This window comes from Sphingomonas parva (ex Maeng et al. 2020) (genome assembly GCF_004564275.1).
GTDB lineage: Bacteria > Pseudomonadota > Alphaproteobacteria > Sphingomonadales > Sphingomonadaceae > Allosphingosinicella > Allosphingosinicella parva.
This window is the reverse complement of the sequence record NZ_SPDV01000057.1, coordinates 1-42,309: the sequence shown is the minus strand read 5'-3', so window position 1 is coordinate 42,309 and position 42,309 is coordinate 1. Positions and strand designations below refer to the sequence as shown.

Annotated in this window: 37 protein-coding genes and 1 pseudogene; 25 read left to right on the top strand and 13 right to left on the bottom strand. The window is 70.3% G+C overall.

Features of this window, described 5'->3' with window-relative positions; all coding sequences use genetic code 11:
• The 6 genes and pseudogenes from E2493_RS18850 to E2493_RS18825 all read left to right on the top strand — a co-directional run.
• Positions 1 to 1,533: pseudogene (locus tag E2493_RS18850) on the top strand (chromosome segregation protein); the annotation flags it as partial.
• Between the two features lie 131 nt (positions 1,534 to 1,664).
• Entirely contained in the window at positions 1,665 to 3,041 is a 1,377-nt protein-coding gene (locus E2493_RS18845; RefSeq protein WP_135089991.1) for a cytochrome P450, read from the top strand.
• A 224-nt stretch (positions 3,042 to 3,265) separates the two neighbouring features.
• Positions 3,266 to 5,485, top strand: a complete 2,220-nt coding sequence (locus E2493_RS18840) for a TonB-dependent receptor (protein ID WP_167737631.1) — start codon at positions 3,266 to 3,268, stop codon at positions 5,483 to 5,485.
• Between the two features lie 4 nt (positions 5,486 to 5,489).
• Complete coding sequence (locus tag E2493_RS18835; RefSeq protein WP_135089987.1) at positions 5,490 to 6,176, top strand: Fe2+-dependent dioxygenase; 687 nt, start codon at positions 5,490 to 5,492, stop codon at positions 6,174 to 6,176.
• A gap of 41 nt (positions 6,177 to 6,217) precedes the next feature.
• Entirely contained in the window at positions 6,218 to 6,913 is a 696-nt protein-coding gene (locus E2493_RS18830) for a glutamine amidotransferase-related protein (protein WP_135089985.1), read from the top strand.
• A complete protein-coding gene (locus E2493_RS18825; RefSeq protein ID WP_135089983.1) occupies positions 6,910 to 7,425 on the top strand; it encodes an O-acetyl-ADP-ribose deacetylase in 516 nt (171 codons plus the stop codon). Before E2493_RS18830 ends, E2493_RS18825 begins: the two co-directional genes overlap by 4 nt.
• Positions 7,426 to 7,589: 164 nt before the next feature.
• Here E2493_RS18825 and ypfJ read toward each other — a convergent pair whose 3' ends face one another.
• Entirely contained in the window at positions 7,590 to 8,519 is a 930-nt protein-coding gene (ypfJ, locus tag E2493_RS18820) for a KPN_02809 family neutral zinc metallopeptidase (RefSeq protein WP_135089981.1), read from the bottom strand.
• Between the two features lie 108 nt (positions 8,520 to 8,627).
• Here ypfJ and E2493_RS18815 point away from each other — a divergent pair, with 108 nt between their 5' ends.
• The 3 genes from E2493_RS18815 (at position 8,628) to E2493_RS18805 (ending at position 11,475) form a co-directional block, all read left to right on the top strand.
• A complete protein-coding gene (locus tag E2493_RS18815; RefSeq protein WP_135089979.1) occupies positions 8,628 to 9,413 on the top strand; it encodes a 3-hydroxybutyrate dehydrogenase in 786 nt (261 codons plus the stop codon).
• Between the two features lie 101 nt (positions 9,414 to 9,514).
• Positions 9,515 to 10,150, top strand: a complete 636-nt coding sequence (locus E2493_RS18810; RefSeq protein ID WP_135089977.1) for a DUF4893 domain-containing protein — start codon at positions 9,515 to 9,517, stop codon at positions 10,148 to 10,150.
• 5 nt (positions 10,151 to 10,155) lie between these two features.
• Positions 10,156 to 11,475 (top strand): amidohydrolase, encoded by a 1,320-nt coding sequence (locus E2493_RS18805; RefSeq protein ID WP_135089975.1) that lies wholly within the window; start codon positions 10,156 to 10,158, stop codon positions 11,473 to 11,475.
• 17 nt (positions 11,476 to 11,492) lie between these two features.
• Here the strand turns inward: E2493_RS18805 and E2493_RS18800 are convergent, their stop codons facing one another.
• From E2493_RS18800 to E2493_RS18780, 5 genes are all read right to left on the bottom strand, one after another.
• Positions 11,493 to 11,858 (bottom strand): response regulator, encoded by a 366-nt coding sequence (locus E2493_RS18800; RefSeq protein WP_135089973.1) that lies wholly within the window; start codon positions 11,856 to 11,858, stop codon positions 11,493 to 11,495.
• A 210-nt stretch (positions 11,859 to 12,068) separates the two neighbouring features.
• Entirely contained in the window at positions 12,069 to 12,608 is a 540-nt protein-coding gene (locus E2493_RS18795) for a prephenate dehydratase domain-containing protein (RefSeq protein ID WP_167737630.1), read from the bottom strand.
• Positions 12,605 to 14,371: a 3-deoxy-7-phosphoheptulonate synthase gene (locus E2493_RS18790; RefSeq protein WP_135089969.1), complete on the bottom strand. Its 1,767-nt coding sequence runs from the start codon at positions 14,369 to 14,371 to the stop codon at positions 12,605 to 12,607. Before E2493_RS18790 ends, E2493_RS18795 begins: the two co-directional genes overlap by 4 nt.
• Before the next feature lie 380 nt (positions 14,372 to 14,751).
• On the bottom strand, positions 14,752 to 14,937 hold the full coding sequence (locus E2493_RS18785; RefSeq protein WP_135089967.1) for a hypothetical protein: 186 nt from the start codon (positions 14,935 to 14,937) through the stop codon (positions 14,752 to 14,754).
• A gap of 80 nt (positions 14,938 to 15,017) precedes the next feature.
• The gene (locus E2493_RS18780) at positions 15,018 to 15,347 is read right to left on the bottom strand and encodes a hypothetical protein (RefSeq protein WP_135089965.1); all 330 of its coding nucleotides are present in this window, start codon (positions 15,345 to 15,347) and stop codon (positions 15,018 to 15,020) included.
• 306 nt (positions 15,348 to 15,653) lie between these two features.
• On the opposite strand from E2493_RS18780, the gene E2493_RS18775 reads away from it, so the two are divergent.
• The 6 genes from E2493_RS18775 (at position 15,654) to E2493_RS18750 (ending at position 25,160) form a co-directional block, all read left to right on the top strand.
• Complete coding sequence (locus tag E2493_RS18775; protein ID WP_135089997.1) at positions 15,654 to 17,042, top strand: TIGR03013 family XrtA/PEP-CTERM system glycosyltransferase; 1,389 nt, start codon at positions 15,654 to 15,656, stop codon at positions 17,040 to 17,042.
• The gene (gene prsK / locus E2493_RS18770; protein ID WP_135089963.1) at positions 17,042 to 19,126 is read left to right on the top strand and encodes an XrtA/PEP-CTERM system histidine kinase PrsK; all 2,085 of its coding nucleotides are present in this window, start codon (positions 17,042 to 17,044) and stop codon (positions 19,124 to 19,126) included. The genes E2493_RS18775 and prsK overlap by 1 nt, the downstream gene beginning before the upstream one ends.
• Complete coding sequence (prsR, locus tag E2493_RS18765; RefSeq protein WP_135089961.1) at positions 19,123 to 20,487, top strand: PEP-CTERM-box response regulator transcription factor; 1,365 nt, start codon at positions 19,123 to 19,125, stop codon at positions 20,485 to 20,487. The genes prsK and prsR overlap by 4 nt, the downstream gene beginning before the upstream one ends.
• Positions 20,484 to 22,415 carry a tetratricopeptide repeat protein gene (locus E2493_RS18760; protein WP_135089960.1) on the top strand — a complete coding sequence of 644 codons (1,932 nt, stop codon included), beginning with the start codon at positions 20,484 to 20,486 and terminating at the stop codon, positions 22,413 to 22,415. The genes prsR and E2493_RS18760 overlap by 4 nt, the downstream gene beginning before the upstream one ends.
• A 74-nt stretch (positions 22,416 to 22,489) precedes the next feature.
• Positions 22,490 to 24,160: an alkaline phosphatase family protein gene (locus E2493_RS18755; RefSeq protein WP_135089958.1), complete on the top strand. Its 1,671-nt coding sequence runs from the start codon at positions 22,490 to 22,492 to the stop codon at positions 24,158 to 24,160.
• Positions 24,161 to 24,212: 52 nt separating this feature from the next.
• Positions 24,213 to 25,160, top strand: a complete 948-nt coding sequence (locus E2493_RS18750) for a class I SAM-dependent methyltransferase (protein ID WP_135089956.1) — start codon at positions 24,213 to 24,215, stop codon at positions 25,158 to 25,160.
• Here the strand turns inward: E2493_RS18750 and E2493_RS18745 are convergent.
• The 4 genes from E2493_RS18745 to E2493_RS18730 form a co-directional block, all read right to left on the bottom strand.
• Positions 25,081 to 26,049: a glucosamine inositolphosphorylceramide transferase family protein gene (locus tag E2493_RS18745; RefSeq protein ID WP_135089955.1), complete on the bottom strand. Its 969-nt coding sequence runs from the start codon at positions 26,047 to 26,049 to the stop codon at positions 25,081 to 25,083. The two genes, E2493_RS18750 and E2493_RS18745, sit on opposite strands and share 80 nt — an antisense overlap.
• Before the next feature lie 268 nt (positions 26,050 to 26,317).
• On the bottom strand, positions 26,318 to 28,105 hold the full coding sequence (locus tag E2493_RS18740; protein ID WP_135089953.1) for an ABC-F family ATP-binding cassette domain-containing protein: 1,788 nt from the start codon (positions 28,103 to 28,105) through the stop codon (positions 26,318 to 26,320).
• Between the two features lie 64 nt (positions 28,106 to 28,169).
• Positions 28,170 to 29,675, bottom strand: a complete 1,506-nt coding sequence (locus E2493_RS18735; protein ID WP_135089950.1) for a S41 family peptidase — start codon at positions 29,673 to 29,675, stop codon at positions 28,170 to 28,172.
• Between the two features lie 61 nt (positions 29,676 to 29,736).
• Positions 29,737 to 30,474 carry an AraC family transcriptional regulator gene (locus E2493_RS18730; RefSeq protein WP_135089948.1) on the bottom strand — a complete coding sequence of 246 codons (738 nt, stop codon included), beginning with the start codon at positions 30,472 to 30,474 and terminating at the stop codon, positions 29,737 to 29,739.
• Positions 30,475 to 30,599: 125 nt separating this feature from the next.
• Between E2493_RS18730 and nrtS the strand changes: the two genes are divergently transcribed.
• Together nrtS and E2493_RS18720 are read left to right on the top strand one after the other, a co-directional pair.
• On the top strand, positions 30,600 to 30,821 hold the full coding sequence (nrtS, locus tag E2493_RS18725) for a nitrate/nitrite transporter NrtS (RefSeq protein WP_135089995.1): 222 nt from the start codon (positions 30,600 to 30,602) through the stop codon (positions 30,819 to 30,821).
• Positions 30,822 to 30,883: 62 nt separating this feature from the next.
• Positions 30,884 to 31,369: a Cif family virulence factor gene (locus E2493_RS18720; RefSeq protein ID WP_135089946.1), complete on the top strand. Its 486-nt coding sequence runs from the start codon at positions 30,884 to 30,886 to the stop codon at positions 31,367 to 31,369.
• Positions 31,370 to 31,442: 73 nt separating this feature from the next.
• Here the strand turns inward: E2493_RS18720 and E2493_RS18715 are convergent, their stop codons facing one another.
• The 3 genes from E2493_RS18715 to E2493_RS18705 all read right to left on the bottom strand — a co-directional run bounded on the left by E2493_RS18715 (position 31,443) and on the right by E2493_RS18705 (position 34,077).
• Entirely contained in the window at positions 31,443 to 32,105 is a 663-nt protein-coding gene (locus E2493_RS18715; RefSeq protein ID WP_135089944.1) for a glutathione S-transferase family protein, read from the bottom strand.
• A gap of 127 nt (positions 32,106 to 32,232) precedes the next feature.
• Complete coding sequence (locus E2493_RS18710; RefSeq protein ID WP_167737627.1) at positions 32,233 to 33,177, bottom strand: leishmanolysin-related zinc metalloendopeptidase; 945 nt, start codon at positions 33,175 to 33,177, stop codon at positions 32,233 to 32,235.
• A 582-nt stretch (positions 33,178 to 33,759) separates the two neighbouring features.
• A complete protein-coding gene (locus E2493_RS18705) occupies positions 33,760 to 34,077 on the bottom strand; it encodes a DUF6481 family protein (protein ID WP_135089942.1) in 318 nt (105 codons plus the stop codon).
• A 415-nt stretch (positions 34,078 to 34,492) separates the two neighbouring features.
• Here E2493_RS18705 and E2493_RS18700 point away from each other — a divergent pair, with 415 nt between their 5' ends.
• The 8 genes from E2493_RS18700 to E2493_RS18665 all read left to right on the top strand — a co-directional run bounded on the left by E2493_RS18700 (position 34,493) and on the right by E2493_RS18665 (position 41,806).
• Positions 34,493 to 35,518: a hypothetical protein gene (locus E2493_RS18700; RefSeq protein ID WP_167737626.1), complete on the top strand. Its 1,026-nt coding sequence runs from the start codon at positions 34,493 to 34,495 to the stop codon at positions 35,516 to 35,518.
• A 99-nt stretch (positions 35,519 to 35,617) separates the two neighbouring features.
• Entirely contained in the window at positions 35,618 to 36,205 is a 588-nt protein-coding gene (locus E2493_RS18695) for an RNA polymerase sigma factor (protein ID WP_135089938.1), read from the top strand.
• Positions 36,206 to 36,215: 10 nt separating this feature from the next.
• Positions 36,216 to 36,893 (top strand): zf-HC2 domain-containing protein, encoded by a 678-nt coding sequence (locus E2493_RS18690; protein WP_135089936.1) that lies wholly within the window; start codon positions 36,216 to 36,218, stop codon positions 36,891 to 36,893.
• Entirely contained in the window at positions 36,890 to 38,131 is a 1,242-nt protein-coding gene (locus tag E2493_RS18685) for a S8 family peptidase (RefSeq protein WP_135089934.1), read from the top strand. The genes E2493_RS18690 and E2493_RS18685 overlap by 4 nt, the downstream gene beginning before the upstream one ends.
• A gap of 40 nt (positions 38,132 to 38,171) precedes the next feature.
• Positions 38,172 to 38,825 carry a TorF family putative porin gene (locus E2493_RS18680; protein WP_225421590.1) on the top strand — a complete coding sequence of 218 codons (654 nt, stop codon included), beginning with the start codon at positions 38,172 to 38,174 and terminating at the stop codon, positions 38,823 to 38,825.
• A 70-nt stretch (positions 38,826 to 38,895) separates the two neighbouring features.
• A complete protein-coding gene (locus E2493_RS18675; protein WP_167737625.1) occupies positions 38,896 to 39,264 on the top strand; it encodes a c-type cytochrome in 369 nt (122 codons plus the stop codon).
• A gap of 728 nt (positions 39,265 to 39,992) precedes the next feature.
• Positions 39,993 to 40,430: a hypothetical protein gene (locus tag E2493_RS18670; RefSeq protein WP_135089928.1), complete on the top strand. Its 438-nt coding sequence runs from the start codon at positions 39,993 to 39,995 to the stop codon at positions 40,428 to 40,430.
• Positions 40,431 to 41,368: 938 nt separating this feature from the next.
• Positions 41,369 to 41,806 carry a hypothetical protein gene (locus E2493_RS18665; RefSeq protein WP_135089928.1) on the top strand — a complete coding sequence of 146 codons (438 nt, stop codon included), beginning with the start codon at positions 41,369 to 41,371 and terminating at the stop codon, positions 41,804 to 41,806.
• Positions 41,807 to 42,309: the final 503 nt, after the last annotated feature.

Here is a 42,309-nt window from a genome sequence, read left to right as displayed (position 1 = left end):
GCCGCGCTCCCCGCCGCCGCTGCGGCGGTCGACGAGGCGAAGGCGCGGATCGACGCCGCCGCCGCCGCCCTGCAGAAGGCCCGCGAGGGCGCCGACGCCGGCCGCCGCGCCGAGGCGGAGGCCGCCAATGCGATCCGCGCGGCGTCGCGGGCGGAGGACAGCGCGCGGGTCGAGATCGAGCGGCTCGAGATGCGCCGCACCGGCCTTTCCGAGCGGATCGAACAGGCGGCTGCCGACCTTGCCGATGCGCGCAACGCGTTCGACGAGGCCAGCGCGGTGGTCGCCACTCTACCCGACGCCGCGGCGACCGAGACCCGGGTCGCGGCGCTCCGCGCGGCGTCAGAGACGGCGCAGCGGGCGCTGGCGGAGGTTCGCGCCGAGGCCGCGACCCACGCACGCGCGGTCGGCGCCGATCGCCAGCGCGCCGAGGCGGCCCGCAAGGAAGCGGCCGACTGGGCCGTCCGCGCCGCCGAGGCCGCCAAGCGGCACGCCGACATGGCCGGCCGCATCGAGGAGGCCGAGCAGGAGGCGGAGAGTCTGGCCGATGCGCCCGAGACGATCGCCCGGCGGCTGGAGACGATGGAGGCCGAGGCGGTCGAGGCCAACGCGGCGGCGGAGACCGCCGCGGCCGCCGAGCGCCACGGCGAGAATGCCCTGCGCGAGGCCGAGGCGACGCTTGCCGAGGTCGGCGAATTGCTCGCCTCGGCCCGCGAGGCGCGGGCCGGCGCCGTGGCCCGCCACGAGAATCAGGAGATGCGCCGGATCGAGATGGGCCGGATCTCGGGCGAGCGCTTCGAATGCCCGCCGCCGCTGCTGCCGGAGCGCGCCGGCTTCGACGAGGAGACGATCGCGGCTTCGTCCGAGGAATCGAGCCGCCACGAGCGGCTCAGCGCCGAGCGAGAGCGGATCGGTCCGGTCAACCTGGTCGCCGAGCGCGAACTCGCCGAGCTCGAGGAGAGCCGCACCACCAGCCAGGCGGAGCGCGAGGAACTCGGCCTCGCGATCAATCGCCTGCGCGGTTCGATCGGCAGTCTCAACCGCGAGGGCCGGATGCGGCTGCTCGCCGCGTTCGAAACGGTCGATCGGCACTTCCGCAGCCTGTTCACCACCCTTTTCGAAGGCGGCCAGGCGCATCTCGAGCTGGTCGAATCGGACGATCCGCTCGAAGCAGGGCTCGAGATCCTGGCCCAGCCGCCGGGCAAGCGCCTCTCGACCCTCACTCTGCTCTCCGGCGGTGAGCAGGCGTTGACTGCGGCCGCGCTGATCTTCGCGCTCTTCCTCACCAATCCGGCGCCGATCTGCGTCCTCGACGAGGTCGATGCGCCGCTCGACGACGCCAACATCGAGCGCTTCTGCGACCTGCTCGATCGCATGACCAACGAGACCCAGACCCGCTATCTGATCGTCACGCACAATGCCGTGACGATGAGCCGCATGCACCGCCTGTTCGGCGTCACCATGGTCGAGAAGGGCGTCAGCCGCCTGGTCAGCGTCGATCTCGGCGGCGCCGAGCGCCTGCTCGCCGCGGAATAAGCGGGAGGGCGACCCACTCCGCCTGCTCCCTCCCCCAAGAGGGCCTTCCGAGTCTGGCTTCGCACCCGGACTTTCCTCCAAGTGGCGTCCGGACCGGAACCGGGTTACTCTCCTCCACCGGAGGTGGGACCATGGCGACGGTCGAGAAGCCCCTTGCAGCGGCACGTTACGTTCCCCCGCATCCGCCGCGCGGGGAAGGGCCGGTGCCGGTCTGGCGCGGCCTGATCGGCGAGCGGGCGCGGACGGCCGTCTACGGCTGGTCCGAGCGGGCGTTCGAGACCTGGCACATGGAGCGCAACGTCCTCGGCATCCGCGTGCACATTCCGCTGCACCCGGATGCGGTCCAGCACGTGCTGCTCGACAATGCCGCCAATTACGTGAAGCCCGACATGGTGAAGAAGATCCTCGCGCCGACCATCGGCCGGGGTCTCTTGAGCTCGGACGGCGCGGATTGGCGCGAGCAGAGGCGGATCGTCGCGGCGCGCTTCGCCCCCGCGGCCGTCGACACCCTGTTTCCCGCCTTCGTCGGTGCCGCACGGGGCACCGCCGCACATTGGGGGCGGGGCGGCACGATCGACATGGCCGAGCAGGCAACCGCGACGACCATGCGGGTGATCTCGGACAGCCTGTTCGCCGGCGATGCGCGGCTGACCAGCAAGGCGGCGATCGATCATATCGCCGCTGCGATCGACGGCGTCGCCGAGGCCCGGGTCCAGGTGCTGCTCGGCCTGCCGCTCTTTCCGATGACCCCGAAAGGGCGCCGCGGGCGGCGCGGGCAGATCTATCTGCGCAAGACGCTCGCCGCCGTCGTCGAGGACCGCAGGCGCGGCGGCTATGACGATTTCCTCAGCCGGATGATCGAGGCGCTCGACGCCCAATTCCCACCCGAGGAAGCCCGCGCCCTCGCCGTCGACAACGCCGCAACCTTCTATCTCGCGGGGCACGAGACCACCGCCAATGCGCTCGCCTGGGCGCTCTTCCTGCTCTCGGAGCAGCCCGATCTGCAGCAGGCGGCTGCCGCCGAGGCCCGCGAGGCGCTGGCAACGGGGGAGGGGGATCCCGGCCTGCCGGGGCGGCTGCCGCTGCTTCGCCGCATCCTCGACGAGACGCTGCGGCTCTACCCGTCGGCGCCGCGCATTGATCGCCAGGCGGTCGCGGCCGATCGCCTCGGCGAGCATGACGTCCGCCCGGGCGATATCGTCTCTCTCTGGCCGTGGCTGATCCACCGCCATCGGCTCCTGTGGGAGGATCCCGACGCCTTCGATGCCGATCGCTGGACCGAGGCCCGCAGCGCTGGCCGCCACCGCTTCCAATATCTGCCGTTCGGCGGCGGCCCCCGGGTCTGCGTGGGCATGCGCATGGCGGTCTCGGAAGCGCTCACCGTCCTTTCCCACTGGCTCACGGCGTGGCGTTTCGCGCCGGTGCCGGGCCGGGAGGTCCGCGCGTCCGGCCTCGTGACGCTCCGGCCCGCCGGCGGCCTCCCGCTACGCGTCACCCCGCGAGACTGAGCGGCCGGCACGCTCGCGAATCGCGGCTGGACGCGGAGCCGAGCTTCCGGTGACGATCGGCTGCACCTCGGGAGGCGTGCAGCTCGCCATCTTATCCAGCGTGTTCAAACGTTTGGACGATACGGACGGACTCCGATCGTTCCGCCGGTCAAATTTTCCTTGCGAGCTTATTGCGAATGATTATCAGGACGCTCCTGAGAATGATTTGCAATAGAAAGTTTCGCATGCGTTTTTCCCCTCCCGCCGGTGTCCGCAGCTACCGCAAGGCCGCTCTCGCGCTCGCCGGAGGATCGTCGTTGATGCTCGCGCCCGCGGCAGTCGCGGCCGACACCAGCGAAGAGCTGACGGGTGACGCGGCGGCCGACCTTGCCGCCGACACGGCCGTCGCGGCGGACGAGGACGCGCAGCCGGACATCACCGTCACCGGCGAGCGGTACCGGATCAATACGCTGAACTCGCGGCTCGGCGATCTGCGCGACGCGCCGCAGTCGGTCAGCGTCATTCCGCGCGAGGTGATCGAGCAGCAGGCCGCGACCACGCTGCGCGACGTGCTCCGCAACGTCTCCGGGATCAGCATGGCGGCAGGCGAGGGCGGCGGCGGTCCCGCCGGCGACAACCTCACGCTGCGCGGCTTTGCGGCGCGCAACGACATCTTCGTCGACGGCATCCGCGATTTCGGCAGCTACACGCGCGACACGTTCAACATCGAGCAGGTCGAGGTGGTGAAGGGCCCCTCGTCGGCGCAGACCGGCCGCGGCTCGACCGGCGGCTATATCAACATGTTCACCAAGCAGCCCCAGGCGGTGAGCTTCGTCGGCGGCACGATCGGGCTGGGCCTGCCGAGCTACGGCCGCGCGACCGCAGACATCAACATCGGCGAGGACCGCACCGGGATCGACGGCGCCGCATTCCGCCTCAACCTGCTCTACCATGACGTCGACACCCCCGGCCGCGACTTCGTCGAAACGAAGCGCTGGGGCGTGGCGCCGTCGGTGGCGGTCGGTCTCGGCAGCGCCACCCGCGCGATCCTCAGCTACATGCTGCTCGATCAGGACAATGTGCCCGATTACGGCATTCCGTTCGTCCCGGCGACGAACACCGCGCTGCCTCAATATGCCGAGCAGCCCGCGCCGGTCGATTTCGACAATTATTACGGTCTGCTCGCCCGCGATTACGAAAAGACGCGGACGAACATCCTCACCTTCGCGCTCGAGCACGATCTCGGCGGCAAGGTCCGCATCGCCAACACCACGCGCTACGGCCACGCCCGGCGCGATTCGATCTACTCGTCGCCGCGCTTCGTCTCGACGAGCGGCACCGACATCACGCCGCAGATCCAGTCGCGCGACACTGTCGACGAGATCCTGCTCAACCAGAGCAATGTCACGGCCGAGTTCATGACAGGTCCGGTGCGCCACGATCTGATCGGCGGCTTCGAGATCGCCCGGGAGACCAGCCGGAACCAGCTGCGTGCGATCACCAACGGCACGCCCACCGATCTGTTCGATCCGGATCCGCGGCGCCCCTGGACCGGCACGGTCGAGGACATCCCCGGCGCGATCGTCCGGGCCGAGGCCGATTCACTCGCCGCCTATCTGTTCGACACGATGCATCTCTCCGACAGCCTGCTGTTCAGCGGCGGCATCCGCTGGGAGCGGTTCGAGACCGATTATCATCCTGCCCCCGCCACCCCGCCGGCGCCCGATCTGTCGCGCACCGACGAGACGGTGACGTGGCGCGCCGGCCTCACTTGGAAGCCGCTCCCCACCGTCAGCCTCTATGCCGGCGCCGGCACCTCGGTGAATCCGTCGCTCGAGAACATGACCCAGACGACGCCGACGGCGGCGGTCTTCGCATTGAAGCCGGAGCGCAGCCGCACGTTCGAGCTCGGCGCGAAATGGGATGCGTTCCGTGGCAAGCTGCTCGTCACCGGCGCCGTCTTCCGGATCGACAAGACCAATGCCCGCACGCCGGGCCTGCCGGGCGAGCCCGCGACCGTGCTGGCCGGCGAGCAGCGCGTCGACGGCTTCGAGCTCGGCGCGACCGGGTGGATCACCAAGGACTGGCAGGTGATCGCCGCCTACACCTGGCTCGACAGCGAGGTCCGGCACTCGAACACGCCTGCGGAGATCGGCAACCGACTGGGCAACGTGCCGGCGCACAGCGGCACGATCTGGACCACCTACAAGCTTCCGGCCGGCGTCGAGCTCGGCGGCGGCCTGCGTTATGTCGGGGAGCGCTACACCAACGTCGCGAACACCCGCCAGGTCGAGGATTACTGGCTTGCCGACGCCACCCTCGCCTATGATCTGACCCCCTCCACCAGCCTGAGGCTGAACGTGTTCAACATCTTCGACGAACGTTTCGTCGACCAGCTCGGCGGCGGTCACTTCATCCCGGGCCCGGGGCGCTCGGCGGTGGCGACGCTCGCGTTCCGGCTCTGAGCCGATGCTGATCACCATCCCCGCCGTCCTCGACTCCGCGCAGGTCGCCCGTGCCCGCGCGCTGCTCGATGCGGCGGCGTGGGAGGACGGACGCAGGACGGCGGGCCAGCAGTCGGCGCTCGCCAAGCGCAACGAGCAACTGCCGCCGGACAGCGCGCAAGCGCGCGAGCTCGGTGCCGCGATCCTTCGCGCCCTCTCCGCCAACGCCCTGTTCGTCTCGGCCGCGCTTCCGAAGCGGATCTTCCCGCCCTTGTTCAACCGCTACACCGCCGAGGGTGGTCATGCGTTCGGCAATCATGTCGACAATGCGATCCGCTACTCTCCCGACGGGACGCGCATCCGCACCGATCTCTCCGCCACCCTCTTCCTCGCCGATCCCGGGAGCTATGAGGGTGGCGAGCTGATCGTCGAGGACAGCTACGGCGCCCATGCGGTGAAGCTGCCGGCCGGCGACATGGTCCTCTACCCCGCCACCAGCCTCCACCGCGTGGAGCCGGTGACGCGCGGCGCGCGGCTCGCCTCCTTCTTCTGGATCGAATCGATGGTCCGCGACGACGGCCAGCGCAGCCTGCTGCTCGATCTCGACGTCGGCATCCGCTCGCTCGCCGAGCGCGTCGGCGACTCCGATCCGGCGATCGTCTCGCTTACTGGCACTTATCACAATCTGCTGAGGCGCTGGGCCGACGCCTGATCCGCCTTTCGCGCTCCGCCGGGCGGCCCTATCTAGCCGCAATGCGTATCGCCATTCTCGAGACGGGCAAGCCGCCCGCCGATCTGCAGCCGCGCTTCGGCGACTATCCGATCATGTTCCGGGATCTGCTCGGCCCCGAATTCGATGTGGTGAGCTTCGATGTCGAGGCGGGGGAGTTGCCGGAGAGCCCCGAGGCCTTTCCGGCCTATCTGGTCACCGGCTCGCCCGCCGGCGTCTATGAGGATCATCCCTGGATCGAGCCGCTCAAGGCCTTCCTTCGCGCCGCCAAGGGCAAGGCGCGGATCGTCGGCATCTGCTTCGGCCACCAGATCATGGCGGAGGCGTTCGGCGGCAGGGTCGAGAAGTCGGAGCGCGGCTGGGGCGTCGGCCTGCAGACGCTCGAGGTGCGGGCGAAGCGGGCCTTTATGAACGGCGAGATGTCGGTCTCCGTCCCCGCCTCCCACCAGGACCAGATCGTGGTGCCGCCGCCGGGCGCCGAGGTGCTCGCCGGCAGCGATTTCAGCCCTTATGGCGTGCTTCATTATACCGATCAGCCGGCGCTCTCGATGCAGTTCCATCCGGAATTCGCGCCGGCTTACGCCAAGGCGCTGATCGACACGCGCCGCGATCGCCTGCCCCGGCCGGACGAGGCCTCGGCCTCGCTCGATCGGCCGAACGACAGGGCGGCGGTGGGCCTGTGGATTTGTCGCTTCCTGCTCGAGGGCGAGATCGCGTGACGGTCTGGCAAGCGATCGAGGCGGACATCACCACGCTCGCGGTCGACGCCATCGTCAACGCGGCCAACTCCAGCCTGCTGGGCGGCGGCGGCGTCGACGGGGCCATCCACCGCGCGGCCGGCCCGGGGCTGCTCGCCGAATGCCGCACGCTCGGCGGCTGCCCGACCGGCGAGGCACGGATCACGGCCGGTTACGGACTTCCCGCCCGCCACGTCATCCACACCGTCGGGCCCGTCTGGCACGGCGGCGGGGCAGGGGAGGCGGAGGCGCTCGCCGCCTGCTACCGCAACAGCCTCGCGCTCGCCCGGCAGCACGGCCTGAGGACGATCGCCTTTCCCGCGATCTCCACCGGCATCTACGGCTATCCGGTCGAGGCGGCGGCTGAAGTCGCGGCCCGCGCCGTCGCCCGGGAGATCGCGGCGCATCCCGACGCCTTCGACGAGATCCTCTTCGTCGCCTTCAGCCCCGCCGCGCGAGAGATCTACGCCCGCGCGATTGACACGGCCTGCTGAGGGGCTCCCCGCGTGCGTCATCCCGGCGGAGGCCGGGATCTCAGGTTGGAAAGGCGGAGCGCTGATGGAGCGCTCCAACGGCGCAGGCGATCGTTCTCGCTGAGGCCCCGGCCTGCGCCGGGGCGACGTGTGTCGGACTGGTCGTCCGCTGCCGCAGATCGCGGTCAGACGCTCGCCGCGCTGAACGTGTCGCAGCTCGCCGGATCGCCGGACTCCAGGCCGCGGCGCAGCCAGCGCTGGCGCTGCTCGGCGCTGCCGTGGGTGAAGGCCTCCGGCACCACCCGTCCCTGCGCCTGGCGCTGCAGGGTGTCGTCGCCGATCGCGCGAGCTGCGCGCAAGCCTTCCTCGATGTCGCCGGGCTCGAGCGCCGCGCGGCCCTGCGCGTCCTTGGCGTTGGCGGCCCAGACGCCGGCGTAGCAATCGGCCTGCAGCTCCACCCGCACCTGGATGGCATTGCCCTCGCGGCTCGAGGCGCGCTGCTGTTGCCGGTTCGCCTGCTCGAGGACGCCGGTGAGGAACTGGAGGTGGTGGCCGACCTCGTGGGCGATGACATAGGCCTGGGCGAAGTCGCCGGCGGCGCCGAAGCGGTTCTGCAGCTCCTGGTAGAAACTGGTGTCGAGATAAATCCTGTTGTCGGTCGGGCAGTAGAACGGACCCATTGCCGATTGCGCCGCGCCGCAGCCCGATCGTCCCTGCCCGCCGTAGAAGACGAAGCCGGCCGGCTGGTAGCGCTTCCCCTCCGCCTGGAAGATCCGCGCCCAGGTGTCCTCGGTATTGGCGAGCACCTGGCAGGAGAAGCGGCTCGCCGCGTCGAGCGCGCAGCTCTCCTGGGCGTTGCTGCCGCCCTGCGCCTGGTGCGGCGCGACCGCGGTGCCGCCGCCGACGCCCAGCGATCCACCGCCGCCGCCGACCGTGGTCAGCGCGCAATAGCCCAAAGCCAGGATCAGCACGCCGCCGATCCCGAAGCGGCTGAGCACCAGGCCGAACAACAGCCCGAACAATCCTCCGCCGCCGCCGAAGCCGCCGCCGCCGCCGAAGCTCTGGCCCCTCTGGTCGCTGACATTGTCGCTGGTTCGATAGTCGTCGAGGCGCATCCGCTCTGTCTCCTGGCTTCCTCTGGGAGAATGCGCCGCGCCCGCGCCGGTTGCAAAATGCGCGGCGACACCGGAAAGAGCGCTCGCCAACCAGTTCAAGGATCCGACATGTTCCTCAAGGGCAAGACTGCGCTCATCACCGGCTCCACCTCCGGCATCGGCCTCGCCTGCGCGCGCGCCCTGGCCGGCGAGGGCGCGAACGTCGTCCTGAATGGGTTTGGCGACGCGACGGAGATCGAAGCGATCCGTGGCGAGCTCGAGCAGGCGAGCGGCGCCCGCGCGCTCTACAGCGCCGCCGACCTCACCCGGGCCGAGGCGATCGAGGCGATGATGGCCGAGGCCGCAGAGGCGTTCGGCGGGGTCGACATCCTGGTCAATAATGCCGGCATGCAGCACGTCGCACCGCTCGACCAGTTCCCGCCGGACCGATGGGACCTGATCATCGCGCTCAACCTCTCCGCCGTCTTCCACACCACCCGCCTTGCCCTGCCGGGCATGAAGGCGAAGGGTTGGGGCAGGGTGATCAATACCGCCTCCGCGCACAGCCTCGTCGCCAGCCCCAACAAGGCCCCCTACGTCGCCTCGAAGCATGGCGTCGCCGGGCTCACCAAGGCGGTGGCGCTGGAGGCGGCGACCAGCGGCGTCACGGTCAATTGCATCAGCCCCGGCTACGTCTGGACCCCTCTGGTCGAGAACCAGATCCCCGACACGATGAAGGCGCGGGGTCTCACCCGCGAGCAGGTGATGAACGACGTCCTGCTCGCGGCGCAGCCGACGAAGCAGTTCGTCACCGTCGATCAGGTCGCCGCCCTCGCCCTCTTCCTCTGCCGCGACGAGGCCGCTTCGATCACTGGCGCCAATCTGTCGATGGACGGCGGCTGGACCGCGGCCTGATCGTAGATCGTCGCCGCCGAACAGGTGGAAGTGCGCACCCCCTGCGACACACCGGCGCGTGCCATGTTGATTGCCCGGCGGTGCGCCTTATGCTGCGCCGGATGACCTGGTTCAGAGCCCGTGCCGCCGCTCTTCTGCTCCTGCCCCTTGCTGCCTGCGCCTCCGAAGGCACGCCGCCGGTCCAGGCGGTGCCGCAGGCGGAGGCCGGGTGGCGGGACGTCGCCACCACCGCGGATCGCCACCGCATCCGTGAGTGGCGCACTGCCTGGTTGCGCGCGCTCGAGCGCGCGCGCGCCGCCGGCCACGGCGCCGAGATCGACCGCGAGGGCGCCCTGCTGGTGCCCGATGCCGCTCTGCTCGGCGTCTCGCCGCCGGCGGGGGACTATCGCTGCCGGGTCACCAAGCTCGGGGCGAAGACCGAAGGATTGCTCGACTATGTCGCTTATCCGGCCTTCCGCTGCCGGATCGGCGCCGGCGAGAGCACGCGCGAGTTTGCCAAGCTCACCGGATCGCAGCGCCCGGTCGGCCGCCTGTTCCGGGATACCGATCGGCGCATGATCTTTCTCGGCACGCTGCAACTCGGCGACGAGCAGGGCGCCCTGCGCTACGGCCATGACGAGGATCGCGCGATGGCGGGCCTGCTCGAGCGGGTCGGCGAGCGTCGTTGGCGCCTCGTCTTTCCCTATCCCCATTACGAGAGCCTGGTCGACGTGATCGAGCTGATCCCGGAGCAATGACGGACATGCGCAAAGCCCTCCTGCCCGCCGCCGCTCTGGCCCTGGCACCGTCCGCGCCGGCCGCGGCCGACACCCTGTCCGATCAGGTTCGCGCCGACATGCCGTCGCTGACCGCCCTCTACCGCGATCTCCACGCCAATCCCGAGCTCAGCATGCAGGAGGTGAAGACCGCCGCGAAGCTCGCCGCGGAGGCGAAGAAGGCAGGATTCGCGGTCACCGGCGGGGTCGGCAAGACCGGCGTGGTCGCGGTGATGAAGAACGGGCCCGGGCCCGTGCTGCTGATCCGCGCCGACATGGACGGCCTGCCGGTGGTCGAGCAGACCGGCCTGCCCTTTGCCTCCAAGGTCCGCGCGACCAGCCTCGCCGGCGTCGAGAGCGGCGTGATGCACGCCTGCGGCCACGACACCCATATGGCGGCCTGGGTCGGCACCGCGCGGCGGCTCGCGGCGATGAAGGATCGTTGGTCGGGCACTCTGGTGATGATCGCCCAGCCTGGCGAGGAGATCGGCCAGGGCGCCAAGGCGATGCTCGACGACGGCCTCTACACGCGCTTCCCCAAGCCGAGCCATGCGATCGCCTTCCACGACAGCGCCGGCCTTCCGGCTGGCACGATCGGCTATTCGGTCGGCCCGGCGCTCGCCAATGTCGACAGCGTCGACATCGTCGTGAAGGGCGTCGGCGGCCACGGCGCCTATCCTCACACGACCCGGGACCCGATCGTGCTGGCGAGCCGGATCGTCACGGCGCTCCAGACCCTGGTCAGCCGCGAGGTCGATCCCCAGGAGCCGGCGGTGGTCACGGTCGGCAGCTTCCACGCCGGCGCCAAGCACAACATCATCTCGGACGAGGCGACCCTGCTGCTCACCGTGCGCAGCTATACCGACGAAACCCGCAAGATCCTGCTCGACGGAATCGCCCGGATCGTCCGCGGCGAGGCGATCGCAGCGGGCATCCCCGAGGACCGGATGCCGGTCGTCACCCAGCGCGGCAACGATTATACGCCGGCCACGATCAACACCGAGGCGCTGAGCACGAGCACCGCGGCGCTGTTCACCAGCCGCTTCGGCGCCGAACGCGTGGTGAAGACCAGGCCGGTGATGGGCGGCGAGGATTTCGGCCGCTTCCATCTCGCCGATCCGTCGATCGAGAGCATGATCTTCTGGGTCGGTGGCGTGCCCAAGGCGCAGTGGGACGCAGCGGGTGGCGATCCGGCGAAGCTGCCCAGCCTCCACAGCCCCTTCTGGGTGCCGGAAGCGGAGACCGTGATCTCCACCGCCACCGAGGCGATGGTCACGGCCGCGCTCGGCGTGCTCGGCAAACCGTAGCCACGGTCGCGCGACTGCTACGGCTGCTGGTTCAGGGCGACCGCGATCGCCGCGGCAAGATCGCTCATGTCGTAGGGCTTGGTGACGAGCGGCGCATCGGCGAATTCCGGACCCGAGCCGGTCGGGCCGTAGCCTGTCGTGAAGACGAACGGCAGGCCGAGCGCGCGCAGCCGGGCGGCGACCGGCAGGCTCTCGGTGCCGTTCAGATTGATGTCCAGCAAGGCGAGGTCGAACGAGGCGGTTTCCGCCGCGGCCAGCGCCTCGTTCAGAGTGGCCGCGGTGGCGACCGTCTCGCAGCCGAGCGCCTCGAGCATGTCCTCGACCGTCATCGCGATGATCGCCTCGTCCTCGACGAGGAGCACGCGGGTCCCTTCGATCCCCATCTCACTCTCCGGATCGCCCTCGTTCGTGCCGACGAGCGTCGATCGCCGTTCGGGATCGGCTGCGGCGGGTCGTCGCGAAGATGGCCGATGCGCGCGTGGCGCGCTCGTGCCGGAGCCGATGCGGGATTAAACGAAGTCAGGGCTGCAAAAGGCTGCCGAGACTCCGAAATTCCACCCCGTTCGCGGCACTGCCCACCGTGAGCTGACCTGTCAGCCGACCGCCCCGGCGGCGGCGATGATCGCGAAGCGTGTGGCGTTGCCCGGATCGTCCTGCAGGTCGCGGCGGAGGATGACGAGACCATAAGCCGCCGCGGCCGCTTCCGACGCGAGCACGGCCTGGTCCCGCGCGGCGAGGGCGCGCGCCGCCACCGCAGTGTTTGAGGCGGCCTCGCCGGCCAGTCCGAGCGCCGCCAGGGTCTCGGCGCATTGCTTCAGCGCGACCGGATGGCTGACCACCGATCGGACCTGCTCCAGGCTCACGCCCGGCAGCGCCAGCAGATGCATCCGGACGGGCAGGTCGTGCTCGGAGAGCACCCGGACGCCGCTCTCCGCGATGATCTCGGCGACGCCGGCAACGGTTCCCGCCCGGCTGTTCTCGACCGGCAGCACGCCGCGCTCGGCCTCGCCGCGCGCGACTGCGGCGGCGACCGCCTCGAACGTCTCACGGGCCTCGGCGGCGCAGTCCCGGCAGAAGGCGAGCGCCGCCTGATGCCCGAACGAGCCGGGCGCCCCCTGATAGGCGACCCTCAAGCGGCGTCGGCACGCCGTTCGGCGCTCTTGCCGATCAGCGCCGCCACCTTCGTCGCGATTTCCAGCGCCTGGGCCGGATTGAGGCGGGGATCGCAATGGCTGAGATAGCGTCGGCTAAGATCGGCCTCGCCGATCCCGCAGCGCCCGCCGAGGCATTCGGTGACGTCGCTGCCGCTCATCTCGAGGTGAATGCCGCCGGCGTGCACGCCCTCGGCCGCCGCGATGTCAAAAAACGCCGCGGTCTCCACGAGGATGTCGGAGAGCCGCCGGGTCTTCACGCCTGCGACATTCGTCCCGTTGCCGTGCATCGGATCGATCGCCCAGATCGCGTTCGAACCGGCGCGCCGCGCCGCCCGCATCAGCGGCGCCAGCGACTCGCCGACCCGATCGGCGCCGAAGCGGCCGATCAGCACCAGCCGGCCGGGTTCGTTGGCTGGGTCGAGACGCTCGATCAGGCGCAGCAGCGTCTCAGGCGCCAGGCTTGGGCCGCATTTGAGGCCGATCGGATTGGCGATCCCGCTGGCGTAAGCGACATGGGCGCCGTCGAGGCTGCGGGTGCGTTCGCCGACCCAGACCATGTGGCCCGATCCCGCCCAGTGGCGGCCGGTCTCGGGATCGCGGCGGGTGAGGGCCTGTTCGTAATGGAGCAGCAGCGCCTCGTGGCTGGCATAGACTGGCGGCTGGCTGCGCTCGGCGAGGCGAAAGGCGGCGAGCAGGGCAAGCGTCGCCTGGGACTGGCGATGCGCCTCGAGCAGCCGCTCCGGCTCGGGCGTGCGGCTGAAGCTGGTGAAGGCGCGTCCGTTGACCGCATCGCCGCGGTAGCTCGGCAGCGTCAGCCCCGCCTCGCTCTCCCAGCGCTGCGACCGTGGCTTGGCGAATTGCCCGGCGGCGCGGGCGACATGGACGACGCCGAGACCGCCGTCGGCGATGATGTTGCCCATGCCGAGCAGCAGCCGCTCGTCCCGGCGGACCTTCTCGGCCGAGAATTCGGCGAAACTCTCGGCGCAATCGCCGCCCTGGAGCAGGAAGGCGCGGCCACGGGCCACCTCGGCCAGCGCGCTCCTCAGCGCGCCGATCTGGGCGAAGCCCACCAGCGGCGGCGTCGCGGCAAGCTGCTCCTCGACCGACGCGAGGGCGCTCGCGTCCGGATAAACCGGCATTTGCTGCGCCGGGTGCGAGCGCCAGCTCGCCGGAGTCCATTCCGGCGCTCCGCCGTCCGGGCCGGTCAGCGCGTCTTCCGGGGCGACTCGCCCGATCGCATAGGCCACCGCCTCGCCGTCCGTCCCGCGGACGACGTCGAAGACGGTGAGCGGCGCGGCCTCGCCGGCAGCGAGCGGCTCGACGAGCACGGCGATCGCTTCCTCGTCGCGCGCCCGTCGTAGCACCTCGGCGCGGTCTTCGGCCCAGGCGAGCGGGAAAGCGGCGCCGAAATGAAGCCGGACTCGCGCCTCGAGCAGCTCGCTGCGCTCGGCGGCGCACAACACGATCTCGGTACGGGCCTGGCCCTGCAGCGTGTGCGCCATCAGCTCGCGCCAGATCGCGGCGATCGCCACGGCCGGCGCGCGGCCGGCGCGGCTCTGCAGGCGTGCGACCACCTCGGCCTGGCGGCGCGGGCGGAGCTTGAGCAGGCTGTCTCCGGCGCTGCCCTTGGCTTCGGCGATCGCGGCGGAGGCGGCCAGGCGGCGCTCGATCAGCGCCAGAATCTCATCGTCAATGGCGTCGAGCTCGGCTCGAAGCGTCGAAAGCATGTCGGAAGCGGTCATCGTCTGTCTCACGGACCCGCCGGAGCGATCTGTCGGGGGGCGGGTCTTGGGCGGATGGATCGGGAAGGGCTGGGGTGAGACTCCGGCACGCCCTCAGGCGTACCGGCCCGTAAACGAGCCGCCGAAAAGGAAGGAGCGAGCCGGCGAGCGGGCGATGATCTGTCCGTTCTTCATGGGGCGGCTCCTTCTCAGGCCGATCTCGGCCTGCCCCTCCACGCTGCCGTTGGGATCCCAAGATGTCAACCGCTAAGGCGGCCGCTTCGGGCGCTGCCTGGCGAGTGGTGCAGGAAAGCCGCACATCCTGGCCGACGCCGCTCTGCGCCCTCTTCAGGCTTCATGACGGTCGCGATGATTTCGGGATCCCGTCCGATCCACCTCTCTCACTCGCCGGGCGCGCGGCCCCGCGGCTTCTTCGGCTTCCAGACGATCTTCCGGCCCTTGGGAACGTGCCACTTGCCCGCGGCCGTGCGCACCAGATCCGCGCCGCAGGCGCTGCACTGGCTGAAGAAATAGCCGCGGTTCCAGACCTCGTCCGGGGCGGCCTTGTGCCTCCCCAGCCGACACATGATCTGCTTTGCATTCGCCAAGACGGACACGGAAAGGACCTCCTTCGTCCGTCGATGCTACGGCAAGGCGGGGTTGCTCTTCAACTCGAATGGGCGGCGATCTCCCGGTCGGCCCTGCGCCGGCAGCGCTCCATCCTCTTCCTCGCGGCCTCGTCCCGGCCCTGCTCCAGTCTCTTCTGCACGGCGGCAAGGCATTTCGCCTGGGCGTCGGCGCTGCTCCTCGCGGCGCCGCGCCGCGCGTCCCGTTCCGGGACGGCGCGATCCGCCTGCGCGCGCTCCAGCATCCGCTCGCCGGCGCGGCGCGCCTGCTTGGGGGAGCGAAGCTCGCCGGGGCCGACGGCGCCCCAGCGCTCGTCGCGCTGCATCGCCTCCGCCGGAGCCCCGACTGCCAGCAGCGAAAGCGAAAGCATCAGAAAGTTTCTGGACGGCGTCACCACGGCCATTCTCCCGTTCCGCGCCACGGGTGCCACGAAGCGGGCGCGGACTCCAGCCTGACCACCCGAAGATGAACCGCCGCCTAACATCCGTGTCGGCGCCGTTGCCGATCGGCCGCCGCGGCGGCATCGGGTTCGTCCGTCCCGAGCCGGCGCTGGGCCCCCTCTGGCCGCGCCCGGAGCGTTTTTTAGCCGATTTTCCCCCGCCTTCAGAAAATCTTTGTCAATTTGAGCGACACCGCGGGACGTGTCGGAGATGCTTACATCGAAGGCCGCGGTGCGATGGTAAGGCTGTTCAAGCATTATGTTCCGCACACGGTCCTGCTGCTCGGGCTGGTCGATTTCGCCTTGCTGGTCCTGGCGGGCGAGGCCGGCTGGCTGCTGCGCCTGTGGCAGATCGAGGGCGGCGCCGATCCCGACGTCGCACGTCTGCCGCACCTTCTCACCTTCGCGGTCACGCTCGAGCTGGCGATGGTCGGAGTCGGCGTCTACGGCGCCGATGCGCTGCGATCGATGCGGATCGGCACCGCGCGGCTGGTGGTGGCGATCTCGTTCGGAGTGCTGCTCCTCGCGCTGATCTTCTTCCTGATGCCGGCGGTCACCTTCTGGCGCTCGAACCTTCTCTACGCGATGGTGCTCGCGCTGGTCGGACTGTTCGTCGTCCGTCTCGTCGCCGGGCAACTGGTCGGCCGGGAGGCGTTCAAGCGACGGGTGCTCGTGCTCGGCGCCGGTCCCCGCGCCGCCCGGGTCGCGCAGCTCGCCCGCAAGGAAGGGGCGGGGTTCGTCGTCGTCGGCCATGTCGCGATGAACGACGGCGCGGTGGCCGTGGCGAAGGCCGTCAACCGGGCCGATATCCACAATCTCACCGATCACGTCGTCCGCCTCGGCGCGAGCGAGGTCGTGCTCGCCCTCGAGGAACGGCGCAACGCGCTGCCGTTGTCGGACCTGCTGCGGATCAAGACCACGGGCGTTCACGTCAACGAGATCTCGTCCTTTCTCGAGCGCGAGACCGGCCGGGTCGATCTCGACAGCCTCAATCCGTCCTGGCTGATCTTCTCGGACGGCTTCTCTGCCGGACGCCGGATCTCCAGCGCCGGCAAGCGGCTGTTCGACGTGGCGGTCAGCGCGATCATCCTGCTGATCTTCGGCCCGCTGATCCTGATCACCGCCTTGCTGGTGAAGCTGGAGAGTCCCGGGCCCGCCTTCTTCCGCCAGCGCCGTGTCGGCCTCTACGGTCAGGCCTTCGAGATCCTGAAGCTGCGCTCGATGCGCGAGGACGCCGAGGTCGGCGGCAAGGCGGTCTGGGCGCAGAAGGACGATCCGCGGGTCACCCGGATCGGCGCGATCATCCGCAAGCTGCGGATCGACGAGCTGCCCCAGGCCTGGACGGTGCTGAAGGGTGAGATGAGCTTCGTCGGGCCTCGCCCGGAGCGGCCGCAATTCGTCGCCGATCTCGAGACCCGCCTGCCTTTCTATGCCGAGCGGCACGTGGTGAAGCCGGGGATCACCGGCTGGGCGCAGATCAATTTCCCTTACGGCGCGTCGGTCGAGGACGCCCGGCAGAAGCTCGAATACGATCTCTATTACGCCAAGAACTACACGCCTTTCCTCGATCTGCTGATCCTGCTGCAGACGATCCGAGTCGTGCTCTGGCCCGAAGGAGCGCGCTGATGATCGGCTTCGTCGGCGTCTGGAGCCACGCGCTCGCCTCCCTGCTGTTCGCCGCTCTGGCGCTCTGGCACCTGCGGCACTGGAACCTCGATCCGCGCAACCGGCCGCTCGCCGGCGCCTTCGCGGTGACCGCCGCCTGGTGCCTGTTCGTCGCCTTCCTCGGGCCGCGCTCGCTGGCGGCGGGTCTCGCCGAGAGCGGCCGCAACTTTGCCTTCCTCGCCTTCATGTACGCGCTCGTGCGCAGCGCCGCCGAGGTCGAGCGGCAGAAGGCGGTGCGCGTCGTCTATGCCGTCGTCGGCGGCGTCATCGGGCTCCAGATCACCATCGCCGGCGTGCTTCCCGAGTTCGAGCGCGTTCCGCTGGCCTATCAGGCGCTGACCTCGGCGGCGCAGATGATCGGCCTCACCATTGCTGCCGGCTCGCTGGTGCTGGTCCACAATCTCTACGGCCAGGCGGCGCCCGACAGCCGCTGGAGCCTCAAGCTGCCGATGATCGCGCTCGCCGGCATGTGGGCCTATGATCTCCACCTCTACACCGTCGGCTATCTCACCCGCGCCCCGGTCGAGGATCTCGTCGCCCTGCGCGGCGGCATCCTGGCGATGCTCGCACCGCTGTTCGCCGTCGCCAGCCGCCGCAACACCGAATGGCGGATTCATCTCAGCCGCGCGGCGACCTTCCAGTCGCTCTCGGTTCTCGCGATCTTCTTCTACCTGATGGTGATGATGTCGGCGACGCGGACGCTCGAGATCTTCGGCGGCAGCTGGGTGCGGATCGGCCAGGTGACGATCATCTTCGCGATGAGCGTCGCCGCCGCCCTGATCCTGCCCTCGGGCCGCGTCCGCGCCTGGCTGCGCGTGATGCTCGCCAAGCATTTCTTCGAGCATCGCTACGATTATCGCGAGGAGTGGCTGCGCTTCACCCGCACCACCAGCGCCGCCGGCGACGATGCGCCGCCGCTCGGCCAGCGCGTGGTGAAGGCGCTCGCCGACATCGCCGGATGCCCGGCCGGGCTCCTCCTCACCCCGGACGAGAACGGCCGGCTGGTGCTGGAGACCAGGTGGAACTGGCAGGACGCGCTGCCGCATGGCGGGCGCGACGACGCCGCCTTCGTCGCCTTTCTCGAGAAGAGTGCGCACATCGTCGACATCGACGCCGCCCGCGCCGCCCCGATGCGCGCCGAGGGGCTGGTCGCCCACCTCCCTGAAGCGCTGGCGGCGCTGGAAAATGGCTGGGCGGCCATTCCCTTGCTCCATCGCGACAGGCTGATGGGCCTCGTCGTTCTCCAGCACCCGACGCTCCGCCGGCCGCTCGACTGGGAGGATTTCGATCTCTTCCGCACCGCCGGCATCCAGGCGGCGAGCTATCTCGCCGAGGCGCGCAGCCAGGAGGCGCTCGCCAACGCCCAGCGCTTCGACGAGTTCAACCGCCGTTTCGCCTTCATCCTCCACGACATCAAGAACCTGGTCAGCCAGCTGAGCCTCGTTGCCCGCAATGCCGAGCGCCATGCCGACAATCCGGAGTTCCGCGCCGACATGATCGTCACGCTGCAGAGCTCGGTCCGGAAGATGAACGACCTGCTCGCCCGGCTGTCGCGCAGCACCAACGGCGAGGCGGAGGCGCCGCGCCTCACCAGCCTCGCGCACCTTCTCGCCGAGATTGCCGAGGTCAAGCGGCGGATCCATCCGGTCGCGCTCGATGCCGAGCCCGGTCTCGTCGCGCTGGTCGATCCGCGCAGCCTCGAGCAGGCGATCGGCCATCTCCTGCAGAACGCGATCGACGCCAGCGCGCCCGATTCCCCGGTCACCCTGCGCCTGTCCGGCCATGGCGGCGAGGCGGCGATCCAGGTCCTCGATCGCGGCGCCGGAATGTCGGCCGATTTCATCCGCGGCCGGCTGTTCCAGCCCTTCGCGTCCACCAAGGACGGCGGCTTCGGCGTCGGCGCGTTCGAGGCGCGCTCGCTGGTCGCCGCGATGGGCGGCCGCCTCGAGGTCGAGAGCCTCGAGGGGGAAGGGACCAGCTTCACCGTCTATTTACCGCTCGCCGCGACAAGCGAGCTCCTCCCGCCTGAACGGATGCGTGCATGACTGCCGAGGCGAAAGCAAAGCTCCTGATCGTCGAGGACGACGAGGGCCTGCAGCGTCAGCTGCGCTGGGCCTATGACGATTACGAGGTCCTGATCGCGTCCGATCGCGATGCCGCGATCGACATCCTGCGCGCGCAGGAGCCGCCCGTCGTCACCCTCGATCTCGGGCTTCCGCCCGATCCGAACGGCGTCACCGAGGGCTTCGCGACGCTCGAGAAGATCCTCGCGCTGAAGCCTGAGACCAAGGTGATCGTCGCCTCCGGGCACGGCGCACGCGAAAGCGCGCTGCGCGCCATCGCGTCGGGGGCCTACGATTTCTACCAGAAGCCGGTCGATATCGATCAGCTCGGCCTGATCGTCCGCCGCGCCTTCCAGCTGCACGGCATCGAGAACGAGAACCGCCGGCTCGAGACGCAGGTGGGCGAGGATCGCACCGTGCTCGGCACGATGATCACCGCCGCGCCGGAGATGCTGAAAGTGGCGCGGACGATCGAGCGGGTCGCCAACACCGGCGTCTCGGTCATGCTGCTCGGCGCCAGCGGCACCGGCAAGGAGCTGCTCGCCCGCGGCCTGCACAGCGCCAGCCGCCGTGCCGCCGGGGCGTTCGTCGCGATCAACTGCGCGGCGATCCCCGAAAACCTGCTCGAGGCCGAGCTGTTCGGCTACGAGAAGGGTGCCTTCACCGGCGCGATCAAGACCACCGAGGGCAAGATCGAGCAGGCCCATAACGGCACTCTGTTCCTCGACGAGGTGGGTGACATCCCGCTCGCCCTCCAGGTCAAGTTGCTGCGTTTCCTGCAGGAGCGCACGATCGAGCGGATCGGCGGACGCAAGCCGATCGCGGTCGATACCAGGATCGTCTGCGCCACCCACCAGGACCTCCCTGAGATGATCAAGGCGGGCGCCTTCCGCGAGGACCTCTGGTACCGCCTCGCCGAGATCGTCGTACGCATCCCGGGTCTCGCCGAGCGGCCAGGCGACGCGGCCCTGCTCGCCAAGCATTTCCTTCATCGTTTCGCCCGCGAGATGAACCCGCAGGTCAAAGGTTTCACCCCGGCCGCGCTCGCCGCGATCGACGCCTGGAGCTGGCCGGGCAATGTCCGCGAGCTGGAGAACCGGATGAAGCGGGCGGTGATCATGGCCGACGGCAAGCACGTCACCGCGGAGGATCTCGATCTCGAATCCGGGGAGCGAGAGGATTTTCCGCTCAACCTCAAGGCGGCGCGCGAGGCGGCCGATCGCCGCGTCATCCGCCAGGCTCTCGCCCGCTGCGACGACAACATCTCCAATACCGCCAAGCTCCTCGGGATCAGCCGCCCGACGCTCTATGATCTCCTCAAGCAATACGGGCTCCAGCCATGAAGACGCACAATTTCCTGCTCGCGGCCGCGCTCCTCCTCGGGACGGCCGCCTGCTCCAACGCGCCCACGCCGAAGCCCGAAGAGGCCTATCGTCGCGGCCTTGCCGCGCTCGACAAGGGTGAGCTGCGCCTCGCCAAGGTCGAATTGCTCAACGCGATCAAGGGCGCGCCGAACGATCCCAGGATCCGCCTTGCGCAGGCCCGCACCTATCTGCTGCTGGGAGACGGCGTCGCCGCGCAGGCGGAGCTCGATCGGGCGCGCCAGCTCGGCACGCCGGAGAGCGAGCTTCATCACCTCCTCGCCCATGCTTTCTTCCTCCAGAAGCAGTTCGAGAAAGCGGCGGCCGAGGCGGACAAGGCCCCGGCCCAGCACCGCGCCTATGCGGCGCGGATGGCCGGGCGCGCCTGGATCACGCTCGGCGATGTCGACAAGGCGAGCGCCGCCTTTACCGAGGCGATGGCCGCCGGACCGAACGACACCTGGGTCTGGACCGACGTGGCTCGCTTCCGCCGCAACACCGGCGCGCTCGGTGAGGCGATCGGTGCCGCCGATCGCGCGCTCGCGCTGGCGCCGCGCAACGTCGAGGCGCTGACGCTGCGCGGCGAGCTCACCCGCAGCCAATACGGTCTCGCCGCCGCAATTCCCTGGTTCGACAAGGCGCTCGCCATCGATCCGGACAACGTGCTGACGCTCGCCGAGCGCGCCGCCACGCTGGGCGATCTCGGCCGGACCCAGGCGATGCTCGCCGACACCCGCAAGATCCTCTCGATCCAGAGCGATCATCCGGTCGCCTGGTACCTCCAGGCGATGCTCGCGGCGCGCGCCAAGAAGTTCGAGCTCGCCCGCTCGCTCTACGAGCGGACCGGCGGCAAGCTCGAGGGCCAGCCCGCGGTGATGCTGCTCGCCGGCGCGATCGAGCTCCAGACCGGCCGCGTCGAGCAGGCTATCGTCCGCCTCGGCAAGTTGGTCACCGAGCAGCCGGGGAACTTCAAGGCCCGCCGCCTGCTCGCCTCGGCGCAGTGGCGACAGGGCGACGTCGATGCAACGATCGAGACTCTGCGCCCGGCCGCGGACCGGCCGGACGCCGATGCCTACGTCCTGACTCTGATCGGCCGCGCGTTCGAGAAGAAGGGCAACAAGGACCTCGCCGCCCATTACCTCGCCCGTGCCGCCGAGCCGCGCCGCCGCACCGCGACGGCCCTGCTCGCGGCACCGGTCAGCGACACCCAGCTCTCCGTGATGCGCCGCCAGGCGGAGGCCAATCCGCGCGATGCTCTCGCCCAGATCGAGCTGGTCCGCGCCCTGCTCGGCCGCGGCCAGGGCGCGGAGGCGCTCGCCTACGCGCGCGGCGTGCAGGCGAACTTCCCCGGAGCGCCCGACGCCCATGTCCTGGTCGGCGACGCGCTCGCCGTGCAGGGCAATTATCCTTCTGCGGTCCAGGAATATCGCAAGGCGGCGAACATCGCCTTCACCGAGCCGGTGGCGATGCGGCTGATCGAGGCGCTGCGCAACTCGGGCAATCCGGCCGGCGCGGCCCGCGTGCTCGATCTCTTCCTCCAGCAGAACCCGCAGAACGTCCCCGCCCAGCAGCTCGCCGCCAACAGCTTCCTCCAGGCGCGGAACTGGGACGGCGCGATCGGAATCTACGAGCGGCTCCGCGGCCGGCTCGGCGACCGCGACGCGACGATGCTGAATAATCTCGCCTGGGCCTATTCGGAGAAGGGCGATTACGATCGCGCCATCCCGCTCGCCCGCAAGGCCTATGAGCTCGACAAGCGCAATCCCGCGACCGCCGACACGCTCGGCTGGCTGCTGGTCAAGAGCGGCGAGGACAAGGCGGAAGGGCTGACCCTGCTCGAGCAGGCCGCCCGCGGCGCTCCGACCGACGCCCAGATCCGCGAGCACCTCGGTTCCGCCCGCAGGGGGTAGGGGCGGGGGCGGCCTCCCGCCCCTTGCCGCAGCGCGTCGGTCCTGTAGAGGCCGTGGGCAACGGAGGAACGCCCATGACCATCGCCCGCCCTGTCGCCACGTTCGCGGCTGCCGCGCTCGCGGCCGCCGCCGCGCTCGCCGTGCCGGCCGCCGCCCAGCCGCCGTCGCGCCCGAAGCTCGTCGTGGCGATCTCGGTCGATCAATTCTCCGCCGACCTGTTCCAGCAATATCGCCAGCATTTCGACGGCGGCCTGCACCGCCTTTCCGAAGGCGTGGTCTTCCCTGCCGGCTACCAGGGGCACAACGCCACCGAGACCTGTCCCGGTCACTCGACCATTCTCACCGGCTCGCGGCCCTCGCGCACCGGCATCATCGCCAACAATTGGTTCAACCTTCGCGTCGCCCGCGAGGACAAGAACGTCTATTGCTCCGAGGATCCGCGCATCCCGGGCAGCACCCACAGCAACTACACCGTGTCGCCTTACCATCTGCGCGTGCCGGCGCTCGGCGATCACATGAAGCGCGCCGATCCGCGTGCCCGGGTCGCCGTCGTCGCCGGCAAGGACCGCGCCGCGATCATGATGGGCGGCTATGCGCCGGACCAGCGCTGGTGGTGGGATTCGCGCGCGAGCGCGTTCGTCAACCCGGGCGCGGCCGTGCCGCAGCCGGTCGCCGCCGCCAATGCAGAGCTGCAGGACGTCCTGTCGCGGCCGCGTGCCGCGCGCAGCCTGCCCAAGGTCTGCGAGGCGCACAGCCGCGCCGTGCCGCTCGTCGGCGGCACGCGTTCGGTCGGCGACAATCGCCTCGGCCGCGAGGAGAACGACAAGGACGGCTTCCGCGCCTCGCCCGATTTCGATCGTGCCGTGCTCGATCTCGGCGCCGCCCTGCGCCGCGACATGCGCCTCGGCCAGGGCGAGGCGACCGACCTGCTGATCCTCGGCCTGTCGGCAACCGATTACGTCGGCCATTCGTTCGGCAACCAGGGCGCCGAGATGTGCATCCAGCTGATGGGGCTCGACGACGCTCTCGGCGCATTCTTCCGGGATCTCGACGCCACCGGCATCGACTATCTGGTCATGCTCACCGCCGATCACGGCGGCCATGACGTTCCCGAGCGCAACCGCCAGCACGCTATCCCCGACGCGGTCCGCGTCGATCCCGCGCTGAATGCCGGTACGCCCCAGCGGCCCGGGCCGATGGGCGAGCGCCTCGCTGCCGCGCTGAAGCTCGCCCGCGCCCCGCTCTACGGTGACGGCCCGTTCGGCGACATGTACGTCGATCCCGCGCTGCCTGCCGCGCAGCGCAAGCGCGTTCTCGACGCGGCGGTCCGGGCCTATCGCGCCCATCCCCAGGTCGAGGCGGTGTTCACCGCCGCCGAGCTCCGCGCCGCGCCGGCGCCGCAGGGCGCCCCCGATCACTGGAGCCTGCTCGAGCGCGCCAAGGCCAGCTTCGATCCGGAGCGATCGGGCGATTTCATCGTGCTGCTCAAACCGCGGGTGACGCCGATCTCCGAGCCCGGCCCCGGCTACGCCGCCACCCACGGCAGCCCTTGGGACTATGACCGCCGTGTGCCGATCCTGTTCTGGCGCAAGGGCCTCGTGCCGTTCGAGCAGCCGCTCGCGGTCGAGACCGCCGACATTCTCCCGACGCTCGCCGCGATAATCGGCGTTCCGATCCTGCCCGGCACGATCGACGGCCGCTGCCTGGATCTCGACGAAGGCGAAGCGAGCAGCTGCGTCCGTTGAGCGGGGCACCGACGGGCTTGTTCGTCCGGTTCGAGCCTGCAACAACCCTGGCGTGAGCAATTCCTGCCTGCTGTGCGGCGGCCCTCCGGGCGGCGCCGCTTTTCCTTACGCCATGCGCTGGCAGGACACGCTCTACGTCTATCGCGGCTGCCGAAGGTGCGGTGCGTCGTTCGTCGCGCCGGTGCCGTCGGCCGAGGTGCTGGCGGGCCTCTTTCACCCGGATGTGTATCACGCCGCTTTTTACCCGGTCGCCGAGCCGACCCCGGCGCAGCGGCAGGTCGCGCGGGAGATCGCGGAGCGGGTGGGGCGGGGCCGTAGTCTGCTCGGCTTCGGCTGCGCCAACGGCGCTTTCCTCCTGGCGGCGGCCGCCGAGGGACTTGAGGCGGAAGGCGTCGAGGGGAGCGCGGAGGCGGCTGCGATGGCGCAGCGGTCCTGCGGCCACCTCGTTCGCACGATCGAGCAGCTCGCCCTTTCCGGTCAGACCTACGACGTCATCCACATCGCCGACGTGCTCGGCCATCTTCCCGATCCGCGCGCCACGCTGCGGCGGCTCGAGGCGCATCTCGCGCCTGGCGGTCTGTTCGTCATCGAGGGCCCGCTCGAGCGGCAGCACAGCCCGGTCTATTACGCCGCCTCGTTCTTCGGCTGGCTGAAATACCGGCTGCTCCGCCGCCCGCCGCCGGAGGGACCGCCCTATCATCTGTCTCTCGCCAGCCTCGCCAGCCAGAAGCATCTGTTCGATCTGCTCGGCTACCACTGCCTGTCGCTCTCGGTCAGCGAGACCGGCTGGCCGTTCGTGGGGGCGGAAGGGCCCGGCATCGGCGCCCGCCTGAAGCGGGGCGTCGCCGGATTGGCCTTGCGCCTCTCGGCCGGTCCGGTCGGGCGGCGCTTCGCTCTCGGCAATAGGTTCCGCGCCTGGCTCAGGCCCGGCTGCGGCTCACCAGCGATCGCGAGGCCCGAGCCCGGCGCGGCAGCCGAACGCCCCGAAGCGTGGAGATGATTCGCCACAGCGGATTGAGGATCGTCCCGTTGATCACGAAATCGGGATGGCGTCCGTCAACGGCGACGATGGTCCTGCCGGCGAAGCAGGCGAGGCTGAGGTGATGGGCGCCGCGGCTCTGCCACGGCTCATTCAGCGTGAAAAGCTCCGGCGCCCAGTCGCTCTCGGCATAGCGGCTCGGTGACAGTTCGCCGATCTCCAGCAGCCTGAGATTCCCCCCGTCCCCGAAATGGAAGGCCTGCGCGGGGCGGAAGAGCCGGCCGTCGAGCTCGACGATCGCCCCGCCGCAGCGGCTCAGCCGCGCGTCGGTGCAGATCGGGTTCATGGGATGCGGCACGAAGTCTCCGGATGCGAGGTCCTCGGCGGAGAACAGCTCGAGCCCGTGCGGCCCGGTCGCGAACAGCCACCAGCGCTCCGGCGTCCTGAACAAGGTCGGATCGGTATAGGGGCCCGCGATCAGCCTGCGCGCGCGGGTGAGGCCGGACGGGAAAGCGGTGAAGCGGTACAGCGCTACCTCCCCGGCTTCCTTGGTCTCGGGAAGCATGAAGACGTCATCACCGACCTTCAGAACGTGGGGATAGGAGATATGGTCGTTGCGCCGCAGGACCGGCCCCAGATCCTCGAAATGTACCAGGTCGCGCGTCCGGCAGGCCGCGATATAGCCGACCTCGGAGCATTCCTGGACCTCGTAGAAGACGTAGAGCTCGCTGCCGTTCACGAACAGACAGGGGTCGGCCTGGGTGTGGCGATGGCGGCTGCCCCTGCGCACGCGACGGCTGTCGAACAGCCGAATCCGGCGCTCCTGCATCAGGGCGCTCGGAGTCAGCTGCCCTTCCATCAGGCAGAAGCTCCACATGGAGCGCGCGAGCAGTCGTGGCGCCAAGTACATGGCGAATGGGTACGGCTGCCCCTGCGGGTGCGCAAGCTCTTCGAAGAACTTTTCCCGATGAACGCAAGAACTTCGGGGATAACCGTGCGGAAGCCTTTTGATAAAGGTAGCAATTAGCTACCGTAATACATCGCGATCGCGCTCTCCGGGAAGGAATGTCGGCCTTTCGGCTGTCGGCTCGGCGCGGCGGCCGTCCCGATCCGGCACGCTCCGCGGCGGTCGAACCTCGCCTGCGTTCCGAAAAGGCGGAAAGCTCAGGCGCGCGCGTCTATCCCGCCAGCGCCTCGACCTTCTCGGCCAGCACCAGCCATCGCTCCTCGGCCGCGTCGCGCTCGGCGCGAGCGGCCTCGATCGCGGCGCTCAGCGCGGCGAACCGCCGCGGATCCTTGATGTAGAGATCTGGGTCGGAGAGCGCAGCCTCGTTGCGGGCGATCTGCGACTCGATCTCCTCGATCCTGCCCGGCAGCAGGTCGTAGTCGCGCTGGTCCTTGTAGCTGAGCTTGGTCGCGGCCTTTGGTGGGGCAGGGGCCGCCGCCGCAGGCCTGGCCGCCGCTTTGGCGGCGGGCGCGGCCGCTTCCTTGCGCTTGCGCACCCAATCCTCATAGCCGCCCGCGACGACGTCGATCCGCCCCGAGCCGTCGAGGCCGAGCGTGATCGTCACCGTACGATCGAGGAAGTCGCGGTCGTGGCTGACGATCAGCACCGTGCCGTCATAGTCGCCGATCACCTCCTGCAGCAGGTCGAGCGTCTCGAGGTCGAGGTCGTTGGTCGGCTCGTCGAGGACGAGAAGGTTCGATCGCCGCGCGAACTCGCGGGCAAGCAGCAGGCGCGAGCGCTCGCCGCCTGAGAGCGTGCCGATCCGCGCCTCGGTCATGTTCGGATCGAACAGGAATTCCTTGAGATAGCCCTGGATGTGCTTCTTGACGCCCCGCACCTCGATCCAGTCGCCGCCGTCGGCGAGCACGTCACGCACCCTCTTTTCCGGGTCCATCAGCTTGCGCTGCTGATCGACGACGATCCCGGTCAGCGTCTGCGCCCGGCGAATCCGTCCCTCGTCGGGCTCGATCTCGCCGGTCAGCAGCTTGAGCAATGTGGTCTTGCCGGTGCCGTTGGCGCCGACGATGCCGATCCGGTCGCCGCGCTGCACCCTGAGCGAGAAGTCTTTGATGATCGTGCGGCCGTCATAGGCCTTGGTCACGGTCTCCGCGTCGATCACCACCTTGGTCTTGGCGTCGTCGTTCTGGATGCCGAGCTTGGCGGCGCCGGCCGGGCCCATCATCGCCGCGCGCTGGGCGCGCATCTCGTTCAATTTGGCGAGCCGGCCCTGGTTGCGCCGCCGGCGCGCGGTGACGCCGCGCTGCAGCCAGTGGAGTTCGAGCTTCAGCTTCGCGTCGAGCCGCTCCTCGTTGCGCGCCTCTTCCTCATAGACTTTCTCGGTCCAGGCATCGAAGCCGCCGAAGCCGATCTCGGCGCGTCGCAGGTCGCCGCGGTCGAGCCACAGCACCGAGCGGGTCAGGCGGGTCAGGAAGGTGCGGTCGTGGCTGATCACCACGAAGGCGCCGGTGAAGCGCGACAGCCAGTCCTCGAGCCATTCGATCGCGGCGAGATCGAGATGGTTGGTCGGCTCGTCGAGCAGCAGCACGTCGGGCTCCATGGCGATCGCGCGGGCGATTGCCGCCCGGCGCCGCTCGCCGCCCGAGGCGGTGGCCGCGTCGCGGTCGAGGTCGATGCCGATCTGGTCGGCGATCGCCTCCACCTCGTGCACCGGCGGCGCGTCGGGCCCGCTCAGCGCATAATCGCGTAGCGTTGCGAAGCCGGCGACCGGCGGATCCTGCTCGAGCAGCACCACCTTGGTGCCGGGCTGGATGGTGCGGCGGCCCTCGTCGGTGTCGATCGCGCCGGCGAGACATTTGAGCAGGGTGGTCTTGCCGGCGCCGTTGCGGCCGATCAGCGCCAGCCGATCGCGCGCGCCGACGAACAGGCCGATGCCGCGGAACAGCCAGCCATTGCCCTGGACGAGGCCGAGATTTTCATAAGCGAGGACGGGTGCAGCCATGGCGGCGACATAGGGGCACTGCGCGCAAACGTCACCCTGCGCTCTTCTCGTGTCTCCGCAGGCTCTAGCGAGGCGGCGCGGCGCCGAGATCGTCTCCGATCAGGCGAAGCGCCCGCGCGGCGCGCGCCCGGGTGCTCTCGCCCTCGATCTGCGGCAGCGGCAGGTCGGGAGTCACGCCGGCCACCTCGTTGCTCCCGTCGGCGCGCAGCCGCATGCAATTGGGCAGGCGGAAGCGCAGCCGGCTGTGGGCGAGCACCAGAGGCTCGGCCTCGACCATGAATCCGCAGCCGTCGCCGCCGCTCTTCTCGCCGATCAGCCTGCCGATACGGTTGTCCTGCATCACCGCGGCGAACATCTCGGCCGAGGAATAGGAGCGGCCGTTGATCAGCACGTAGACCGGCCCCGTCCAGGCACCGAAATGCGCCTCGATCCTTGACGGCCAGGAGATCCGGCTCGCGACCTCGCTGCTGCCGTAGGCGCCGCGCGGCAGCCCGGCGGCGAAACCGCTGGCGAAGCCGCTGTCGATCGTCCGGTTGCAGGCGTCGGGGTCCCAGGTGCGGCGCTCGCGCCACACCCAGGAGAGGTCGCAGCGCGCCTTGCCGATGGCCGCCTTGCGTCTCGCGAAGAAAGCCCGTGCGCGGTCGACGGCGGCCCGCGCTTCCGCGTCGCGGGCAGCCGGCCGCACGGCGTCGAGTTCGGCGATCTGCTCGTCGAAATAGCGGGCGGCGATCGGTGCATCGACCGCCGCCATGCGCGCCGAAGCGACGGCGCGGTTGGTGACCAGGCGCGCGGTCCAGTCGCCGCTGTCGTTGCCGCCGCTGTTCGTGCCGATGTCGACGATCACCGCCGCGCTGCCCAGCGTCCTGAGCGCGCCGAGCTGGCGTGCCAGCGCTGCGAACCAGCCGCGCTCCGCCGCTTCCGCGATCGCCTCGGCGGTGACCGCCGCTCCGTTCGAGCGGAGCGAATTCCAGGCGTCGAGGCAGACGGCGGGGAAGGGCGTCGGCCGAAAGTTCTGGATGCGGATCACGCCGATCGTCCGGCCGTCGGGCAGCGGCGCGAGCCCGGCACGGAACGGCGCCGCGAGGCCGTCGGAAAGCAGGCGGAAACCGGGGAGGCGCTCGAACGGCAGCGAGAAGGCGACCGGCGCAGTCGAGGCGAAGCCGAGTGCTGCGCAGCCCGATTTCGGATCGTCCGCGTCCAGCGCCGGCGGCGCCGGTTCCGGCTCGGCCGGCGCACTGCGGCTCTGGGCCGGCAGCTCGGAGAAATGCCCGTCCTCGAAGCCGGCGACGAAGGCGCGGATCGCCCGCCGCGCCTCCTCGTCGTCGGTTGCGGCGGCGAGGCTGGCCTGGGCCCGCCGCCACAGCCGCGGCACGTCGACGCCGCTCTCCGGCGCGCCCATCCAGGCGAGATTGACATAGGCGCGTTCAAGCTCGGCGCGGAGCTGCGCGAGGTCCTGCTGCCATGCCTGGCGGTCGAATCTTCCGGCGGGCGCGACGGCGCCGGCCGGGGCGGCGGCGCAGGCGATCAGCGCCGCAATGATCATTCGCAAGGGAAGACGCTTGGCGATCATCGTCAGTCTCTAGCCCGTTGCCGGTCTCGCTGTCTTGGACGCAGCGACGCCCTTGGGACGCTCAGCACATGCGCCGATAGGCGTCGGGCGTGCAGCCGATCTGCGCCTTGAACGCGCGGGTCATGTGCGATTGGTCGCAGAAGCCGCATTCCAGCGCGATCTCGCTCAGCGGCATGGAGCGGCGGTCGAGCAACGCGATCACCCGGGCGATGCGCAGCCCGCGCTGGAACGATCCGATCGACTGGCCGACAGCGCGGCGGAATGCGCGCGACAGGGGTAGCGGATCGCAGCCGATGGCGGCGGCGACTTCGGCTACCGAGAGGCGGTCGCCCTTGTGCGCGCTCATATAGTCCTGCGCCCTGCGGACGATCGCCGGGCGGTCCGCCGTGCGCGTCCGCCGCGCAAAGGTGGCGAGCAGTTCCAGGCTCAACGCCTCGACCGCCAATGCGCTGAATTCGTCCTGCGCCCGCAACTCCCCGACGATGCGCCGGCCGAGCGCCACGCACGCGCCGCCCCGCGTGCGTGGTGCGTGCGTGGCGGCGGAGACGCGCGCCAGCGCCCAAGCCGGCGGGGAGACGATCAGCTTGGTCGCGCCGCGCCGGCCGAAGCGCTGGGCGTGCGGCTGGTTGGCCGGGCAGAACAGCAGCGTTCCGGCCTCTTCGATCTCGCGCCGCCCCAGCGTGCGCTCTTCATAGTCGCCGGTCAGCACCAGGCAGAGCGAGGCGGTGGCATGGACGTGCTCCGCCATGGTTGAGCCGGCGGCATAGGTCGCGACCCGGGCGGCGGAGAGCAGGTCCATCGCACTAAGTTATCATGCCGCTCTCCTCGCCGCCACGCGCGCGCGGCGGACGCAGCGGATCGGTCCGCGGTGCCGGTCCCGCCGCGAGAGATGACAGTCGCGGCGGATCGTGGCAGGTGCGCCTCATGCTCGCGCCCCGGGAAGCCCTTCGCCGCACCTTCGCCCGGGGCGGCGTCCGCCGGTCGCTCGCCGTTGCCCTGATCGTCGGCACCACCCTCAACGCGATCAACCAGGGCGATGCGCTGCTCAATGCCCATTCCCTCGTCTGGTGGAAGATCGGGCTGACCTATTTCGTTCCCTTCGCGGTCGCCAGCTACGGCAGCTACGCCGCCCTCCGCGCTTCCTGAGGGGCGGGGACGCGACGCCGGCCGCGCGAGCTGCTAGCTTCGGTCATCGATGGGGGGGAAATATGAAGCATGTCCTTGCCGGCGTGGCGGCGCTTTCGCTGATCTCATGCCAATCCACGGGGCCGCACGACGGCTCCCTCGGCTCCGCGCCGCGATCCTGTTCGTCCGAGGCGGACCTTGAATCGGTCGCCGCAACGGTCCGCGCCTTCTACGATGCACTGGCGCGCGACGATGGCGCAGCGGTGCGGGGTCTCACCACGGAGACTTTCTACGCCTTCGAGATCGGCAAGCGCTACAGCGGCCCCGAGCTTTCGAAGCTGATCGCCGATGCCCACGCGTCCGGCCGGATCATGCAGTGGAACATCGGTACGGTCGACGCCCGGATCGACTGCAGCGTCGCCTTTGCCGCCTGGGAGAACGTCGGTGCGGCCGGAACCGCGGCCAGGCTCGAGCCGCGGGCGTGGCTGGAATCCGCCCTGCTGGTGCGGCGGGAGGGACGCTGGCGGATCGACATGCTCCATTCCACGCCGAAGGACCCGCGGAAATAGCTCTGATCCTCGGCGCGCGGCGGGGCCGCCGGCCGTCGCCACAGGCGGCGGCCATCGGGTCGGCGGGCGTCGATCAGGCCGCCGCGCCCGCGCGCCTGCGGTCGCCGGTGGCGAAATGGGCGAGCTGGTCGGCATGCGCCTTGGCGAAGGCGGGGCGGGCGGTGGCGCGCGTCATATACGCCTTGCAGGCTGGGAATTCAGCCAGGCCGCCGAAGCGGTCGATCGGGCGCAGCACGTCGGCCATCATGATGTCGGCGATCGAGAACGGGCCGACCAGCCACTCCCGTTTCGCCAGCAAAGGCTCGACATGAGCGAGCCGGTGCGCTTTCATGAAATCGTCGAACATCGTCACGCCCGGCGCGTCTTCGGCTACGCCCATGAACTTGAACAGCACCCAGGGCTGGCTCGCCGCCTCGACCGAATTGAGCGCCGCGAACAGCCATTCGATCGTCTCGCCGCGGCTCTTCGGTTCGGCCGGCAGCAAGGCCTCGCTCCTCTCGCCGAGGTGGAGCAGGATCGCGCCGCTCTCGAAGATCGAGACGTCGCCGTCGGTCAGCCACGGCACCTGGCCGAACGGCTGGTGGGCGAAATGCTCCGGCTGTCGGTCCTCGAACGGGACGCTGGCGACACGATAGGGAAAGCCCGCTTCCTCCAGCGCCCAGCGGATGCGCAGGTCGCGCACGAAGCCGCGCGGCGGCTCGGGCACCCAGTCGAAGGTGGTGAGGATCAGGTCCATGGCATCTCCCTCCCGCTTTCATCATGACCGGGTCCGCCACGACGCGAAAGAGGCGGCGCGCAGCCGCTCGCGCATGAAAAAGGGGGCAGCCTTGCGACCGCCCCCTCCTTCTCATCGCGGGTGTCGATCAGGCGAAAACGTAGCCCGGATCGGTGAACGCCGCATAATCCGTGCGGATCGTGTAGCCCATGTCGGCGAACGAGGCTGCGCTCATCGCGGTGAAGTAATTCTCGCCCTCGTTGATGTAGCCGGTCATCAGCTCGTTGCCGAACGTCTCCTCGTCCCAGTGCGAGCCGGCGGTGCCGGCGCCGCCGTCCTGCTCGACGGCGATGCCGGCGCCAATGCCGCCCATCGCGTGATATTCGGAGACGGCGCGCGCGCCGGTGAACAGGCCGTTGGTGACGAGGCCGAGCCGGTCCCAGATCGAGCCGAAGCCGAGGCTGTGGCTCATCTCGTGCAGCACGACGTCGGCGAAGACGTCGAGGCCCATGTCGTTCACGTCGGTGATGTCGAACTTCATCTGCGCCGTCGCGGGCAGCGAGCTCGCGGTCCGGACCGAGGTCGGCCCTGCCTGGCCGAGGACGCCGTACAGACCGTCGATCGGGCCGAGCTCGGCGGTGATCAAAATGTCGTCGACGTTCGTGATGCCGCCCTTCGAGCGGACGCTGACGTTCGGGAGGTCGCCGACGATCAGTGCGCTCAGCCTGTCGGCCGAGGAGACGAAGATGTTGTACAGATCCTGGGTCCAGGTGCCGACGAACTGGATGGTGATGTTGTAGCCGGCCGAGGCCGTCGCCGGGCCGCTGGTGTACGGCGCGAAGCTGGTCGTGCCGCCGCCGCCGCCGCCACCGCCGCCACCGCCGCCACCTTTGGCGGCCGAGACGCCGATGTCGCTGGTGTGGACGATGTGGGTAAGGTCGAGGCCGACGAGCTCGCGAGTCGTCAGCGGAAGCTCCGGCTTGCCGAGCCCCCGCGGATGGCCCTGCCCGAAGGCCGAATTGCCCGCGTCGGCCACGCCGATGCGGCTGAAGTCCAGATCGGTAGCGCTGAAGTCGAGATGTCCGTTCCTCATGTTCACTGCTTCCCCTGTACGCAACCGGTACTCGCCCGCCTGCAGTTGTAGGTGAGGAGGAACCTATCGGAAGCAGGGCGGCTGGCAAGCCCTTGTTTTTCGGCAACATTCCGAATGCGTATCGACCTCTCCGGCGGCTCTTTCCCGCGGAAAACGCGGGCGCAGCAGGTCGTCGGCAGGCGATCCCGCCGCTCGGTCCGTCCGAAACGGATCAATCGCCGCGTCACTTCGCGGCGGCCCTTGTGGTGGTCGATCTCGCTATCCGCTCCCCGCCGCGCGCGGGCGCCGGCGCGCCTTCGCGTCCGGGTTCGCGAGGCGCCGCCGGTTCGCTCAGCCGCCGCCGGGGCCTAACTGCCCTTCGCCCGCGCCGGCGGGGCGGCTCCCTCCCCCTCGGGCCGCGGTTCCAGTCAACCCGGTAGAAATCGATGCGCCGGTCGGCGAGGTTGCGGACCGTGCCTTCGGCGCGCTCCCAGGTCAGATCGGCGCGAATGTCGTCGGCGATGGCCAGCGTCTCGATGTTCTCGCTGGCCTCGGCGGCGATGCCTCACGCTCCTCGCCGCATTGCCGCGCAACTCCACGGCGCTACTTGCGGTTCTTGCGGGCCGCGTAGCGGGCGTCGCGCGCCGCCTTCAGCTCCGCTTCGCTGCGCGGTGCCGGCTGCGCGGCGAGCTTCGCCGCCGCCTCGGCCTCTTTCGCTTCCTTCGCGGCCTGCTCCGCGGCCCTGCGCGCTGCCCGCTTCTCGGCCTCGGCCGCCTCGCGCTTCAGGCGGGCCGCCTGCCGCTCGGCGACGACCGCTTCGTCGACCGGCGGCTTCGAACGCAGCGCGTCGAGCGCCTTCTTTTTGGCTGCCGCGGCGCGGCCGACCCGGTCCTGGAAGGACGGATCCCGGTATGACTTCATGTTTCCTCGCTGAATTCTCTTCTGTGTCAGCGGAACGGCCGTCGGCCGTTCCGGTTCGCTTGGTGGCGAACCGGCCGGCTTCGGCGCCGAAATGCGCCTTGGCATAGCTGCGCGCCGCAGTCGCGGTCTTGAACGCTTCCAACTGGCGCGAGGAGAAGCGAAAGAAGGAATGAGGAGCGGCAAAGCGCCGAAGACCGTCGAACTGCGACTGCAGCCCGGGCTGATGTAGGTGCTCGGGCGCGGATTGTCGCGGGCCTGGCCCGGATTGGAATTGCCAGGCGGGCTGCTCCACCTGGAGACTTCGCCCATTCGTATCGCGCCTTCGGGCAAGTCGCCGATGCTGCTTGCCGGCGCCGGCCGATTGCCTGATCCGGCGCGATGCGTCACGCTGCGGCCCGGCCTTTGGGGGAGCGCAGTGCAGGACATCGCGGAGCGACGGAAGACCGAGGCGCCGGACATCGTCATCGGCCAGGCCGCCTTGTGGATCGGCATGGGTGATGGGCTGAGCTGGCCCTGGCTCGACGTCGCGATCCGGATCGGCGACGGCTGGGAGAAGGCGCTCGACGTCAACGGTCCCCTGCTCCAGCGGCCGGACGTGCTCGCCTTCGTGCCGGCGCTGCGGGCGTTCGTCGCCCGCGAGCGGAGCGAGGTGCGGCTCGCCTCGCTCGGCGGGTCGATGCGCCTTTCGCTCTCGCGATCGGAGACCGGCTGGCTGCGCGGCGAGGCGAAGCTCGATCGCGGCGCCCTCAGCCAGACGATCGGCTTCCCGCTGCGCGAGGAGCTGCTCGCGCCGGCGCTGGCGGGGGCCGAGGCGGTTGCGGCGCGGCTCGCGTCGGAGGATCGCGGCTGGCGCCCCGACCCGGCCCGGCTCGCGGCGGGGGAGGCGCCCCGCCCGCCGCGCGACAGCGGCATCGCCCGCGAAGAGGATCCGCTGCGCGCGCCGTTCGAGCCATGGGACGCCGGGCTCGGCGCCGGCGAGGACGTCGCCTTCACCTATACGCACGACGGCTACGGCTGGTATTCCGTCCAGGTCCGGCTCGGGGAACGCAGCGGCGAGTTCGGCGGCGGCTATCTCACCGATCCGATGGGTGATCTGCTGCGCGCCGGGCTCGCGCTGCTCGCCGACGCCTGGCAGGCCGAGCTCACCTGCAACGCCGAGCCGGGGCTGACTCGCGTCCGCTTCGAGCGCGTCACCCTCGGCGGCGACGTTCTGCCGGACGGCCGGCCGCTGGCGCGCCACGGCTGCCGCATCTCCATCTGCGACGTCCGCTCGAGCGGCGAGGAGCAGCCGCCCGAGTTCGACGCCCTCTGCCGCTCGCCGCGTGCCGTCGCGGAGGCTGTCTACGCGATGGCGCTGGCCCATTTCGCCGACGATGCGGGGCCGTGGAGTGCGCCGATGGCCGCGCTCGAGGCGGCGCTCGCCGCGGTTCCCGACGAATGAGCGGGCGCCGGGCCGCGCCCCGCGCCGGGCGAAAAATGGGTGGCGGATTGAACCGCTGCGGCCGGATGCGGCACTCAGCCGGAACGATCGGATGGCGTGATGCTGAGATCGCAGGTGGCGGCGCGTTCGGCAGGTGACCGGGAGCTCGACGAGGCCGCGCTCGTCGAGAGGCTCCGGGGGCGCGACGTGCGCGCCTTCGAGCAGCTCTACCGGGCGTATCACGGCCGCATCTCGCGATTCCTGCTCAACATGATGCGCCGGCCGCATCTCGTCGAGGAAGTGGTCGACGATGTGATGATGGTGGTGTGGAACAGGATCGGCGACTTTCACGGCGCGAGCAGGCTCTCCACCTGGATGTTCGGGATCGCCTATCGCCAGGGGTTGAGCGCGCTGCGCCGGTTCGACGATCCGATCGAGGATCCGCGCCAGGCCGGGCTGGAGAGCGGCGAGCCCAGCCCGGAGCAGAGCGCCGGCGCCGATCGCTCGCGACGCGCGCTGGGCGAGGCGATCGACCGGCTGTCGCCTGCGCATCGTGCGGTCGTCAACCTCACCTATTTCCAGGGCTTCGGCTATCGCGAGGTCGCCGAGATCCTCGATTGCCCGATCGACACGGTGAAGACGCGCATGTTCCACGCGCGCCGCCACCTGAAGCGGGCGCTCCCCGGCGATCTCGCCGACTGGATATGAGGGCCAGGCGATGGGACATGTGGTGACCCTGCCCGCCGACCGGCACCGGGAGACGCAGATGCTGCTCCCCTGGTATGCAGCCGGCACCCTCGACGAGGCGGATCGGGCGCTGGTCGAGGCGCACCTGCCCGATTGCGCCGAGTGCCGCGCCACGCTCGCCGCCGAGCCGGCGCTGCGCGAGGCGCTCCGCGTGGAAGACGAAGACGGCGGACAGGGCTGGGCTGCGCTGCAGGCGCGCGCGGCCGCCGCAGCGCCCGTTCCCCCGCGCCGCCGGGCCCGTCGCTGGTCCTACCGCGCCGTCGCGGATCCGGCGCGGCTGAAATGGCTGGTGGCCGCCCAGTTCGCCGCTCTGGTCGTGCTCGCCGTCGCCGCGGTGCCGCAGGCGCCCCCTCCCGCGCCCGCGGGCGATGGCGTCCAGGCGGCGGCGGGTCCGGAGGGGAGGTATCGCGCGCTCGGCGAATCCGGCGCGGCGCGCGCCGGCAACGTTCTCGCCATGTTCGGCCGCGACGCCACGGTCGAGGACCTTCGCCGCGCCCTCGACGCCAGCGGCGCCCGCCTGGTCGACGGGCCGACCGCCGCCGGCGCTTATGTGCTCGCGCTGCCCGGCGGCGAGGCAGGGCTCGCCGCGCTGCGCCGCCAGCGCCACGTGATCCTCGCCGAGCCGATCGCCCAGGCCCCGGCCGAATGATCCAGGCGGCGTTCCTCGCCGGCCTGCTGTTCGCCACCGGCCCCGGACCGGCGGCGGATCCGCCCGCCCCGCCCGGGGCGCCGCCCGCTGCGCCCGGGTCGCCCGCCGCGGCTGCCGACGCCGCCCACCGCATCCTGGTCATGCTCCACCTGCCGCCCGAGCATTACCGGCCCGGCCAGGACTATGCCGGCGGCTATGGCGACGCCGCCGCCGCCGCCGCGCGCCGGCGCCTCGCCGCCCGGCTCGCCCGCGAGAACGGGCTGATACTGGTCGACGCCTGGCCGATGCCGATGCTCGGCGTCGACTGCGTGGTGATGGAGGTGCCCGACGGCCGCGCGCCCGCCGACGTCGCCCGCCACATGTCCACCCTCGCCGCGGTCGACTGGTCGCAGCCGATGAACCTGTTCGAGACGCAGGCGGCGGCGCACAACGATCGGCTCTTCCCGGCACAGCCCGCGGCGCAGCTCTGGGGCCTCGCCGATCTCCACCGGGTGGCGACCGGCCGCGGCGTCCGGGTGGCGGTGATCGACAGCCAGGTTGATGCGGGCCATCCGGACCTGCGCGGCCGGATCGTCGAGAGCCGCGATTTCGTCGCCGGCCGCGGCACGCCGGGCGAGGCCCATGGCACCGGCGTCGCCGGGATCATCGGCGCCCGGGCGGACAACGTCGTCGGCATCGCCGGCGTCGCGCCCGGCGCCGAGCTGATGGGCCTGCGCGCCTGCTGGCAGAGACCCGACGCCGCGGGGACGCTTTGCGACACCCTCAGCCTGGCGCGGGCGCTGGCCTATGCGATCGAGCACCGCGCCGCGGTGATCAATCTCAGCCTCACCGGGCCGGAGGACCTGCTGATCGCCCGGCTGATCCGCGCCGGCCAGCAGCGCGGCGCCGCCTTCGTCGCCGCCGTCGATCCGAAGACCAGCGGCGGCTTCCCGGCCTCGGCCGCCGGGGTCGTCGCCGTCGCGGAGCAGGGGATGGCCGCCGGGCGGCGCGGGGTCTATTATGCGCCCGGCCGGGACATCCCGACCACGCAGCCTGGGGGCCGATGGTATCTCGTCAGCGGCAATTCCTATGCCGCGGCGCATGTCAGCGGCCTGCTCGCTCTGGTGCGCCAGCTGCGCGAGGCGCCGGGCGCGCGGCCGCTCGTCGCCGCGGGAGAAAGCGGGGGCGCGATCGACGCCTGCCGCACCGTCGCCCGCGCCGCCGGCCGGCCCGAGCAGGGCTGCCCGCCCGAAGACTGAGCGAGGCGGCACCGCCGCGCTTCCAGCCCGCCTTCTCCTCATCGTCTGCGCGCTCGGCGCGCCCGCCGCCGCACGCGCCGAGGTGGCGGCCAGCGCCTCGCTCGCCAGCGACGATCGCTTCCGCGGCGTATCGACCAGCCGGAGCAGGCCGGTCGCCGGCCTCACGCTCGCCTATGACGACAAGAGCGGCTTCTATCTCGGCGTCTCCGGCACCCTCGTCCTCACCCGCGACGACGGCATCCGGCCGCTGCGTTCGGTCCAATATGCCGGTTACGCGCGTCGGGTCGCGTCGGGCCTGCAGGTCGACGCGGGCGTCACCAACCGGATCTACGGCAGCGGCTATGCCGGCGGCTACGGCCGCCTCACCGAGGCCTATGTCGGGCTCGTCGGGCGCCGCGTCTCCGCCCACCTCTTCTACTCGCCCGATGGCGACGGCTATGGCGGCGACACGCTCTACGGCGACGCCAATGCTCTGCTCGTCGCGCGCGGCGCCTGGTCGCTCTCGGGCCATGTCGGGCTGCTCGCCGCCGCGGACGATGCCGGCGCGCACCGCCTCGTCGCCGACGGCCGCCTCGCCGTCACCCGCCGCTTCGGCCGCGCCTCGCTCAGCCTGACCTGGGTCGGCGCCACACCCGCCCGCAAGGACGAGGGCGCCCGCGGCACGATCCTCCTCTCCGTCAGCCGCGCCTTCTGATCGCCGCGGCACGGCGAGGGAACCGCCGCCGCCTTCCGGCGCTGGACCGGAGATGCAAGCGGAGACGATCTTGAAGCCCCTGTTCCTTCCCGCCCTCGCCCTTGCCCTTCTCGCCGCCTGCCAGCGCACGCCCGCGAGCGAGACGTTCGTCGTCGCGCCGCCGCCTTCGTCCGCGGAGCGCGGCGAGACGCTCGCCCGCTCGGTCTGCGCCGGCTGCCACGCGATCGACCGCACCGGCACCTCGCCCAACCCCAACGCGCCGCCCTTCGCCGCCGTCGTCAACCGCGAGGGCGTCACCGCCGAGACCCTGTCCGCCTTCCTCGCCGACGCCCACAATTACCCGCGCGAGATGGACTTCAGCGTCCACGAGAGCGCCGTCGACGATCTCGTCGCCTGGATGCTGACGCTGAAGGACCCGGGCTACCGCCCGCAGGGCTAGGCGGCTCCCGGTCCGGTTCCGCCGCTGCGCCGATGGCCGATTTTCACGCGAAGGCGCGAAGGATAGGGCGCGCAGCGCCTTGCGAACGGCGGTGCAACCCTCGCACGGTCTGAATGCAAATGGCTTCGCGATCTTCCTTCTTCTTCGCGCCTTAGCGTGAAAAGACGGGCCACGGCCAGGATGCAGGCGTACCTCCTTTGGCCAAGCGCCGTGGCGGCGCGTGGTGGCTCCCTGCGCCCCCTTGCGCACCCGCCCCCGCCTCGCGATGATCGCCGGCGAACGGGCCCGCGCGAGGCCCGCATGAAGGTGGTGGCGAACCAAAGCATGTCGGCGCTGGATCCGGACCCCTGTTCGCCCGGCGACAGCGACAACGTTGTCGTCAACGTCGCCAAGCCTAAGAAATAGCAGCGCGCGGGCGCTGCTGTCCTCACGCTCCGACCGATCAGGTTTCGGGAACCTGCCTGCGGATCGGCTGCGTCAGTGCAGTCGCCCAGGCGGCGGGCGCTCGCGGCACTGGCGGGCTTACCGAACGGTTTCCCCGCAGGGCAGCGAAGGCGAGGCTCGGCTAGGCGACTTGTCCGTGATCAATGCCTGATTGCGCGCGTGACGGCCGTCACGCGCATTCAGCCGCGCCCGTGCAATCCTGAGTGCGGCTGGACGTGGCGGCCGCATGCGTCCGCCCGCTTCTCCGGCCCTGTGAACCAACCGTCCAAGAGAGGAGATGCGCAATGACCGAGCTTTCGCTTCGCAGCCTCAAGGCTGCGGGCCGCGTCGACATCAGGTCGAAACAGCAGATGGGCCGTAGCCGCGCCGCAGGGCAGCGTGACTTCACCTATACCGTCGCGATCGATTGCGGCGACGGCAACACCGCGCAGTTCGTTTACATCCTGCGCGGCGACGCCGGCTCCTATCGCGAGGACTGGTGCGGAGACGTGCTCAACGGTGTGCTGAGCTATGTCGAGGACATTGTCTTCGAGGCCGATGGGCTCACGATTCCCGGCTTCGTCTACAATGGTGTCGACGATTTCGGCACATGGGGCTACTTCTTCAGCACCGACGAGGTGCCGGAGCTCGGTGCCTTCCTGGTCATGTACGGCGACGAGCATGTCGCTGGCCAGCCGTTCAACCCGGCAGGTATGTTCCTGGCGACCCGCACGTCCCCGTGAGCTGACGGCGTAACGGCGGCGAGCGCCGCCTTGCTCACGGCCAACTCCGCGAGACCCGTCCTGACGCCAGCGGCCTCGGCGGGCCTCGCGCTTCGATATCCATCCGGATCGGCAAGGAAAGGGACAACTCGTGTCACCTCCCAAAACGTCTGGGGACCGTCTGTGCAGAAGTGGATATCCGCCGAGCGTTCCGGCCGGGGATGCCCACCGATCCTTGGCGGATCGCTTCCTCATGGCTGGTGGCGGCGGGCGCGCGCTAGCGGCTGCTGGCGGCGCAGCATTGGCTCGCCGCCGGTAAGCTCGGCGTCGCTTATTCTGGGCACGTGGCGGCGCTGCGGGCCCAAGAGCAGATTCGTCGAGCACGCTATTTTGCTGAAGCCGCAGGACGCTTCCCGGATTGCCCCTTCTGGAGGAGACGGCGCGAAGGGGACCGTGCCGACGTCGCGCCCCCTTGCGCTCCCGCCCCCGCCCCGCGATGATCGCCGGCGAACGGGCCCGCGCGAGGCCCGCATGAAGGTGGTGGCGAACCAAAGCATGTCGGCGCTGGATCCGGACCCCTGTTCGCCCGGCGACAGCGACAACGTTGTCGTCAACGTCGCCAAGCCTAAGAAATAGCAGCGCGCGGGCGCTGCTGTCCTCACGCTCCGACCGATCAGGTTTCGGGAACCTGCCTGCGGATCGGCTGCGTCAGTGCAGTCGCCCAGGCGGCGGGCGCTCGCGGCACTGGCGGGCTTACCGAACGGTTTCCCCGCAGGGCAGCGAAGGCGAGGCTCGGCTAGGCGACTTGTCCGTGATCAATGCCTGATTGCGCGCGTGACGGCCGTCACGCGCATTCAGCCGCGCCCGTGCAATCCTGAGTGCGGCTGGACGTGGCGGCCGCATGCGTCCGCCCGCTTCTCCGGCCCTGTGAACCAACCGTCCAAGAGAGGAGATGCGCAATGACCGAGCTTTCGCTTCGCAGCCTCAAGGCTGCGGGCCGCGTCGACATCAGGTCGAAACAGCAGATGGGCCGTAGCCGCGCCGCAGGGCAGCGTGACTTCACCTATACCGTCGCGATCGATTGCGGCGACGGCAACACCGCGCAGTTCGTTTACATCCTGCGCGGCGACGCCGGCTCCTATCGCGAGGACTGGTGCGGAGACGTGCTCAACGGTGTGCTGAGCTATGTCGAGGACATTGTCTTCGAGGCCGATGGGCTCACGATTCCCGGCTTCGTCTACAATGGTGTCGACGATTTCGGCACATGGGGCTACTTCTTCAGCACCGACGAGGTGCCGGAGCTCGGTGCCTTCCTGGTCATGTACGGCGACGAGCATGTCGCTGGCCAGCCGTTCAACCCGGCAGGTATGTTCCTGGCGACCCGCACGTCCCCGTGAGCTGACGGCGTAACGGCGGCGAGCGCCGCCTTGCTCACGGCCAACTCCGCGAGACCCGTCCTGACGCCAGCGGCCTCGGCGGGCCTCGCGCTTCGATATCCATCCGGATCGGCAAGGAAAGGGACAACTCGTGTCACCTCCCAAAACGTCTGGGGACCGTCTGTGCAGAAGTGGATATCCGCCGAGCGTTCCGGCCGGGGATGCCCACCGATCCTTGGCGGATCGCTTCCTCATGGCTGGTGGCGGCGGGCGCGCGCTAGCGGCTGCTGGCGGCGCAGCATTGGCTCGCCGCCGGTAAGCTCGGCGTCGCTTATTCTGGGCACGTGGCGGCGCTGCGGGCCCAAGAGCAGATTCGTCGAGCACGCTATTTTGCTGAAGCCGCAGGACGCTTCCCGGATTGCCCCTTCTGGAGGAGACGGCGCGAAGGGGACCGTGCCGACGTCGCGCCCCCTTGCGCTCCCGCCCCCGCCCCGCGATGATCGCCGGCGAACGGGCCCGCGCGA

What these genes read in the sequence shown, in the direction of transcription:
- E2493_RS18755 (WP_135089958.1), top strand. Translation starts at nt 22,490, where the DNA reads ATGACCATCGCCCGCCCTGTCGCCACGTTCGCGGCTGCCGCGCTCGCG.
- E2493_RS18785 (WP_135089967.1), bottom strand. Translation starts at nt 14,937, where the DNA reads ATGTGTCGGCTGGGGAGGCACAAGGCCGCCCCGGACGAGGTCTGGAAC.
- E2493_RS18740 (WP_135089953.1), bottom strand. Translation starts at nt 28,105, where the DNA reads ATGGCTGCACCCGTCCTCGCTTATGAAAATCTCGGCCTCGTCCAGGGC.
- E2493_RS18760 (WP_135089960.1), top strand. Translation starts at nt 20,484, where the DNA reads ATGAAGACGCACAATTTCCTGCTCGCGGCCGCGCTCCTCCTCGGGACG.
- E2493_RS18840 (WP_167737631.1), top strand. Translation starts at nt 3,266, where the DNA reads ATGCGTTTTTCCCCTCCCGCCGGTGTCCGCAGCTACCGCAAGGCCGCT.
- E2493_RS18835 (WP_135089987.1), top strand. Translation starts at nt 5,490, where the DNA reads ATGCTGATCACCATCCCCGCCGTCCTCGACTCCGCGCAGGTCGCCCGT.
- E2493_RS18805 (WP_135089975.1), top strand. Translation starts at nt 10,156, where the DNA reads ATGCGCAAAGCCCTCCTGCCCGCCGCCGCTCTGGCCCTGGCACCGTCC.
- E2493_RS18670 (WP_135089928.1), top strand. Translation starts at nt 39,993, where the DNA reads ATGACCGAGCTTTCGCTTCGCAGCCTCAAGGCTGCGGGCCGCGTCGAC.
- E2493_RS18815 (WP_135089979.1), top strand. Translation starts at nt 8,628, where the DNA reads ATGTTCCTCAAGGGCAAGACTGCGCTCATCACCGGCTCCACCTCCGGC.
- prsR (WP_135089961.1), top strand. Translation starts at nt 19,123, where the DNA reads ATGACTGCCGAGGCGAAAGCAAAGCTCCTGATCGTCGAGGACGACGAG.
- E2493_RS18705 (WP_135089942.1), bottom strand. Translation starts at nt 34,077, where the DNA reads ATGAAGTCATACCGGGATCCGTCCTTCCAGGACCGGGTCGGCCGCGCC.
- E2493_RS18810 (WP_135089977.1), top strand. Translation starts at nt 9,515, where the DNA reads ATGACCTGGTTCAGAGCCCGTGCCGCCGCTCTTCTGCTCCTGCCCCTT.
- E2493_RS18845 (WP_135089991.1), top strand. Translation starts at nt 1,665, where the DNA reads ATGGCGACGGTCGAGAAGCCCCTTGCAGCGGCACGTTACGTTCCCCCG.
- E2493_RS18720 (WP_135089946.1), top strand. Translation starts at nt 30,884, where the DNA reads ATGAAGCATGTCCTTGCCGGCGTGGCGGCGCTTTCGCTGATCTCATGC.
- E2493_RS18780 (WP_135089965.1), bottom strand. Translation starts at nt 15,347, where the DNA reads ATGCTTTCGCTTTCGCTGCTGGCAGTCGGGGCTCCGGCGGAGGCGATG.
- E2493_RS18695 (WP_135089938.1), top strand. Translation starts at nt 35,618, where the DNA reads ATGCTGAGATCGCAGGTGGCGGCGCGTTCGGCAGGTGACCGGGAGCTC.
- E2493_RS18685 (WP_135089934.1), top strand. Translation starts at nt 36,890, where the DNA reads ATGATCCAGGCGGCGTTCCTCGCCGGCCTGCTGTTCGCCACCGGCCCC.
- E2493_RS18715 (WP_135089944.1), bottom strand. Translation starts at nt 32,105, where the DNA reads ATGGACCTGATCCTCACCACCTTCGACTGGGTGCCCGAGCCGCCGCGC.
- ypfJ (WP_135089981.1), bottom strand. Translation starts at nt 8,519, where the DNA reads ATGCGCCTCGACGACTATCGAACCAGCGACAATGTCAGCGACCAGAGG.
- E2493_RS18710 (WP_167737627.1), bottom strand. Translation starts at nt 33,177, where the DNA reads ATGAGGAACGGACATCTCGACTTCAGCGCTACCGATCTGGACTTCAGC.
- E2493_RS18730 (WP_135089948.1), bottom strand. Translation starts at nt 30,474, where the DNA reads ATGGACCTGCTCTCCGCCGCCCGGGTCGCGACCTATGCCGCCGGCTCA.
- prsK (WP_135089963.1), top strand. Translation starts at nt 17,042, where the DNA reads ATGATCGGCTTCGTCGGCGTCTGGAGCCACGCGCTCGCCTCCCTGCTG.
- E2493_RS18800 (WP_135089973.1), bottom strand. Translation starts at nt 11,858, where the DNA reads ATGGGGATCGAAGGGACCCGCGTGCTCCTCGTCGAGGACGAGGCGATC.
- E2493_RS18690 (WP_135089936.1), top strand. Translation starts at nt 36,216, where the DNA reads ATGGGACATGTGGTGACCCTGCCCGCCGACCGGCACCGGGAGACGCAG.
- E2493_RS18775 (WP_135089997.1), top strand. Translation starts at nt 15,654, where the DNA reads ATGGTAAGGCTGTTCAAGCATTATGTTCCGCACACGGTCCTGCTGCTC.
- E2493_RS18830 (WP_135089985.1), top strand. Translation starts at nt 6,218, where the DNA reads ATGCGTATCGCCATTCTCGAGACGGGCAAGCCGCCCGCCGATCTGCAG.
- E2493_RS18790 (WP_135089969.1), bottom strand. Translation starts at nt 14,371, where the DNA reads ATGACCGCTTCCGACATGCTTTCGACGCTTCGAGCCGAGCTCGACGCC.
- E2493_RS18745 (WP_135089955.1), bottom strand. Translation starts at nt 26,049, where the DNA reads ATGTACTTGGCGCCACGACTGCTCGCGCGCTCCATGTGGAGCTTCTGC.
- nrtS (WP_135089995.1), top strand. Translation starts at nt 30,600, where the DNA reads ATGCTCGCGCCCCGGGAAGCCCTTCGCCGCACCTTCGCCCGGGGCGGC.
- E2493_RS18665 (WP_135089928.1), top strand. Translation starts at nt 41,369, where the DNA reads ATGACCGAGCTTTCGCTTCGCAGCCTCAAGGCTGCGGGCCGCGTCGAC.
- E2493_RS18735 (WP_135089950.1), bottom strand. Translation starts at nt 29,675, where the DNA reads ATGATCGCCAAGCGTCTTCCCTTGCGAATGATCATTGCGGCGCTGATC.